The 56,932-nt window shown below is 72.2% G+C and carries 51 protein-coding genes and 7 tRNA genes (2 of these 58 only partly in view); 44 read left to right on the top strand and 14 right to left on the bottom strand.

Annotated features, from left to right (window positions below):
* The 8 genes from ABEB00_RS09875 to ABEB00_RS09840 form a co-directional block, all read left to right on the top strand.
* Nucleotides 1-492: the end of a methionine ABC transporter ATP-binding protein gene (locus ABEB00_RS09875; RefSeq protein WP_345618820.1), read on the top strand. Its footprint begins 546 nt before the window's first position; the window shows 492 of its 1,038 coding nt (coding positions 547-1,038); its start codon lies beyond the left edge, outside the window; the stop codon is at nucleotides 490-492.
* Nucleotides 489-1,226 carry a methionine ABC transporter permease gene (locus ABEB00_RS09870; protein ID WP_345618819.1) on the top strand — a complete coding sequence of 246 codons (738 nt, stop codon included), beginning with the start codon at nucleotides 489-491 and terminating at the stop codon, nucleotides 1,224-1,226. The genes ABEB00_RS09875 and ABEB00_RS09870 overlap by 4 nt, the downstream gene beginning before the upstream one ends.
* A 143-nt stretch (nucleotides 1,227-1,369) precedes the next feature.
* Complete coding sequence (locus ABEB00_RS09865) at nucleotides 1,370-2,197, top strand: MetQ/NlpA family ABC transporter substrate-binding protein (RefSeq protein WP_345618818.1); 828 nt, start codon at nucleotides 1,370-1,372, stop codon at nucleotides 2,195-2,197.
* Nucleotides 2,198-2,322: 125 nt separating this feature from the next.
* A complete protein-coding gene (locus tag ABEB00_RS09860) occupies nucleotides 2,323-2,961 on the top strand; it encodes a GNAT family N-acetyltransferase (RefSeq protein ID WP_345618817.1) in 639 nt (212 codons plus the stop codon).
* A gap of 118 nt (nucleotides 2,962-3,079) precedes the next feature.
* On the top strand, nucleotides 3,080-4,300 hold the full coding sequence (gene cbiE, locus ABEB00_RS09855; protein WP_345618815.1) for a precorrin-6y C5,15-methyltransferase (decarboxylating) subunit CbiE: 1,221 nt from the start codon (nucleotides 3,080-3,082) through the stop codon (nucleotides 4,298-4,300).
* 345 nt (nucleotides 4,301-4,645) lie between these two features.
* The gene (gene cobT / locus ABEB00_RS09850) at nucleotides 4,646-8,656 is read left to right on the top strand and encodes a nicotinate-nucleotide--dimethylbenzimidazole phosphoribosyltransferase (RefSeq protein WP_345618814.1); all 4,011 of its coding nucleotides are present in this window, start codon (nucleotides 4,646-4,648) and stop codon (nucleotides 8,654-8,656) included.
* A 206-nt stretch (nucleotides 8,657-8,862) separates the two neighbouring features.
* The gene (gene cobA / locus ABEB00_RS09845) at nucleotides 8,863-10,095 is read left to right on the top strand and encodes a uroporphyrinogen-III C-methyltransferase (protein WP_345618813.1); all 1,233 of its coding nucleotides are present in this window, start codon (nucleotides 8,863-8,865) and stop codon (nucleotides 10,093-10,095) included.
* Between the two features lies 1 nt (nucleotide 10,096).
* Nucleotides 10,097-10,909 carry a TrmH family RNA methyltransferase gene (locus tag ABEB00_RS09840; protein ID WP_345618812.1) on the top strand — a complete coding sequence of 271 codons (813 nt, stop codon included), beginning with the start codon at nucleotides 10,097-10,099 and terminating at the stop codon, nucleotides 10,907-10,909.
* An 83-nt stretch (nucleotides 10,910-10,992) separates the two neighbouring features.
* Here ABEB00_RS09840 and ABEB00_RS09835 read toward each other — a convergent pair whose 3' ends face one another.
* The gene (locus ABEB00_RS09835; protein ID WP_345618810.1) at nucleotides 10,993-12,489 is read right to left on the bottom strand and encodes a serine/threonine-protein kinase; all 1,497 of its coding nucleotides are present in this window, start codon (nucleotides 12,487-12,489) and stop codon (nucleotides 10,993-10,995) included.
* A gap of 196 nt (nucleotides 12,490-12,685) precedes the next feature.
* On the opposite strand from ABEB00_RS09835, the gene ABEB00_RS09830 reads away from it, so the two are divergent.
* The 4 genes from ABEB00_RS09830 to ABEB00_RS09815 all read left to right on the top strand — a co-directional run bounded on the left by ABEB00_RS09830 (nucleotide 12,686) and on the right by ABEB00_RS09815 (nucleotide 15,098).
* Nucleotides 12,686-12,934, top strand: coding sequence for a hypothetical protein (locus ABEB00_RS09830; RefSeq protein WP_345618808.1), 249 nt, complete (start codon nucleotides 12,686-12,688; stop codon nucleotides 12,932-12,934).
* 225 nt (nucleotides 12,935-13,159) lie between these two features.
* A complete protein-coding gene (locus ABEB00_RS09825) occupies nucleotides 13,160-13,366 on the top strand; it encodes a hypothetical protein (protein WP_345618807.1) in 207 nt (68 codons plus the stop codon).
* 326 nt (nucleotides 13,367-13,692) lie between these two features.
* Nucleotides 13,693-14,721, top strand: coding sequence for a phosphotransferase family protein (locus tag ABEB00_RS09820; RefSeq protein WP_345618805.1), 1,029 nt, complete (start codon nucleotides 13,693-13,695; stop codon nucleotides 14,719-14,721).
* Between the two features lie 80 nt (nucleotides 14,722-14,801).
* On the top strand, nucleotides 14,802-15,098 hold the full coding sequence (locus ABEB00_RS09815; RefSeq protein WP_345618804.1) for a TFIIB-type zinc ribbon-containing protein: 297 nt from the start codon (nucleotides 14,802-14,804) through the stop codon (nucleotides 15,096-15,098).
* A 73-nt stretch (nucleotides 15,099-15,171) separates the two neighbouring features.
* On the opposite strand, the gene ABEB00_RS09810 is transcribed toward ABEB00_RS09815, so the two are convergent.
* From ABEB00_RS09810 to ABEB00_RS09790, 5 genes are all read right to left on the bottom strand, one after another.
* Nucleotides 15,172-15,246 (bottom strand) — tRNA-Val (locus ABEB00_RS09810).
* A gap of 34 nt (nucleotides 15,247-15,280) precedes the next feature.
* Nucleotides 15,281-15,352: transfer RNA gene (locus tag ABEB00_RS09805), tRNA-Val, on the bottom strand.
* Between the two features lie 26 nt (nucleotides 15,353-15,378).
* Nucleotides 15,379-15,450: transfer RNA gene (locus ABEB00_RS09800), tRNA-Val, on the bottom strand.
* A gap of 1 nt (nucleotide 15,451) precedes the next feature.
* Nucleotides 15,452-15,525: transfer RNA gene (locus ABEB00_RS09795), tRNA-Cys, on the bottom strand.
* A 37-nt stretch (nucleotides 15,526-15,562) separates the two neighbouring features.
* Nucleotides 15,563-15,635: transfer RNA gene (locus ABEB00_RS09790), tRNA-Gly, on the bottom strand.
* 178 nt (nucleotides 15,636-15,813) lie between these two features.
* On the opposite strand from ABEB00_RS09790, the gene ABEB00_RS09785 reads away from it, so the two are divergent.
* The 3 genes from ABEB00_RS09785 (at nucleotide 15,814) to ABEB00_RS09775 (ending at nucleotide 18,618) form a co-directional block, all read left to right on the top strand.
* Nucleotides 15,814-16,854 (top strand): chorismate-binding protein, encoded by a 1,041-nt coding sequence (locus ABEB00_RS09785; RefSeq protein WP_345618802.1) that lies wholly within the window; start codon nucleotides 15,814-15,816, stop codon nucleotides 16,852-16,854.
* 6 nt (nucleotides 16,855-16,860) lie between these two features.
* Nucleotides 16,861-17,682: an aminotransferase class IV gene (locus tag ABEB00_RS09780; protein ID WP_345618801.1), complete on the top strand. Its 822-nt coding sequence runs from the start codon at nucleotides 16,861-16,863 to the stop codon at nucleotides 17,680-17,682.
* 111 nt (nucleotides 17,683-17,793) lie between these two features.
* Complete coding sequence (locus tag ABEB00_RS09775; protein WP_345618800.1) at nucleotides 17,794-18,618, top strand: GNAT family N-acetyltransferase; 825 nt, start codon at nucleotides 17,794-17,796, stop codon at nucleotides 18,616-18,618.
* Nucleotides 18,619-18,649: 31 nt separating this feature from the next.
* Here the strand turns inward: ABEB00_RS09775 and ABEB00_RS09770 are convergent, their stop codons facing one another.
* Entirely contained in the window at nucleotides 18,650-19,174 is a 525-nt protein-coding gene (locus ABEB00_RS09770) for a DsbA family protein (protein WP_345618798.1), read from the bottom strand.
* A gap of 210 nt (nucleotides 19,175-19,384) precedes the next feature.
* On the opposite strand from ABEB00_RS09770, the gene ABEB00_RS09765 reads away from it, so the two are divergent.
* Nucleotides 19,385-19,840, top strand: coding sequence for a hypothetical protein (locus tag ABEB00_RS09765; protein ID WP_345618797.1), 456 nt, complete (start codon nucleotides 19,385-19,387; stop codon nucleotides 19,838-19,840).
* Nucleotides 19,841-20,264: 424 nt separating this feature from the next.
* On the opposite strand, the gene ABEB00_RS09760 is transcribed toward ABEB00_RS09765, so the two are convergent.
* A complete protein-coding gene (locus ABEB00_RS09760; RefSeq protein WP_345618796.1) occupies nucleotides 20,265-20,828 on the bottom strand; it encodes a CGNR zinc finger domain-containing protein in 564 nt (187 codons plus the stop codon).
* 230 nt (nucleotides 20,829-21,058) lie between these two features.
* Nucleotides 21,059-21,472, bottom strand: coding sequence for an SsgA family sporulation/cell division regulator (locus ABEB00_RS09755; RefSeq protein WP_004002642.1), 414 nt, complete (start codon nucleotides 21,470-21,472; stop codon nucleotides 21,059-21,061).
* A 191-nt stretch (nucleotides 21,473-21,663) separates the two neighbouring features.
* On the opposite strand from ABEB00_RS09755, the gene ABEB00_RS09750 reads away from it, so the two are divergent.
* From ABEB00_RS09750 to ABEB00_RS09710, 9 genes are all read left to right on the top strand, one after another.
* Nucleotides 21,664-22,119, top strand: coding sequence for a TIGR02611 family protein (locus ABEB00_RS09750; protein WP_345618795.1), 456 nt, complete (start codon nucleotides 21,664-21,666; stop codon nucleotides 22,117-22,119).
* Between the two features lie 78 nt (nucleotides 22,120-22,197).
* Nucleotides 22,198-22,269, top strand: a tRNA-Val gene (locus ABEB00_RS09745).
* Nucleotides 22,270-22,711: 442 nt separating this feature from the next.
* The gene (locus ABEB00_RS09740) at nucleotides 22,712-24,001 is read left to right on the top strand and encodes an ABC transporter substrate-binding protein (RefSeq protein ID WP_345618794.1); all 1,290 of its coding nucleotides are present in this window, start codon (nucleotides 22,712-22,714) and stop codon (nucleotides 23,999-24,001) included.
* 29 nt (nucleotides 24,002-24,030) lie between these two features.
* A complete protein-coding gene (locus ABEB00_RS09735; protein ID WP_345618866.1) occupies nucleotides 24,031-25,002 on the top strand; it encodes a carbohydrate ABC transporter permease in 972 nt (323 codons plus the stop codon).
* Entirely contained in the window at nucleotides 24,999-25,892 is an 894-nt protein-coding gene (locus ABEB00_RS09730; RefSeq protein WP_345618793.1) for a carbohydrate ABC transporter permease, read from the top strand. The genes ABEB00_RS09735 and ABEB00_RS09730 overlap by 4 nt, the downstream gene beginning before the upstream one ends.
* A 13-nt stretch (nucleotides 25,893-25,905) precedes the next feature.
* The gene (locus ABEB00_RS09725; protein ID WP_345618791.1) at nucleotides 25,906-26,505 is read left to right on the top strand and encodes a hypothetical protein; all 600 of its coding nucleotides are present in this window, start codon (nucleotides 25,906-25,908) and stop codon (nucleotides 26,503-26,505) included.
* Nucleotides 26,506-26,710: 205 nt separating this feature from the next.
* Nucleotides 26,711-29,446, top strand: a complete 2,736-nt coding sequence (locus ABEB00_RS09720) for an exo-rhamnogalacturonan lyase family protein (protein ID WP_345618789.1) — start codon at nucleotides 26,711-26,713, stop codon at nucleotides 29,444-29,446.
* A gap of 39 nt (nucleotides 29,447-29,485) precedes the next feature.
* Nucleotides 29,486-29,932 (top strand): SRPBCC family protein, encoded by a 447-nt coding sequence (locus tag ABEB00_RS09715; protein ID WP_345618787.1) that lies wholly within the window; start codon nucleotides 29,486-29,488, stop codon nucleotides 29,930-29,932.
* A gap of 39 nt (nucleotides 29,933-29,971) precedes the next feature.
* Nucleotides 29,972-30,043: transfer RNA gene (locus ABEB00_RS09710), tRNA-Val, on the top strand.
* Nucleotides 30,044-30,155: 112 nt separating this feature from the next.
* Here ABEB00_RS09710 and ABEB00_RS09705 read toward each other — a convergent pair.
* Entirely contained in the window at nucleotides 30,156-30,881 is a 726-nt protein-coding gene (locus tag ABEB00_RS09705) for a 3'-5' exonuclease (protein ID WP_345618786.1), read from the bottom strand.
* Nucleotides 30,882-31,161: 280 nt separating this feature from the next.
* On the opposite strand from ABEB00_RS09705, the gene thrS reads away from it, so the two are divergent.
* Both thrS and ABEB00_RS09695 read left to right on the top strand, forming a co-directional pair.
* Nucleotides 31,162-33,141 carry a threonine--tRNA ligase gene (gene thrS, locus ABEB00_RS09700; RefSeq protein WP_345618785.1) on the top strand — a complete coding sequence of 660 codons (1,980 nt, stop codon included), beginning with the start codon at nucleotides 31,162-31,164 and terminating at the stop codon, nucleotides 33,139-33,141.
* 76 nt (nucleotides 33,142-33,217) lie between these two features.
* The gene (locus tag ABEB00_RS09695; RefSeq protein ID WP_345618784.1) at nucleotides 33,218-33,763 is read left to right on the top strand and encodes an HIT family protein; all 546 of its coding nucleotides are present in this window, start codon (nucleotides 33,218-33,220) and stop codon (nucleotides 33,761-33,763) included.
* 113 nt (nucleotides 33,764-33,876) lie between these two features.
* Here ABEB00_RS09695 and ABEB00_RS09690 read toward each other — a convergent pair whose 3' ends face one another.
* Together ABEB00_RS09690 and ABEB00_RS09685 are read right to left on the bottom strand one after the other, a co-directional pair.
* Nucleotides 33,877-35,538, bottom strand: coding sequence for a hypothetical protein (locus ABEB00_RS09690; protein ID WP_345618783.1), 1,662 nt, complete (start codon nucleotides 35,536-35,538; stop codon nucleotides 33,877-33,879).
* A gap of 187 nt (nucleotides 35,539-35,725) precedes the next feature.
* Complete coding sequence (locus tag ABEB00_RS09685; protein ID WP_345618782.1) at nucleotides 35,726-37,924, bottom strand: elongation factor G-like protein EF-G2; 2,199 nt, start codon at nucleotides 37,922-37,924, stop codon at nucleotides 35,726-35,728.
* A gap of 262 nt (nucleotides 37,925-38,186) precedes the next feature.
* On the opposite strand from ABEB00_RS09685, the gene pgsA reads away from it, so the two are divergent.
* From pgsA to relA, 15 genes are all read left to right on the top strand, one after another.
* Nucleotides 38,187-38,882, top strand: coding sequence for a phosphatidylinositol phosphate synthase (pgsA, locus tag ABEB00_RS09680; RefSeq protein ID WP_425586466.1), 696 nt, complete (start codon nucleotides 38,187-38,189; stop codon nucleotides 38,880-38,882).
* On the top strand, nucleotides 38,879-39,796 hold the full coding sequence (locus ABEB00_RS09675) for a phosphatidylinositol mannoside acyltransferase (RefSeq protein ID WP_345618781.1): 918 nt from the start codon (nucleotides 38,879-38,881) through the stop codon (nucleotides 39,794-39,796). Before pgsA ends, ABEB00_RS09675 begins: the two co-directional genes overlap by 4 nt.
* A complete protein-coding gene (locus ABEB00_RS09670) occupies nucleotides 39,793-40,959 on the top strand; it encodes a glycosyltransferase family 4 protein (RefSeq protein ID WP_345618780.1) in 1,167 nt (388 codons plus the stop codon). Before ABEB00_RS09675 ends, ABEB00_RS09670 begins: the two co-directional genes overlap by 4 nt.
* A gap of 68 nt (nucleotides 40,960-41,027) precedes the next feature.
* Complete coding sequence (locus ABEB00_RS09665; RefSeq protein WP_345618779.1) at nucleotides 41,028-41,567, top strand: hypothetical protein; 540 nt, start codon at nucleotides 41,028-41,030, stop codon at nucleotides 41,565-41,567.
* A gap of 139 nt (nucleotides 41,568-41,706) precedes the next feature.
* Nucleotides 41,707-42,618 (top strand): pyridoxal 5'-phosphate synthase lyase subunit PdxS, encoded by a 912-nt coding sequence (gene pdxS, locus ABEB00_RS09660; RefSeq protein ID WP_345618778.1) that lies wholly within the window; start codon nucleotides 41,707-41,709, stop codon nucleotides 42,616-42,618.
* A 7-nt stretch (nucleotides 42,619-42,625) separates the two neighbouring features.
* The gene (pdxT, locus tag ABEB00_RS09655; RefSeq protein WP_345618777.1) at nucleotides 42,626-43,234 is read left to right on the top strand and encodes a pyridoxal 5'-phosphate synthase glutaminase subunit PdxT; all 609 of its coding nucleotides are present in this window, start codon (nucleotides 42,626-42,628) and stop codon (nucleotides 43,232-43,234) included.
* Nucleotides 43,235-43,282: 48 nt separating this feature from the next.
* Nucleotides 43,283-44,035, top strand: a complete 753-nt coding sequence (locus tag ABEB00_RS09650) for a YebC/PmpR family DNA-binding transcriptional regulator (protein ID WP_345618775.1) — start codon at nucleotides 43,283-43,285, stop codon at nucleotides 44,033-44,035.
* Between the two features lie 120 nt (nucleotides 44,036-44,155).
* On the top strand, nucleotides 44,156-44,791 hold the full coding sequence (gene ruvC / locus ABEB00_RS09645) for a crossover junction endodeoxyribonuclease RuvC (protein WP_345618774.1): 636 nt from the start codon (nucleotides 44,156-44,158) through the stop codon (nucleotides 44,789-44,791).
* A complete protein-coding gene (gene ruvA / locus ABEB00_RS09640; protein ID WP_345618773.1) occupies nucleotides 44,788-45,393 on the top strand; it encodes a Holliday junction branch migration protein RuvA in 606 nt (201 codons plus the stop codon). Before ruvC ends, ruvA begins: the two co-directional genes overlap by 4 nt.
* A gap of 31 nt (nucleotides 45,394-45,424) precedes the next feature.
* A complete protein-coding gene (gene ruvB / locus ABEB00_RS09635; RefSeq protein ID WP_345618772.1) occupies nucleotides 45,425-46,495 on the top strand; it encodes a Holliday junction branch migration DNA helicase RuvB in 1,071 nt (356 codons plus the stop codon).
* A gap of 175 nt (nucleotides 46,496-46,670) precedes the next feature.
* The gene (yajC, locus tag ABEB00_RS09630) at nucleotides 46,671-47,186 is read left to right on the top strand and encodes a preprotein translocase subunit YajC (RefSeq protein ID WP_345618771.1); all 516 of its coding nucleotides are present in this window, start codon (nucleotides 46,671-46,673) and stop codon (nucleotides 47,184-47,186) included.
* Between the two features lie 132 nt (nucleotides 47,187-47,318).
* Complete coding sequence (gene secD, locus ABEB00_RS09625; protein ID WP_345618770.1) at nucleotides 47,319-49,103, top strand: protein translocase subunit SecD; 1,785 nt, start codon at nucleotides 47,319-47,321, stop codon at nucleotides 49,101-49,103.
* A 3-nt stretch (nucleotides 49,104-49,106) separates the two neighbouring features.
* On the top strand, nucleotides 49,107-50,240 hold the full coding sequence (gene secF, locus ABEB00_RS09620; protein WP_345618768.1) for a protein translocase subunit SecF: 1,134 nt from the start codon (nucleotides 49,107-49,109) through the stop codon (nucleotides 50,238-50,240).
* A complete protein-coding gene (locus ABEB00_RS09615) occupies nucleotides 50,237-50,776 on the top strand; it encodes an adenine phosphoribosyltransferase (RefSeq protein ID WP_345618766.1) in 540 nt (179 codons plus the stop codon). Before secF ends, ABEB00_RS09615 begins: the two co-directional genes overlap by 4 nt.
* A 229-nt stretch (nucleotides 50,777-51,005) precedes the next feature.
* Entirely contained in the window at nucleotides 51,006-53,561 is a 2,556-nt protein-coding gene (relA, locus tag ABEB00_RS09610; protein ID WP_345618765.1) for a GTP pyrophosphokinase, read from the top strand.
* A 73-nt stretch (nucleotides 53,562-53,634) separates the two neighbouring features.
* Here the strand turns inward: relA and ABEB00_RS09605 are convergent, their stop codons facing one another.
* On the bottom strand, nucleotides 53,635-54,864 hold the full coding sequence (locus ABEB00_RS09605) for a DUF349 domain-containing protein (protein WP_345618764.1): 1,230 nt from the start codon (nucleotides 54,862-54,864) through the stop codon (nucleotides 53,635-53,637).
* A 136-nt stretch (nucleotides 54,865-55,000) separates the two neighbouring features.
* A complete protein-coding gene (locus ABEB00_RS09600; protein ID WP_345618763.1) occupies nucleotides 55,001-55,822 on the bottom strand; it encodes a peptidylprolyl isomerase in 822 nt (273 codons plus the stop codon).
* 179 nt (nucleotides 55,823-56,001) lie between these two features.
* On the opposite strand from ABEB00_RS09600, the gene ABEB00_RS09595 reads away from it, so the two are divergent.
* Both ABEB00_RS09595 and hisS read left to right on the top strand, forming a co-directional pair.
* Nucleotides 56,002-56,712: an MBL fold metallo-hydrolase gene (locus ABEB00_RS09595; protein WP_345618762.1), complete on the top strand. Its 711-nt coding sequence runs from the start codon at nucleotides 56,002-56,004 to the stop codon at nucleotides 56,710-56,712.
* A gap of 13 nt (nucleotides 56,713-56,725) precedes the next feature.
* Nucleotides 56,726-56,932 carry the beginning of a histidine--tRNA ligase gene (gene hisS, locus ABEB00_RS09590; RefSeq protein ID WP_345618761.1) on the top strand. 1,056 nt of this gene lie beyond the right edge of the window, so the window shows 207 of its 1,263 coding nt (coding positions 1-207); the start codon lies at nucleotides 56,726-56,728; its stop codon lies beyond the right edge, outside the window.

Genomic DNA, 56,932 nt, shown 5'->3' with positions numbered 1-56,932 from the left:
CGCTCCATCCTCCAGTTGCTGCGCGACCTCAACCGCCAGCTCGGACTGACCGTCCTGCTCATCACCCACGAGATGGACGTCGTCAAGAGCGTCTGCGACTCGGCCGCCCTGATGGAACAGGGCCGCATCGTGGAGTCCGGCACCGTCGGCGAACTGCTCGCCACCCCCGGCTCCGAACTGGCCGCCGCGCTCTTCCCGGTGAGCGGCGCGGCGAGCGCGCGGGACCGCACCGTGCTCGACGTCACCTTCCACGGCGAGGCCGCCACCCAGCCGGTCATCTCGCAGCTCTCCCGCACCTACAACATCGACATCTCGATCCTGGGCGCCGCCATCGACACCGTCGGCGGCCTCCAGATCGGCCGCATGCGCATCGAACTGCCCGGCCGCTACGAGGACAACGTCGTGCCGGTCGGCTTCCTGCGCGAGCAGGGCCTGCAGATCGACGTGGTCGGCGAGGACCAGCCCTCGCTGGTGAAGGAAGGCGCGCGATGAACTGGTCCGAGATGCAGCCGCTGCTGACCCAGGCGTGTCAGGAGACACTGGTCATGGTCGCCTGGTCCACCCTGATCGCCGTGGTCGGCGGACTGCCCATCGGCATCCTGCTCGTCCTCACCGACCGGGACGGCCTGCTGCAGAACACCGTGGTGAACAAGGTCCTCGGGCAGATCGTGAACATCGCCCGCTCGATGCCGTTCATCATCCTCATGGTCGCCCTGATGAGCTTCACCCGCTGGATCACGGGGACCACCATCGGCTCCACCGCCGCGATCGTGCCGCTGGCCATCGGCGGCATCCCCTTCTTCGCCCGGCTGGTGGAGACGGCCGTGCGCGAGGTGGACGGCGGGCTGGTCGAGGCGGTCCAGTCGATGGGCGGCTCCACCTGGACGATCGTCCGCAAGGTCCTCGTCCCCGAGGCCCTGCCCTCGCTGATCGCCTCCACCACGACCACCGTCATCGCCCTCATCGGCTACTCCGCCATGGCCGGCACGGTCGGCGGCGGCGGCCTCGGCGACCTCGCCGTCCGCTACGGCTACCAGCGCTTCGAGACCGGCCTGATGTGGATCACCGTGGCGGTCCTCGCGGTCGCCATCTCCCTGATCCAGCTAGCCGGCGACACCACCGCCCGCACCCTGCACCGGCGCGGCGGCCGCTCCGGCCCCGGCCCGAGGCTGCGGCTGCTCAAGGCGAAGGAGCCCGCGGCCGCCGACATCGGCAAGGTCGCCTGACCAGCACTGACCAGCACTGACCGGCCGGCCGCCGAGCCGCCCGCACCCACGTCCCGGACGACTCTCCCGCACCACCAGCTCCCCGAACCCCCCCCCGTAACACCGACACGGGGTCGCGTCATCCCTCAGGAAAGGCACTTTTCGTGCGTAACACCGCCAAGATCACCACCGCCGTCCTCGCCGCCGGAGCCCTCACCCTCGGACTCTCCGCCTGCGGCTCGGACAAGGACTCCGCCTCCGACACCTCCGGACCGCTGGTCGTCGCCGCGCCGCCCGTCCCGCACGCCGAGATCCTGAACTACATCAAGGACAACCTGGCGAAGAAGGCGGACCTCGACCTGGAGGTCAAGGAGTTCACCGACTACGTCACGCCGAACACGGCGACGGAGGACGGCTCGGTGGGCGCCAACTACTTCCAGACCCAGCCCTACCTCGACGACTTCAACAAGAAGAACGGCACTCACATCGTGTCCGTCGTCGATGTGCACCTGGAGCCGCTCGGCCTGTACTCGAACAAGGTGAAGACGGCCGATGACCTGAAGAGCGGCGCGACCATCGCCGTCCCGAACGACACGGTCAACGAGGGCCGCGCGCTGCGCCTGCTCGCCGCCCACGACATCATCACCCTCAAGGACGGCGTCGACACCGCGGCGACCCCCTCGGACATCACCGAGAACCCGAAGAAGCTGAAGTTCAAGGAGTTGGAGGCGGCCCAGACGCCCCGCTCCCTGGACGACGTCGACGCCGCGGTGATCAACGGCAACTACGCCATCGAGGCCGACCTCAAGCCGGCCGACGACGCCCTCGTGCTGGAGTCCGCCAAGAACAACCCGAACAGCAACCTCCTCGCCGTGAAGGAGGGCAACGAGGACGACCCGCGAGTCAAGAAGCTCGCCGAGCTCCTCAACTCCCCCGAGGTGAAGAAGTTCATCGAGGACAAGTACGCGGGCTCCGTGATCCCCACCTTCTGACCGAGTCCGCCGCCCCCGGGGTCCGCTCCCTTCCGGAGCCGACCCCGTGGTGCGTTTCGCGCCCCCGATGCTGCATGCTGGGCAGTTCAGCAGGCCCGACGGTATCGACGGTTACGGAGCGGCGCATGACGAGCACCTTCCCCAACATCTCCATCAGCACGGAGCGGTTGGTGCTGCGTCCCCTCGACGAGGACGACGTCCCCGCCCTCGCCGCCATGATGAACGACGAGCAGGTCGGCGCCTGGACCGACGTCCCCCAGCCCTTCAGCGAGGACGGCGCCCGCACCTGGATCACCGGCCGCGCCCCCGCCGAACGCGCGGCCGGCCGCGGACTCGACCTCGCCGTCACCGAGTTCCTCACCCAGCGCCTGGTCGGCATCGTCCAGCTCTCCAGAACCAACTGGCACGTACGGTCCACCGAACTGTCGTACATCGTCGCCCCCTGGGCCCGCGGCGAGGGCTACGCCTCCGAGGCCGCCCTGGCCACCGCCCAGTGGCTCTTCGGCGACCAGCGGCTCGAACGCGTCGAACTGCGCACCGCCGCCGACAACACCGCCTCCCAGCAGGTCGCCCAGAAGATCGGCTGCATCAGCGAGGGCGTGCTGCGCAACGCCTGTATAGCGCACATCCGCGCCGAGGACGGCACCTGGAGCGACGTGCGCACCGACTTCATCGTGTGGAGCCTGCTGCCCGAGGACCTCGAAGGCGGCACGGAACACCTCTCCGACACCGACTCCTTCACCGCCTTCACCGACTGGAGCTGATCGGCGCCGACCCGCCCCCCGCCCCCGGCGTCGGCCGCGGCCGTACCGGGTACGCTCACGTAGCCCGCCCGCGGACCCCCCCGCGCCGACCTGCGACGACTCCAGGAGACTGACGACAATGGCCGACCGGGTCACAGTGATCGGCTGGGACGGTTCGCCACTGACCGCGGCGGCGCGCGCCGCCCTCGGCGCCGCCACCCTCGTGGCCGGTGCCGCCCACCACCTCGCACTCGACGAGGTGCCGCCCGCCGCCGAACGCGTCCGCCTCGGCAGCGTCGCCCTCGCCGCCCGCCGCGCCGCCGGCCACCGCGGCACGGCGGTCGTCCTCGCCGACGGCGACCCCGGCTTCTTCGGTGTCGTACGCACCCTGCGCGACCCCGAGTTCGGCCTGGAGGTCGAGGTCGTCCCCGCGGTCTCCTCCGTCGCCGCCGCCTTCGCCCGCGCCGGTATGCCCTGGGACGACGCCCAGGTGGTCGTCGCCCACCCCCGCACCCTGCGCCGCGCGGTGAACGTGTGCCGCGCCCACACCAAGGTCGCCGTACTCACCTCACCGGGCGCCGGCCCGGCCGAACTCGGCCTGCTCCTCGACGGCGTCCACCGCACCTTCGTCATCTGCGAGGAACTCGGCACGACACGCGAGCGGGTCACCGTCGTCACCTCCGACAAGGCCGCCGACCACACCTGGCGGGACCCCAACGTCGTCATCGTCATCGGCGGTCCGGTCGGCCACGGCGGCGCGGGCGACGGCGCCGGCTGGATCGCCGGCCGCGACCCCGCCACCGGGCCGCGCGGCTGGTCGCTGCCGGGCGAGGAGTACGGCGGCGGCCTCGGCGAGGGGGAGACCGACCTGCTCCGCGCCGCCCAGCTCACCCGGCTCGGTCCCCGCCCCGGCGACCTGGTGTGGGACATCGGCTGCGGCAGCGGCGCGTTCGCCGTCGAGGCCGCCCGCGGCGGTGCCGCCGTCATCGCCGTCGACCGCGACCTGTCCGCCTGCGGCCGTGCCGAGTCCACCGCCCGCCGCTTCGGCGTCCAGCTCCACACCGTGCACGGCACCGCCCCGCACGTCCTGGAGAACCTGCCCGAACCGGACGTGGTCCGGGTCGGCGGCGGGGGAGCGGCCGTCGTCCTGGCCGTCGCCGACCGCCGGCCGCAGCGCATCGTCGCCCACGCCGCCACCCGCGACGACGCCGAACTCGTCGGCAGGGACCTCACCGAGCACGGCTACCGGGTCGAGTGCGCCCTCCTCCAGTCCGTGGGGATGGACACCCGGTCCTGGACCGAGACGGAGCGGAGCGTCGCGTTCCTGCTCAGCGGCACTCTGCCGGATCGCGCCCCGTGATCGGTTTGTCGTACTGCGCGCGGTAAGCTGGCCGATCGTTGTACCGCTCTCGGGCATCCGACGCTTCGTCGGGCAATGTCCGGAAAACCTGACCCTTTCGGGCGGGCTGTGGTACGGCGGGACCTGAGGGCGCGCAACGTGGCGCAGTCCACAGCGGATCGTCACGGATCAGGCTGCCGTGACGGGCGAACGACCGGAAGAATGCCACTCAATGGCTTTGTCGCCTTTTCCGGCGGGTCGTTCGTGCCGCTGGGCACGGACGCTCGTTCTTCACTGCGGGGCGGTCGGTGCGCCGTTCCGGGTGAGCTGGTCGTAGAAGCACTAACCGATGGGCGAGGGGTTCGCATGACCGACACCGGCCAGATCCCGGGCGAGGGGCTGCCGGAGAACGCAGGCATGGTGGAGCAGCCGGGCGTTCTCGTGCCCGGTGCGTACACCTACCTCTCCGAGACCACCGCCGAGGACGAGGACCTGTTGCTGCTGCCGGGCGCCCAGAGCGCCTGGGGCAACGAGGTCGCGCCGCCCGCGCCCGAGCCGGTCGTCGAGACCGTGCACGAGCCCGAGCCGCACGAGATCTCCGGCCGGGACAGCGGCTCCGTCGACCTCAGCGGCGTACGCCTGCCGAGTCCGTCGCACGCCCCGCGCCGCCCCCTCCACCTCGGCCCGCCGATCCCGGACGCCTCCGCGAGCCCCGTCCGCTCCCTCGCCGACCGGGGCCCCGCCCACGCCCCGACCCGCCCGGCGGGCCCCCCGGCCCCCGGCCCCGAGTACCTCGACGCCCCGCAGGCCGCCGTGATGTCCCCGCAGGGGGCCGTGCCCTGGGGCGTCCCGGCTCCCGTGGGTTCCGCAGCGATCCCAGCGGAAACGGTTGTTCCGGCGCCCGAGCCGGTCGGCGTGGCGGCCCAGGCGGTCATGGCGACGGCCCTCGTGGCCGACGCGGCGGACGCGGTGGGCGCGGTGGGCGCGCTGCGGGTGGCGGAGACCGGCGTCGAGCCGGACCTCGTGGCGGGTGAAGGGGTGGGTGACGGCGAGGCGCTCGGCACCTCCGAGGCGCCCGAGGCGCCTGCAGCCCAGGTGGACCACGTCCCCGGCTTCCGGACCGTCGCCCAGCTTCCCGACGGCGCCGTCGCGGGAGCCGAGGCCGGGGCCGGGGCCGGGGCCGAGGTCGGGGGCGCGGAGATGCCGGTGGCCGTCGTCGTCGGCGGTGCCCCGGAGGTGGTCCCCGGTCAGGAGCAGCCCGCCGCCGCGGCCGAGCCGCATGCCGTGCCCGGGCTGATCGCGATTCAGGAGCCGGCCGCCGAACAGGCCGCGCCCGCCCGGTTCGTGGAGCAGCCGCTCAGCGAGCAGAACAGCGCCGAGCCGGCCGTACCGGAGCACCTCGCTCCGGAGCAGCCGGTCGCCGAACAGGCCGCCCCCGAGCAGGTCGCGCCGGAACAGCCGACCGCAGAGCAGGTCGCGCCCGCCCAGCTTGTGACGGACCAGGCGGTTGCCGAGCAGACCCGGCCCGGACAGCTCATCCCGGAGCAGCCGGTCGCCGGGCAGACCGCCCCCGAGCAGGTCGCGCCGGAGTACCCGGCCGCCGGGGAGGCCGTACCGGAGCAGTTCGCCCCGGAGCAGCCGGCTGCCGGGGAGGCCGTGCCCGAGCAGTTCGCCGCCGAGCAGCCGCTTGCCGGGCAGCGCGGCTCCGGGGAGGCCGTACCGGAGCAGTCCGTTCCGGAGCAGCCGGTCGCCGGTCAGGTCGTGCCCGAGCAGTTCGTCCCGGAGCAGCCGCTCGCCGAGCCGAGCATCTCCGAGCAGGCCGCGCCGGAGCAGTCCGTACCGGAGCAGTTCGCCCCGGAGCAGCCGGTCGCCGGTCAGGTCGTGCCCGAGCAGTTCGTCCCGGAGCAGTTCGCGGAGCAGCCGCTCGCCGAGCCGAGCATCTCCGAGCCGGACGCCCCCGAGCACCTCGCCGCCGAGCAGCCGACCGCCGTTCAGCCCGTCCCCGAGCAGCCCGCCGCGCAGCAAGCCGTGGCCGCGCCGTCCGTCCAGGAGCCCCCGGCGACCGAGCAGGCGGCACCGGAGCCGAGCGCGCCCGAGCAGGTCGCCCCGGAGCCGGCCATGCTGCCGGAGTACGTCGTACCGGAGCAGCCCGCTCCTGAGCACCTGGCCGCCGCCCAGGCGGTATTCGCGGAGGCCGCACCCGAGCAGGCGCCCCCCGCTCCGGTCGCGCCCGACCAGCCCGCCGCCGCACCGGGCGCGCCCCAGGCTCCCGTCGAAGAGACCGTGCCGGTGCCGGTCGCGGCGGAGCGAGGTCTCCCGCCGGAGGCCGACCCGAGTCCCGCGGCTCTCGGAGCCGGTCCGTACCCGGAACCGGCTGTCGAGCCGGCCCCGGCGGCGGGGGTGCCGCTACCGCACCTTGCCCCCGAGCCCGCCCCGGCCGAGGCCCCGCAGCCCGAGCCCCACCCCCAGCCCGCGCAGGGCCCCCAGTCGGTCGCGTGGGAGCAGGAGACACCGGAGGCCGAGGCGACCGACGGGGAAGACCGCGAGAACCGCGAGAACCGCGAGAACCGCGAGAACCGCGAGAACCGCGAGAACCGTGTGGACCGCGAGAACCGCGAGGACCAGAAGGACGAGCACGCAGTGAGCACGGCCGCGCCCGGCTACGACAAGGCCGAACGCGAAGCGGTCCTGCGGGTCATGCGGGAACGCCGGGACATCCGCAACGGCTTCCGTACCGACCCCATCCCGCACGAGGTGCTGCTCCGGGTCCTGGAGGCCGCCCACACCGCGCCCTCCGTCGGCCACTCGCAGCCCTGGGACTTCGTCGTCATCCGGTCCGCCGACACCCGGCGCGCGATGCACGAACTCGCCGAGCGCCAGCGCGACGCGTACGCCAAGTCGCTCCCCAAGGGCCGGGCGAAGCAGTTCAAGGAAATGAAGATCGAGGCCATCCTCGACACCCCGGTGAACATCGTCGTCACCGCCGACCCGACCCGCGGCGGCCGGCACACCCTCGGCCGGCACACCCAGCCGCAGATGGCCCCGTACTCCGCCGCGCTCGCCGTCGAGAACCTCTGGCTCGCCGCCCGCGCCGAGGGCCTCGGCGTCGGCTGGGTCAGTTTCTTCGACGAGCGCGAGATGGTCCGCGCCCTGGGCCTGCCCGAGCACCTGGAGGTCGTCGCCTACCTGTGCGTCGGGTACGTCGACGAGTTCCCGGACGAGCCCGAGCTGATGCAGGCCGGCTGGTCCAAGCGCCGCCCGCTCTCCTGGGTGGTGCACGAGGAGACGTACGGCCGTCGCGCGCTGCCCGGCGAGGACCCGCACGACCTGCTCGCCGAGACCGTCGCCCAGATCCGCCCGCTGGACGCCAAGGCGCTCGGCGAGGCGTGGGAGCGGCAGAAGCGGATGACCAAGCCGGCCGGCGCGCTCGGCATGCTGGAGATCATCTCCGCCCAGCTCTCCGGGCTGTCCCGCCAGTGCCCGCCGCCGATCCCGGAGCCCGCCGCCGTCGCGGTCTTCGCCGGTGACCACGGCGTGCACGCCCAGGGCGTCACCCCCTGGCCGCAGGAGGTGACCGCCCAGATGGTGGCCAACTTCCTCGGCGGGGGAGCCGTCTGCAACGCCTTCGCCACCCAGGTCGGCGCCGAGGTGTGCGTGGTGGACGTCGGCGTCGCCGCCGAACTGCCCGCCACCCCCGGCCTGCTGCCCCGCAAGGTCCGCCCCGGCACCTGTGACATGACCACCGGCCCCGCGATGACCCGCGAGGAGGTCAAGCAGGCCATCGAGGTCGGCATCGAGACCGCCCGCGACCTGGTCGCCGCCGGGAACAAGGCGCTGCTCACCGGTGAGATGGGCATCGCCAACACCACCGCCTCCGCCGCGCTGATCTCCGTCTTCACCGGCGCCGACCCGGCCGAGGTGACCGGCCGCGGCACCGGCATCAACGACGAGACCCTCGCCCGCAAGACCGAGGTGGTCCGCCGCGCGCTGGAGATCCACCGGCCCGACCCGGCCGACCCGATCGGCGTGCTCGCCGCGGTCGGCGGCCTGGAACACGCGGCCATCGTCGGCCTGCTGCTCGGCGGCGCCTCGCTGCGCACCCCGGTCATCCTGGACGGCGTCAGCGCCGGAGCCGCGGCCCTGGTGGCCCGCGCCATCGCGCCCGAGGTGCTGGCCGCCTGCATCGCGGGTCACCGCAGCGCCGAGCCCGGCCATGTGGCCGCGCTCAACAAGCTGGGCCTGCGCCCCCTGGTCGACCTGGACCTCCGCCTCGGCGAGGGCACCGGCGCGCTGCTGGCCCTGCCGATGGTCCAGAGCACGGCCCGTGCCATGCACGAGGTCGCCACCTTCGACTCGGCGGGCGTCACAGAGAAGTAGCCCGCGCGGAAGACCCGCGCGGGAAGACCTCGCACGGAAAGACCCCGCGCGGAAAGACCCGTACGCAAGGGCAGGCGTGCGGCGGCCGGTCCCGGCGCCGCCGCCCCACCCCGCCGTACCCTGAACCCACCTCGTAAAATCCGCACGTCAGGGTTGCTCCAGAGCCGCAGCGCCCACCGCCCCCGCCAGGACGAGGAGCCGCCCTCATGGCCGCACACCCCGCCTACCCCGTAGGTCTCCGCCTGACCGGCCGACGCGTCGTCGTCCTCGGCGGCGGCCAGGTCGCCCAGCGCCGCCTCCCGGCCCTCATCGCGGCGGGCGCGGAGATCCTCCTCGTCTCGCCCGGGGCCACCCCCTCGGTCGAGGCGATGGCGGACGCCGGGGAGATCACCTGGGAGCGTCGTCCGTATGCCGACGGCGACCTCGCGGACGCCTGGTACGCCCTGATCGCCACCAGCGACGCCGAGGCCAACACCGCCGCGTCCGCCGAGGGCGAGCGGCACCGCGTGTGGTGCGTGCGCGCCGACGACGCCGACCGGGCCACCGCCTGGACCCCGGCCACCGGGACCAGCGAGGGCGTCACCGTCGCCGTGCTCACCACCGACGGCCGGGGCCGCGACCCCCGCCACACCGCCGCCATCCGGGACGCGGTCGTCGAGGGCCTGCGCGACGGCACCCTCGTCGCCCCGCACCACCGCACCCGCACCGCGGGCGTCGCCCTGGTCGGCGGCGGCCCCGGCGACCCGGATCTGATCACGGTGCGCGGCCGGCGCCTCCTCGCCGAGGCCGACGTCGTCATCGCCGACCGCCTCGGCCCCCGTGACCTGCTCGCCGAGCTGCCGCCGCACGTCGAGGTGATCGACGCGGCGAAGATCCCGTACGGCCGGTACATGGCCCAGGAGGCCATCAACCACGCGCTGATCGAGCACGCCAAGCAGGGCAAGGCCGTCGTCCGGCTCAAGGGCGGCGACCCGTACGTCTTCGGGCGGGGCATGGAGGAACTGCACGCGCTCGCCGAGGCCGGCATCACCTGCACGGTCGTCCCCGGCATCTCCAGCTCCATCTCGGTGCCGGGCGCCGCCGGTATCCCCGTCACCCACCGCGGCGTCGCGCACGAGTTCACCGTGGTCAGCGGCCATGTCGCCCCCGACGACGCGCGTTCCCTGGTCGACTGGGCCTCCCTCGCCAAGCTGACCGGCACCCTCGTGATCCTCATGGGCGTCGACAAGATCGGGAAGATCGCCGAGACGCTGGTCGCGCACGGCAAGTCCCCCGACACCCCGGTCGCCCTCGTCCAGGAGGGCACCACCGCCGCCCAGCGCCGCGTCGACGCGACGCTGGAGACGGTCGCCGAGACGGTCGTCGCGCGGGACGTCAGGCCGCCCGCCGTCATCGTCGTCGGCGAGGTCGTCCGCGTCGGCCCGCACGGGACGGCGTGACATGGCCGAACCGGTCCTCGTCACCGACCCCGGTGACCCGCGTCTGCACGACTACACCGACCTGACCGACGTCGCCCTGCGGCGCCGCCGGGAACCCGCCGAGGGACTGTTCATCGCCGAGGGCGAGAAGGTCATCCGCCGGGCCGGGGACGCCGGCTACGCGATGCGGTCGATGCTGCTGTCGGCCAAGTGGGTCGACGTGATGCGCGACGTCATCGAGCGCAGCGACGCGCCGGTCTACCTGGTGGAGCCGGACCTCGCCGAACAGGTCACCGGCTACCACGTGCACCGCGGCGCCCTCGCCGCCATGGCGCGCAAGGCCCCGGCCGCCCCCGCCGACCTCCTCGCGGGCGCCCGCCGGGTCGCCGTCTTCGAGGACATCGTCGACCACGCCAACGTGGGCGCCGCCTTCCGCAACGCCGCCGCCCTCGGTGTCGACGCGGTCCTCCTCACCCCGCGCTGCGCCGACCCGCTGTACCGCAGGTCGGTCAAGGTCTCGATGGGCAACGTCTTCCAGGTGCCGTGGACCCGGCTGAAGTCCTGGCCGCACGACATCGAGACCCTGCGCTCGGCGGGGTTCACGGTCGCCGCGCTCTGTCTGAGCGACCGCGCGATCACCCTCGACGCACTCGCCGCCCGGAACCCCGACCGGCTCGCCCTGCTCTTCGGCACCGAGGGCGACGGCCTCACCCCCGGCGCGCTCGCCGCCGCCGACGAGCACGTCCGCATCCCGATGGACGCCGGCGTCGACTCCCTCAATGTGGCCGCCGCCTCGGCCGTGGCCTTCTACGCGACCCGCCCCCGCCCCGCCTGACCTCAAGGACACCTCGCGCGAAGGCGGCCGGCGGCATCCGGGTGTGAGCAGGTGAGGTACAGGCGCTGAACGTGCCGTACGCCTCAGCCCGCGCCGCGCCACCCGATGGCCGCCGGGGCCACCGGGGCCACCGGGGCCACCGGGGCCGCCGGAACCGTCGCGGCCCGCGCCTGCTGCGACCGCACCCCGTCCCGCTCGCCGCCGAGCCCCCGGGACGGCCCCTGGCAGCCCTGCGCCGCGGCGATGGCCAGCGCGACCAGCAGCGTGACCACGACGAACACGAACAGCCGCTGGCGCAGCAGCCGGGGATTGGCGGGGCGCCGCCCGGTGCCCGTCGGCCGGGACGACGGCCGCCTCGCCCCGCCGCGTGACATGGGCCGGCCGCCACCGGAGCGGGTGGTGCTCCGGCCGGTGTCACGGGAGGCGGGGGTGTTCCTGGACCCGGACCGCGGTCCCGCGCCGCCGCCGGTCCGCGAAGGGGTGCCGCCGCGCGGGGGAGTGCCCCCGCGCGGCGCGCCGATCCCTCGCGAGCCGGTCGCCCCGCGCGCCGGACCGGAGCGCCGGACCCCGCCCGTGCCCCGCGCACCCGTGGTGTCCCGGGGGCCGGAGCCGCCCGTGCCCCGGGGCGCGGGGGTGCCCGGCGCACCCTGCGGCCGCCGCTGCGGCCGGTCGGGATAGGTGTCGGCGATCCGGCCGGTGGGCCGGTCCGCCTCTCCGGCGCGGGGGCTGGGCGGCCGTACGTCGGTGAGTCCCTGGGCCTCCCGCGCGGCGATCTCCTTGAGCCGCAGCGAGAGCTGGAGCGTGCTGGGCCGCTCCTCGGGGTTCTTCGCCAGGCAGGCCCGCACCAGCGGGGCGACCGCGTCCGGAACGCCGTGGAGCTGCGCCTCCTCGTGCACCACGCGGTACAGCATCACCTCGGAACTGCCGTGCCCGAAGGGTGAGTCGCCCATGGAGGCGTACGCGAGGGTGGCCCCGAGCGAGAACACGTCCGTGGCCGGTGTCACGGTGGCCCCGCGCACCTGCTCCGGCGCGAGGAAGCCGGGGGAGCCCACCGCCGTGCCGACGTGCGTCAGCGTCGAGGCGCCCGTCGCCCAGGCGATGCCGAAGTCGATGATCCGCGGGCCCTTGGGGGAGAGGAGGATGTTCGACGGCTTCAGGTCGCGGTGCACCACCCCGGCCTCGTGCACGGCGACCAGCCCTTCGGACAGGGCGGCGCCGACGGCGGCGACGTCCGCCGCGCCGAGCGGGCCCTCGTCGGCGACCTTGTCGTGCAGGGAGGGGCCGGGCACGTACTGCGTGGCGAACCACGGACGCTCCGCCTCCAGATCGGCCGCGACCAGCCGGGCGGTGCACCCGCCCCGGATCCGGCGGGCGGCGGACACCTCGCGCGCGAACCGCGAACGGAACTCCTGATCCTCCGCCAGATCGGGCCGGATCACCTTCAGCGCGACCCGCTGCCCCTTCTTGTCGGAGCCCAGGTAGACCACGCCCATCCCACCCGCGCCGAGCCGCCTGTGAAGCCTGAACGAGCCGACGACGCGCGGGTCCTCGCGCCTCAGGCGCATCATCGCCATGTTCATCCCCGCTGCCCGGTCCCTGTGACGAGCGACAGCTTACGTTTCCCCGGCCGCCCGTGCGCAGAGGCCGCGCCCTCCGGAGGCGATCGATTGTCAGTGCCCGGTGGGAGAATTGAGAGGTGGTCAGGGAACGGGCGGGCGGACCGGGCCGGTTCCGCGCGCCTGCCCAACCGGACGTCGGCGAAGGGGGATTGGCTCCGTGAAGGGTGACCGTGTGGAGATAGTCGTGGATGCGGGAGACACCACCCGCACCTACGAGATGGTGGCGAGCCGCGCGGGCCGCCGGGTGGAGACGGCGGTACGCCGGGGCGTGGTGGAGGTGAGCGAAGTCACTCGCAACGGCTCGGTGATCCGGACGGCCCGGTTCATGGCCAACCGTGTGCTGGCACTGGTCGAGCAGCCGGTCCCGCGAGAGGACAGCTCGGAGAAAACGGGGCAGAGCGGATAGCCCCTCGGGGAAGACCCCGACGCCCGGGCCGAAGTCTCCACCCAGGGGAGTACGCCCCTGGGCGGGGCTCATCCTCGGGGAGGCCCGGCAATCGGTACGAGGGCATGACGTGCGGTGCGCGCCGGACGCCTAGATTTGAGGTCAAGCGGCGGGTGCAGCACTCGTCCCCCGAGGTCAGACGCCCGCCGCTGTCAAGAACAGACCGATTCGGTCAGGAGAGGGACCATGGCCCAGACGGCACCGCGGACGCTGATCCGCACGCAGGAACGCTGGTTCGCCGCGTTGCCACGCGGTCGTCGGCAGGGTCGTCGTCACCCGTTGGTGGCGACCGTGATGGCCCTTCCCCTGGCGGTCCTGCTCCTCCTCGTCTTCGACGGGTGGGAGACAGTGGCCACACAAGCGTCGTCCGTGGGTGTGATGCTGGGGCGCTGAGCGGCGACCCCAGGCCCGGAAGAGCGGTCCGGGCGGGGACATCCATCCATGAAACCCCGTGGGGACGGGGGTGCGGCGGACGGCAAAAGATGCCGGCGTAGCTGGGGAGCTACGCCGGCATTGCTGTGCCCGCACCCATAGCCATAGCCATAGCCGCAGCCGCAGCCGCAGCCGCAGCCGCAGCCGCAGCCGCAGCCGCAGCCGCAGCCGCAGCCGCAGCCGCAGCCAAAGCCGCCGCCCACCCCGACGCCGCCTACCCGCGAACCCCGGCCGAGCCCCACCCCCGCAGCCGCACCCGCGTAGCCCCACCCCCGTACCCTCACCCCGTGACGACGGACCCGATCCTCCCGGCCCTGACCGCCCGAGTCCGGGCGACGGCCCACGCCCGCACTCCGACCTGCCCCTGCCCTGCGGGCTCTGCGGGCTCCGCGGGCTCCGAGGGCTTCGGGGGCTCCGCGGGCTCCGGGGGCTCCGCGGGCTCGGCAGGTCGTTCAGGCCCCGCGGTCACACTCGCCGACCGCCCCGACGCGACCGTCGTCCGTCACGCCGGCACCGTCGCCAAGGCCCACGCCCCGGACGCCGACCCGCAGGGCCTGGCCCGGCGCGTCGCCCTCGCCGCCCGGCTCCCCGGCATCCTGCTCCCTCCGCTCGACCCGGCCCCCGTCACCCTGCACGACCGCCTCGTGACCTTCTGGCCGTACGGCATCCCCGTCGACCCGGACCACCCCGGCGCCGCCCCCTGGGAAGCGGCCGGCACCCTCCTCGCCCGCCTCCACCGCACCCCCGCCCCGGCCGGCACCCCCGCCATGCGCGGCCCCGCCAAGGCCGCCGCCGCCCTCACCCGCCTGCGCGCCGCCGCCCGGCACGACCCCCGGGCGACGCCGGTCCTGCGGGCCTGGTCCGCGCTGCCGCCCTGGGCCCGCGACGAGGAGCCCTGGCCGGACAACCCCGTCCTGTGCCACGGCGACCTCCACCTCGGCCAGCTCGTGCGCCACCCCGCGCCCGACGGCCCCTGGCTGCTGATAGACGTCGACGACCTGGGCGTGGGCGCCCCGGCCTGGGACCTCGCCCGCCCGGCCGCCTGGTACGCCTGCGGGCTGCTCCCGCCCGAGGAGTGGACCCGTTTCCTGACCGCCTACCGCGTCGCCGGCGGCCCGGCCGTCCCGCCGCACGGCGACCCCTGGCCGGCCCTGGACACGGCGGCCCGCGCCCTCACCGCCCAGACCGCCGCCCGGGCCCTGACCAAGGCGATCGAGGCGGACCGCCCGCTGGACGAGGTGGACGGCGCGGTGGTCGACGCCTGCGCGCGGATGGCCGCCCTCCCGGTGGAGTTGAGCGCGAGTCACGCGAAGTAGGGTGCAACCGACCGCGGCCGGGCAGTGTCTGTCCCGGCGGAACGCGAAGCAGGACCGACCGGCGAGGAGTTGAGCCGAACATGCAGTGTCCGAAGTGCCACGCAGCGATGCACACGTACAACCGCAACGGCGTCCAGATCGAGCAGTGCAGCAACTGCCGCGGGATATTCCTGGACTACGGCGAGCTGGAGGCGCTGACCCGGCTGGAGTCCCAGTGGTCGCAGCCGGCCCCGCCGCCCCAGGGCATCCCGCAGGCGTACCCCCAGGCCGCTCCGGCCGCCCCCGCCTGGGGCGCCCCGCACGGCGGTCACGGCGGTCACGGCCACCACGGCCACCACCGCGACAAGGGCTTCGGACGCATGCTGTTCTCCAGCTGACAGCCGGTCGCCGGCCCGCCGGGCCGGCGACAGAAAACCCCCGGCCGTACGAGACGGCCGGGGGTTTTCCGGGTGGTGGACGATACTGGGATTGAACCAGTGACCTCTTCCGTGTCAGGGAAGCGCTCTCCCGCTGAGCTAATCGTCCTCGGGACCACAGCCCGGAGGCGGTGGACACTGCGTGCGCGATACTGGGATTGAACCAGTGACCTCTTCCGTGTCAGGGAAGCGCTCTCCCGCTGAGCTAATCGCGCGGGTTCAGGATCTTCGAGAGATCCAGTGGACGATACTGGGATTGAACCAGTGACCTCTTCCGTGTCAGGGAAGCGCTCTCCCGCTGAGCTAATCGTCCTTGGAGGTGGAGACGGGATTTGAACCCGTGTAGACGGCTTTGCAGGCCGTTGCCTCGCCTCTCGGCCACTCCACCAGGAGTGCAGGGAACCACGAGGACTCCCTGTTCCGCGAGCGGACGACGAGGTTCGAACTCGCGACCTCAACCTTGGCAAGGTTGCGCTCTACCAACTGAGCTACGTCCGCCTGTCGGTTCGGTCGGCTCACGCGTCCCGGCGACGTGTTGAACTCTAGCGGATTCCGGGGCCAGCACAAAAACGCGTTTGCGCAGCGTGCTGCCCTGTGCCCGGTCCCGGTCCTGGTCAGGGTGGGCGGAAGGACAGGTTCGGGGCACCTCGCGGTCACCCCGCCTACACTCGGTCAAGTGTCCGATCTCCCGCCTCTCGCCCGTTTCGGCGACCGTCTCGCCACGGGCCTGCGCGATGTCACCACCGATCCGGCCGCCCTGGACTCCAGCGGTTTCTGGGCGGTCCGCGCGGACTTCGAGGGCGGTCTGACCTGCGCCCGGTTCGCGGACGTCCGCACCGCCCCGGTGCCCGCGCCCGTGCCGGGCCGGTGGCGGGGACCGGCCGTCGGTGACTGGACGTCCTCCCTCGACCGCGCCGCGTACACGGCGGCCGTGCGGCGGGTCCGGGCGCACATCGAGGCCGGCGAGGTCTACCAGGCCAACCTCTGCCGGGTGCTGTCCGCGCCGGTCCCGCCCGATGCCGACGTGGACGCTCTCGCCGCCCTGCTGGCGCGCGGCAACCCGGCGCCGTACGCGGGCACGATCCGGTTGCCGGGACACGGGGTGGAGATCGCCACCGCCTCTCCCGAGCTGTTCCTGCGCCGGGAGGGGCGGACCGTGGAGTCGGGCCCGATCAAGGGGACCGGGCGCACCGAGGCGGACCTTCTGGAGAAGGACCACGCCGAGAACGTGATGATCGTGGACCTGGTCCGCAACGACCTCGGGCGGGTCTGCGCGCCGGGCACCGTCACCGTGCCCGACCTGTGCGCCGTGGAGAAGCACCCGGGGCTCGTGCACCTGGTGTCGGCCGTGCGCGGCGAGCTGCGCCCCGGGGCGGGCTGGCCGGAGCTGTTCGCCGCCGCCTTCCCGCCCGGGTCCGTCACCGGAGCCCCCAAGGCGAGCGCCCTGCGGATCATCGACGCGCTGGAGACCGCGCCGCGCGGCCCGTACTGCGGCGGCGTCGGCTGGGTGGACGCGGACCGCGGTGTCGCGGAGCTGGCCGTCGGTATCCGCACCTTCTGGATCGACCGGGCCGAGGGGTGCCTGCGCTTCGGCACCGGCGCCGGGATCACCTGGGGCTCCGACCCCGAGGGGGAGTGGCGGGAGACCGAGCTGAAGGCGTCCCGGCTGCTCGCGATAGCGTCGGGGGCGTACACGCTGGACGGCGAGGAACGGTAGGGACAAGTGAAGCTCTGGCTGGATGGCGGGCTGCAGGACAGCGACTCCGCCCGCGTCTCCGTCTTCGACCACGGCCTGACCGTGGGTGACGGCATCTTCGAGTCGGTGAAGACGGTGGACGGCCGCCCGTTCGCGCTGACCCGGCACCTCGACCGGCTGGTGCGCTCCGCGCGGGGCCTGGGCCTGCCCGACCCCGACCTCGACGAGGTGCGGCGCGCCTGCGCCGCCGTACTGGACGCCAACCCCCTGCCGCTCGGCCGGCTCCGGATCACCTGCACCGCCGGCCGGGGCCCGCTCGGCTCCGACCGCGGCGAGCACCGCCCGACGCTCGTGGTCGCCCTGGGCGAGACGAGCCGCCGCCCCGACGCCACCGCCGTGATCACCGTCCCCTGGACGCGCAACGAGCGCGGCGCGCTCACCGGCCTGAAGACCACCTCGTACGCCGAGAACGTCCTCGCGCTCGCCCGCGCCCGTGCGCGGGACGCCTCGGAGGCGCTGTTCGCCAACACCGTGGGGCAGCTCTGCGAGGGCACCGGGTCGAACGTCTTCGTCGTCCTCGACGGCGAGATCCACACGCCGCCGGTCGCCTCCGGCTGCCTGCCCGGCATCACCCGGGCCCTCACCGTGGAGTGGACCGGCGCCAAGGAGACGGATCTCCCGCTGGAGGTGCTGGAACGGGCCGACGAGGTGTTCCTGACCTCGACCCTGCGCGACGTCCAGGCCGTACGCCGGGTCGACGGCCGCGAACTGCCGGACGCCCCGGGCCCGGTGACCGCCAAGGCCGCGCGGATCTTCGCGGAGCGGGCCGCGGACGACCTCGATCCCTGAGCCCCGCACTCCGTTACTCCGCACCCCGACACTCCGCACCCCCGTGCCCGGCTGCCCCGGTGCTCCGATATTCGGCTGCTCCCGGCGGCCGGGGCGGGTAGAACACTCTTGATGACCACGACCCTGCGGCCGACCGAGCCGCTTCAGCACGCCGCCGACGGGACGCGCTCACGCCGCTACCAGGTGTGCGTGAACAGCCGCCCCGTCGGCGTGGTGCGCCTCGGCACCTCGCCCGCCTTCGGCGACTCGGTGGCCGTCCTGCACGATCTGCGCGTGGACGAGGCCGACCGCCGGCGCGGCCGGGCCACGGTGGCCGCGCTGGCCGCGGAGGAGGTGGCGCGCGGCTGGGGCTGCCGCCAGGTCCTGGTGACCGTCCCCGCCGACGCCGGGCCGGCCCGACGGCTCGCGGAGGCCCTCGGCTACGTCCGCCTCAGCCGCGGTATGCGCAAGCGGCTCGGCGACACCCCGCCCGCCCTGCCCGACGGCAGCCGCCCCCGGCCCATGACACCCGCCGAGTACGACGCCTGGCAGTCGTACGAGAGCGAGGGCTACGCCCGGGACTGGATCGAGCGCGGCATGCCCGAGGACGTGGCGCGGGCCAGGAGCCGGCGCGACCACGAGGAACTGCTGCCCCGGGGACTGGACACCGAGAACACGCTGCTCACCGTGGTGGAGCACGCGGGCGACCGGGTCGGCACCCTCTGGCTGGCACTGCGCGACGAGGACGCCTTCGTCTACGGCGTCGAGTCCGACGCCGCCCACCGGGGGCGCGGCCACGGCCGTACGCTGATGCTGGTGGCGGAGGCCCAGGCGATCGCCGCCGGCCGGCGCCTGCTCGGCCTCAGCGTCTTCGCCGACAATTTCCCGGCCGAACGGCTCTACGAGTCCCTTGGCTACGAGACGACGCGGTACACCTTCCGCAAGCGGCTGCTCTAGGACAGGGCCGGCCGGGCGCGTCCCGCCGGGATCAGGACGGCCGGTCGGCCAGCAGCCGGTCCGCGATCTCCTCGATGCGCTCCCGCAGTCCTTCCTGGCCCTTGCCGCCGTCGAGCCGTTCGCCGTCGATGACATAGGTCGGCGTGCCGGTCACGCCGATCGCCTTGCCCTCGGCCTGGTCCGCGTCGACGATCAGCATGTGCCGGCCGTCGATCAGCGCGGTGTCGAACTCCTCGGTGTCCAGGCCCAGTTCACGGGCGACCTCGATCAGGAGCGGCTCGCCCGCGCGGCCCAGTTCCGCGGTCCGGCCGAGGACCGCCTCGACGTACGGCCAGCCCTGCCCCTGCTCGGCGGCCTCCTCGGCGGCCTGGGCGGCGGCGAAGGAGTGCCTGTGCTTCTCCAGCGGGAAGTGCCGCAGCCGCAGCTCCAGCCGGTCGCCGTAGCGGGCGCGCAGGGCCCGCAGGTCCGTCAGGGCGGTGGTGCAGTCGGGGCACTGGAGTTCGCACCAGACGTCGAGGACGGGCGTGGCGGGGCGTACGGGGGAGGAGTCGCTCATGGGGCCAGTCTTCCAGCCCCCGCAGCCGCGGCCCAACCCGGACCGGAGCGGCCCGGGACGCCCGCGGGCACCGGCACCCGCGGCGGAGCCGACCCGGAGATGTCCCTGATGTCGGGCCGGGGCGTGGCCCCACCGGGCGGCGACGGTGCAGGATGGAGGGGACGAAGAGGCAGTACCCGCTGCCCCGCCGTGCCCAGCCTGGAGGACCGGATGATTGCCGAGACCGTCTGTTCCGCCGTCTCCGCGGCCGGCCTGGGCATCGCGGCGGTCACGGCGTACCGCAAGCGTTTCCTGGCGGCGGCCCGGATCGCGGCCTACGCGCTGATCCCCGTCGGCCTGGTGCTGACCGGCCTCGTCGAGTGGCTGGCGGACACCGCCTTCAGCCCGACGGCCTGGGCGGGCTTCGGGGTGCTGGGAATCGCCTGGCTGCTGTTCGCCACCACCCGCGTCGTGGAGCGCCGCCGCGGCGGCACCCGCAAGGAACGCAGGGAAACCCGGGCCGCCGCCCGGCGCGACGCGGTGGCCCCCACCGCCTCGGCCCCCTCGCTGGGAGCCGGCCCGCCCTCCGCACCCGCGGCCCGCCCCGCCGGCAGGGGCAGCGGCAAGGCCCGCGCCGACGAGGACTTCAGCGACATCGAGGCCATCCTGAAGAAGCACGGCATCTGAACGGGCGGCCGGGGCACGGCGTCCGGCGCCGCCGAACGTCTCGCGGGGCGAAACGACACAGTGGGTCGGCGGACGTCCGCAAACGATCACAACCCGCCCCGAAGACCGCGGTTACCGGCGAACACCGGTGATCAAGAAGAGCGTTGATCGCGCCGGGGGCATCCGCTGCGTCATCATCGCCGCGAGATGCTGGATACGACACAGCTTGACCCGACAGAGACAGAGAGTGACACCGCGCCCCGGCGGCCAGCGCCCCGCGGATGCCTCTTCGCCCTTTCCCAGCCACCGCTGATGATCTTCCTTGCGGTGATCGGGTGTCTGCTGCTCATGGCTTCGTTGCACGATCTGCTACTGCTGTGAGCCCACCCGCGTTCCCCGGTGCCATCCGCCGGGGAGCGCGTCGTATCCGCCGCCGCCCCGCGGGTCAGCCGGCCGCCGCCTCCTTGCGCCGCGCCCGGTAGGCGGCCACATGCAGCCGGTTGCCGCAGGTGCGGCTGTCGCAGTACCGCCGTGAGCGGTTGCGGGAGAGGTCGACGAAGGCGCGCCGGCAGTCGGGGGCCTCGCAGCGCCGCAGCCGGTCCTGCTCCCCGGCGACCACGAAGAAGGCCAGGGCCATCCCGCAGTCGGCCGCCAGGTGGTCGGCGACGGAGGCGCCGGGCGCGAAGTAGTGCACATGCCAGTCGTAACCGTCGTGGTCGGTGAGGCGCGGTGTGGTGCCCGCGGCCGCGACCAGTTCGTTGATCACCGCGGCGGCGCCCCGGGCGTCGGGGGCGGCGAAGACCGCGGCGAACCGGCCGCGCACCGCGCGCACCGCCGCGAGGTCGGCCTCCGAGAGCACGCCGACGTCGCTGATCTCGTGGTTCCGGACGAAATCGACGAGAGTGACGAGGTCCGGCAGTCCGTCGGGTGCCGACTCGTCCTCCGGCGCGGTGTTCACCAGATCCACCACGGTGTCGAGGGCGCACCGGCTGTCGTGGGTGATCAGCACATTTCGCTCCCAGGCCTGGGGGACGGGCGGGCGCCCGCCGATGCTGGCCGATGGTAGTGGCATCCCGGGGCCCGCGGGGCCGGGGCGGCGGACCCGCGCGCACGCGCACCGGCGTCGTCGCCGCGGAAGTGCCGCGGCGACGACGCCGGTGCGCAGTGCCGTATGCGGTTGTCCTGGCCCGGGCCGTCACCCCGAGTCGACGGCGCCGGGCGGCTTCATGGGGCCTCGCGCTAGCTTTCCGCCAGAATGTGCGAGAGCTCCTGGTCGAGGTCGAAGTGCCGGTGTTCCGTGCCGGGCGGCACGGCGGCGTCGGTGCGCTTCAGGAAGGACTCCAGGGCCCGCGCCGGGGCCTCGAGCAGTGCCTCGCCCTCCGGAGAGCTCAGGGCGATGCACACGACGCCCTGACCGTGGCTGCGCGACGGCCAGACGCGGACGTCGCCGGTACCGGTGGGCCGGTGCAGCCCTTCGGCGAGCAGATCGCGGGCGAACACCCACTCGACGGTCTCCTCGGCTCCGGTATGGAAGGTGGCGTGCACGGCGTAGGGGTCGGCCGTGTCGTACCGCAGGCCTGCGGGGACGGGCAGGGATGACTCGCTCGACACAACGAGGCGCAGGTGCAGCTCGCAGCTGACCGTGGTGTTCATAAGCGCCAGGGCCTTTCGCTCAGTGTGCGCTCGGGGATTCGCACGTCGGCGAAATCGACATGCCACCTACGGTGCCGTTGTAAACCCCTCTGAGTGTTTTGCGTGGCTTTACGTCCCTCTTCCGGCCGAGAGATCGTCGTCGAGGTGCGGCCATTCCGGTGACTCGTTTCGCTCCGGTAGGGTTTGGCCGTATGAACACGGGGAGTAGTGAGCCGGGCGAGGTAGCGGCTGTGATGTCGGATCGGGCGGAAACGGACGAGGCGGCGGACGAGCGGGAACTCGGTTCACGGGCTCCCGAGTTCGTCAAGGCGCGCCGCATGCTGCACCTGAGCTGGCAGGTCGGTGTCTTCGTGGTCGGTCTCGCGGTCGTGGTGGCCGGCATCATCATGCTGCCGCTGCCCGGACCCGGCTGGGTCGTGATCTTCGGCGGCATGGCGATCTGGGCGACCGAGTTCGTCTGGGCCCAACTGGTACTGCGCTGGACCAAACGCAAGGTGACCGAGGCGGCACAGCGCGCGCTCGACCCCGAGGTGCGGCGCCGCAACATCATCCTCACGTCGATCGGCCTGGTGGTCATCGCGGCGATCGTCGGCTTCTACCTGTGGAAGTTCGGCCTCGTGATGCCCTGGAAGATCGAGGACCAGTGAGCGCGGGGCGACCCTCCGCCCCGCGCGACCGGGTGGCACGGGCAGCCCCTGACATGCGGTAACGTTCTCCCTGCGTCCGGGCGATTAGCTCAGTGGGAGAGCGCTTCGTTCACACCGAAGAGGTCACTGGTTCGAACCCAGTATCGCCCACCGGATCAAGGCGGCCCGGCTCACGGAAGTGAGCCGGGCCGTTCCGTTGCCAGGACGCACGCCGGACCTCCGCCGGTCCAGGCCGCCCGGCGTCACGTCAGGCCCCACAGCCCCTCGCCGGGCCCCTTGGTCACGTCGGTCCCGCGCGGCTTGCCCGCCGGGCCCCGCCCAACCCCCGGCCTTCATCCAACCGTGACCTTCCGCGCGCCCTCCGCCGACGCGCCACCCGCCGTTCGGCCCCTCGATCGCGCCCACGGCGACCTGCGTTTTTCCGGCCCGGCGTCCCGACGCGTTCCGGGACGCCGCCGCGGCGCGCGCCGCCCCGCTCCCATCAATTCCTGTCCGAATCATTGACGCGCCCCTGGGCCCTCCGTAGCTTGTGCCAGCAAGCGCTTACTTGAAACGATTCACGGAGCGAACGCAACGTCGCGGGGAGGCTCTTATGCAGCAGGTCGGGAATGTGGAGAGGCGGACGATCCTCAAAGCGGCGGGGGCCTCGCTGGCCGCCGCGGGGCTCGGCGCGACCGCCACGGCGTGCGAGGGCGGCAGCGGCTCGGGGGACGGCACGGTGACGATCCGTTACTCCTGGTGGGGTGCGGAGGACCGGGCGGAACGCATCAACAAGACCATCGCGCTCTTCGAGAAGAAGTATCCGAAGATCAAGGTCAAGACCGACTTCCAGCAGTACGCCGACTTCTGGAAGAAGTTCAACACACAGGCTTCGGGGGGAAATCCGCCGGATGTCTTCCAGAATGCCATCGGATTCCTTCGTAAATACGACGCGAAGAATGTGCTGCTCGATCTCGGCGACCAGGTCGAGGCCGGAAATCTCTCCATGGACGGATTCCGGGCGGGACTGGAGAAGTTCGGCGAGGTCGACGGCAAACTGCTCGGCGTGCCGGTCGGTTCGAACTCGATGGCCCTCGTCATCGACAAGCCCGTCTGGACCCGGGCCGGCGCCTCGCCCGAACAGGGCTGGACCTGGGACGACTTCGACGCGGCCATGACGCGCATCCGTGACCGGGCGGGCCGGGCCGGGGACAGCGGCATGTACGGCGTCATGTACCTCTACGACCTGTACCTCCGGCAGAACGGCAAGGCGTTCTTCACCGAGGACGGACTCGGCTTCACCGAGGCGGATCTGACCCGGTGGTGGACGAAGGCGGAGAAGGGCGTGCGGACCGGCCTGGTCGCCGACGCGAAGAAGGTCGTGCAGATCAAGCCCAAGTCGGCGGTCGCCGGCGAGCTGGCGGCCGCCGAGTTCACCTGGGACAACTTCGTCGTCCGCTACACCTCCGAGGGCACGAGCGAGTACGGCCTGGCGCCCATCCCCACCACGGACGGCAAGAAGACGGGCCAGTACCTCGGCTCACTGATGCTCAGCGCCGCCAAGCGCACCCGGCACCCGAAGGAGGTCGCCCAGTTCATCGACTTCATGGTCCACGACCCCGAGGTCGCCAAGATCATGGGTTACGACCGGGGGGTGCCCACGACGCAGGTGCAGTACGACGCGTACCGGCCGACCGGTGAGGTCGACAAGTCGATCGCGGCCTACGAGGAGTCCCTCGTGAAGGCGGGCGTCCTGGAGACCATCACCCCGCACCCGGACGGTGCCGACATCTGCGAGGCCGCGTTCCTGCGCATCGCCGAGGAGATGTCCCTGGGCAAGCGGTCGGTGGACGAGGCGGTCGAGCAGTTCTTCACCGAGTCGAAGACGGCTCTCACCGGCTGAGGGGAAGCGCCGTGACACACGCCCCCGCCATGGCGGGCCGGACCACGGACCCCGAGCCGCGGCACGGCCCCGTGAAGTCCCCGCGCCCCACCGCCTGGAAGCGGCGGGCCCGCCGGGAGAGCCTGGTCGGCTACCTCTTCATGTCCCCCTGGATCGCCGGATTCCTGCTGCTCACCGCGGGCCCGATGATCGCCTCGCTCTACTACGCCTTCACCGACTACAACCTCTTCGACGCCCCGCGCTGGATCGGCCTGGACAACTTCACGGAGATGTTCGGCGACCCGCGCTGGCGCCACTCCGTCCAGGTCACCCTCTGGTACGTCGTCGTCGGCACCCCCGTCAAACTGGTCGCCGCCCTCGGGGTGGCCCTGCTGCTGGCCCAGAAGCGGCGCGGCCAGGCGTTCTACCGGGCCGCGTTCTACGCCCCCTCGCTGATCGGCGCGAGCGTCTCCGTCGCCATCGTCTGGAAGGCGATCTTCTCGGACGACGCGGTCGTCGACCGCACGCAGCAGTTCTTCGGGGTCGGCGTCGGCGGCTGGACCGGCGACCCCGACATGATCATCTACAGCCTGGTGGCGCTCACCGTCTGGCAGTTCGGCGCCCCGATGGTCATCTTCCTGGCCGGCCTGAAGCAGGTGCCGCGCGAACTGTACGAGGCGGCCGACGTCGACGGGGCGGGCAAGGCGCGGCAGTTCTGGAACATCACGCTGCCGATGATCTCCCCGGTCCTCTTCTTCAACGTCCTGCTGGAGACCATCCACTCGTTCCAGATCTTCAGCTCGGCCTACATCGTCGGCGGCGGCGCCGGCGGCAACGCCTGCGGTCCCGCGGACGGCTCGATGGTCTACACCTGTTATCTGTACGTCCAGGGATTCGAGAACAGCCGTATGGGCCTGGCCTCCGCCATGGCCTGGATGCTGCTGGTCGCGGTCGCCCTGGTCACCGCCGTGCTGTTCTGGTCCCAGAAGCGCTGGGTGCACTACGAGGAGGGCGGCCGATGAGCGCGCGGGCCACCGACGTCACACCGGCCGCGTCCCCGAGGGCGGCCGCCCTGCGGCGCGGGCTGCCCGGGTCCCTCGCCTGGCACCTCGGGTCGCTGGCGATCCTCGCCGTGATCCTCTACCCGGTGATCTGGGTCCTCGGCGGTTCCTTCAAGGCGAGCGAGGACATCGTCGGCAGCCTGGACCTGTTCCCGGCCGAGCCGATCACCGCCAACTACACCCGCCTGACCGAGGGCATCGCCGACATCCCGGTCTCCACCTTCTTCGTCAACTCAGCTCTCCTCGCGGTGGGTTCGGTGGCAGGCATTCTGCTGTCCTGCTCGCTGACGGCCTACGCCTTCGCCAGGATCAGGTTCGCGGGCCGGAACCTGCTCTTCACCCTGATGATCGGCACGCTCCTGCTGCCCTACCACGTGCTGCTGATCCCGCAGTACGTGCTGTTCCGCAACCTGGACATGATCAACACGTACACGCCGCTGCTGCTCGGCAAGTACCTCGCCACGGAGGCGTTCTTCGTCTTCCTGATGGTGCAGTTCATGCGGAACCTGCCCAGGGAACTGGACGAGGCGGCCCGGCTGGACGGGTGCGGGCACTTCCGCATCTACTGGTCGATCGTGCTGCCGCTGTGCCGCCCGGCCCTGATCACCAGCGCGATCTTCACCTTCATCAACTCGTGGAACGACTTCATGGGCCCGCTGATCTACCTCAACGAGCCCGACAAGTACACCGTCTCGCTGGGGCTGAAGATGTTCGTCGACCAGGAGGGGCTGGCCGACTACGGCGGCATGATCGCCATGTCGCTGGTCGCCCTGCTGCCCGTCCTCGCCTTCTTCCTGGCCTTCCAGCGCTATCTGATCGACGGCATGGCGACGTCCGGACTGAAGGGCTGAGGGGGAGCAGGTCATGACCGAGATGCGTGCGAAGGCCCGTACGGGACCGGGCGAGTCGCCGCTCGCCGAGCGGTTCGCCCTGTTCGCCGAGTGCCTGCTCACCGGCGTGTGGATCGCGGTGGCGGCGCTGCCGCTGGTCACCTGGCCGGCCGCCTTCGCGGCCGGCGCGCGGCACCTCGGGCGCCGGCTCGCGCATGAACGCGGCGGGCTGCGGGAGTTCACCGCCGACTTCCGCGCGGCGCTGCGCCGCGGCTGGCTCGTCGGGCTCGCCGGGTGGGCCGCCCTGGCCGTGGTCTGGGTGGACGTGCGGGCGGTGCGGGCGGGGCTGCCGGGCGGGCCGCTGGCCGGTGCCGTGGGCGTGTCCGCGCTGATCGCCGCGGCCGTGGCCGGACTGCGCGCGGCCGCCCGCTGGCACCCCGGCGCCTCCTGGCGGGCGCTGCTCGCCGGGGCCGGCCGCCGTACCGTGCTCGACCCCGCCGGTTCCTTCCTGCTCGTCGGCGGCCTGGCGGTCGTGGTCTGCTCCGCCTGGTTCAGCGCGCCGCTGGGCGTCGCCGTCCTCGGCGCCGTGGCGGCGGCGACCGTCGCCGTGGAGGAGCGGTACGCCCGCCGCTGAGCGGCGTCCCACCTGGCCGGGAGCGGCGGCCACCCGTGCGGGAGTGGCGGCCACCCGGCCGGGAGCGGTGCCCCGGTGCCGCGTCCCGATCTGTCATGCCCCTGACATTCCAGTCATCCATATGCGCGTTCACGTACGAGTCCACCAGCCCCTGTCCCCCCGCCCGAGTCCACCACCCCATGTCCCCCGCACGGAAGGGAAGGCCATGTCCCCCATCCCCCGCAGATCCCTCCTGAAGGCGGCGGCCGTCGCCGGCGCCGCCGCCCATGTCAGTTGGGCGCTGGGCACCCGCGAGGCCCAGGCCGCGCCCGCCGCCGAGGCCACCGCCGCCGGCCCCGTCACCCTCGACTGGCTGGAGGACGGCGGCCTCGGCGCCGCGCCCGGCACCACCGTCGGCGTGCCCTGGCCCAAGGGCGCCCACCCGGAGGAGCAGACCTTCTCCCTCACCGACGCCGACGGCACGGCCGTACCCGTGCAGACCTGGCCGCTGGCCTACTGGCCGGACGGTTCCCTGAAGTGGACCGCGCACGCCGTCGGCTCCGGTACCGGCCGGCTCACCCTGGCCGCCGGCACCCCCGCCGCACCCGAGAAGAAGGTCACCGTCGACCGGCGCGGCGGCGGCATCGACATATCGACCGGCGTCATCACCGCGCGGATCGGCAGATCCGGCGCCACCCTCGTCAGATCCGTCACCCGCGGCTCCACCGAGATCGCCAAGGACGGCCGGCTCGTCCTGCTGCGCCAGCCCGAGATCGAGGACGGCGACCAGGGGACGGTGAGGTACGAGCGCTTCGACGGCGCGATCTCGGACGTCACCGTCGAACAGGACGGGCCGGTCCGGGCGGTCGTCCGCATCGACGGCAAGCACCGCAAGGGCGGCCGGAGCCGGCTGCCCTTCTCGATCCGCCTCTACTTCTACGCGGGCGCCGACTCTTTCCGCATGGTGCACACCCTCACCTTCGACGGCGAGCAAAAGCCCGGCGAGGCGAGCGGTGACTTCATCCGGGGCCTCGGCGTCCGCTTCACCGTGCCGATGCGCGACGAGTCCTACGACCGGCACGTCCGGCTCGGCGGCGAGGGCACCGGCCTGCTCCGCGAGGCCGTCAAGGGCATCACCGGACTGCGCCGCGACCCGGGTGCGGCCGTGCAGGCGGCGCAGTACGCGGGGGAGCGGCTGCCCGACCCGGCCACCTGGGACCAGCGGGTCACCACCCGCCTCCAGTACATCCCCGAATGGGGCGACCACACCCTCTCCCAGCTCTCCGCCGACGGCTTCACCCTGCGCAAGCGCACCACGAAGGGCCACGGCTGGATCGCCGCGGGCGGCGGCCGGCGCGCCTCCGGCTTCGGGTACGTCGGCGGCGCGAGCGGCGGTCTCTCCTTCGGCCTGCGCGACTTCTGGGAGAAACACCCCGCCCAGCTCGACATCCGCGACGCCCACACCGACGAGGCCGAGGTCACCCTCTGGCTCTGGTCGCCCGAGGCCCAGCCGATGGACCTGCGCTTCTACCACGACGGCCTGGGCCAGGACACCTACCCCGAGCAGATCGAGGGCCTCAACATCACCTACGAGGACTACGAACCGGAGTTCGGCACCCCGTACGGCATCGCCCGCACCTCCGAACTCCTCTTCTGGGCCAACGCCGCCACGCCCCCGGCCGAGACCCTCGCCCGGCAGGTCGAGGCCGTCCGCGTCCTGCCGCAGCTCGCCGCCCCGCCCGGGCAGCTCATCAAGGCGGGGGTCTTCGGCCCCGGCCTGTACTCCGAACCGGACCGCTCCACCCCGGCCAAGGCGAAGATCGAGGACCACCTCGACTTCCTCTTCACCTACTACAAGGACCAGGTGGAGCAGCGCCGCTGGTACGGCTTCTGGGACTACGGCGACATCATGCACACGTACGACACCGCCCGGCACCAGTGGCGGTACGACGTCGGCGGCTACGCCTGGGACAACTCCGAACTCTCCCCCGACCTCTGGCTCTGGTACGCCTATCTGCGCTCCGGCCGGGCCGACATCTTCCGCTTCGCCGAGGCCATGACCCGGCACACCGGCGAGGTCGACGTCTACCACCTCGGCGAGTGGGCCGGCCTCGGCACCCGCCACGGCGTCCAGCACTACGCGGACAGCGCCAAGCAGCAGCGCATCGCCAACACCACCTACCGCCGCTTCTACTACTTCCTCACCGCCGACGAACGCGTCGGCGACCTCTGCCACGCCAACGTCGACTCCGACGAGACCTTCCTCGCCCTCGACCCGCTGCGCAAGATCCGCACCGAGCCGTACACCCCCGACCGGCACGCCCTGTCGATCGGCTTCGGCACGGACTGGAGCGGCCTGGTCTCGGCCTGGCTGACCGAGTGGGAACGCAGGGGCCCCAAGTGGGAGAAGGCCAAGGCCCGCGTCCTGTCCACCATGGAGACGATCGCCGCCCAGCCCAACGGGTTCGTCCAGGGCAGCGGCCTGTACGACCTGGACACCGGGAAGTTCGCGATCGCCGCGGACCCCGTCGTCTCCGTCTCGCACCTCTCGGCCGTCTTCGGCCTCGGCGAACTCTGCGCCGAGCTGATCGACCTGGTCGACATGCCGGCGTTCGAGGCGGCGTACTACGACTACTGCCGCTACTTCAACGCCGCCAAGACCGAGCAGGCCGCCCGGTACGGCAGCGACTTCGGCTCCCTGCTCCTCTTCCAGGGCCACTCCCGCCTCGACGCGTACGCGGCCGTGCGGACCGGCGACGAGAAACTCGCCGCCCGCGCGTGGGACAAGTTCTACAACTCCGACGGGTACCAGGAGTCGGCGCCCTGGAAGACGCGGGAACTCACCGGCCCGCTCACCCTGGTGGCGGGCAGCGAGGCGCCCTGGATCTCCACCAACGACACCGCCCTCTACGGCCTCGCCGCCATCGAGAACCTCGCCCTGCTGGGAAACCGGATGCCGTAGCCCACCCGTGACGGGCGCGGGAGGGGGCACACTCCCCGCGTGGACTTCAACCATTACCGGTTCCGCAGTCTGTGGGACCTGCCCGCGCCCGTCCCGGACGTCTACCGCGCGCTGGAACGGATCGAGGAGTACCCGCACTGGTGGCCCCAGGTCCGCGAGGTCACCCGCCTCGACCCGGCCGGCGGCGTCATCCGCGTCCGCTCCCTCCTCCCGTACGACCTGACCCAGACGATGCGCGAGGAGCGCCGCGATCCGGCGGCCGGGGTCCTCCAGGTCGTGCTCGGCGGCGACATCGAGGGCTGGGCCCGCTGGACCGTCCGCGCGCGCGGCACCGGCACCCTGGTCCGCTACGAACAGGAGGTCGACGTCCGCAAACCGCTGCTGCGCCACCTCGCCCTGCCCGGCCGGGCCCTCTTCCGCGCCAACCACACCCTGATGATGCGCGCCGGGCGGCGCGGCCTGGCCGCCCATCTCCGGGCGGTTTGAAAGCAGCGCACCGGGCCCTGTATTGTTCAGTGCGTTCCCGGGCGATTAGCTCAGTGGGAGAGCGCTTCGTTCACACCGAAGAGGTCACTGGTTCGAACCCAGTATCGCCCACGCTCGCGAAGGCGACGTGTGTCCGCAGACCGTGCGGACCACGTCGCTCTCTTTGTTTCCGCTTGTTTCCGTCTGTCTCCGCGCGGCGGTGCCGGTGCCGGGACGGCGCGGCTCAGGCCGCCGCCGGCACCTCCGGGCGCAGGGGCCAGGCCTGGTCCACCGCCTCGTCCGTGCCGTTCTGGGCGAACCAGGACTGCAGGCCCCTGGCCTGCGCCGCGTGCCAGACCGCCTGGCGGCCGTGCAGTTCCTGGGCGGAGAGCCGCTCCAGCCGACCCGCGAACTTGTACCCCACCGCCCGGGCCACCTCCAGCGCGGCCCGCGCGTCCGCCGCCGCGTCGTGCGCGCCCTCCAGCGGAACGCCGTAGTGGCCGCACAGGTCGGTCAGGGTCCGGCGGCCCTTGCGGTAGCGGTCCAGGTGCTTGTCGAGCACCCGGGGATCCAGGACGTACAACGGCAGGTGGCCCAGCCAGCGGTCGAGGGGCGAGGCGCGATGGCGTCGCAACTCCCGGTCCAGCAGGGTCAGATCGAACGGCGCGTTCATCACCACCAGCGGACGCCCGACACGGGCCTGCTCCGCCAGCGCCTCCGCGATCTCGTACATCACCGGCGCGGGCCAGCGGCCGACGTGCCGCAGCCGCTCCTCGGACAGTCCGTGCACCGCGGTCGCCGACCCGGGCACCTCAACGCCCGGGTTCACCAGCCAGCGGATCACCCGCGGCTTGAGGCCCGGCGCGTCCTGGACGACGACGGCCGCCGACACGATCCGGTCGGTCTCGACGTCGACACCCGTCGTCTCCGTGTCGAACGCGGCCAGGGGCCCTTCGTACCAGCACGCCATACCCTCACAACCCCTCGTCCACCGCCGGCAGTTGACGACTCGTCCGCTGCCTGTCCCGGTGATACCCGGGCCGCTCGCGCCGTACGCCGGCGACCGGTGGGCCGAGGTGCTCCGGACGGACCCCGATCACGCCGGGGAAGCCCGCGCCCCAGGAGTGAGCGGCGCGCCCGGGACCCGGGGGCGGGTATTGATTTCGCGAGGCAGGGGGGCGGGTCGGTACGATCGCCCCCATGCGTGCGCTCCGGTATGGCGCCGCGCCCCCTTCAGTCAGGAGAGACCGGTGTCAGACGTCCGTGTGATCATCCAACGCGATTCCGAGCGGGACGAACGCGTGGTGACGACGGGCACCACGGCCGCCGAGCTCTTCGCCGGCGAGCGCTCGATCGTCGCCGCCCGGGTCGCCGGGGAGCTGAAGGACCTCGCCTACGAGGTCGGGGACGGCGAGACCGTCGAGGGCGTCGAGATCTCCTCCGAGGACGGCCTGAACATCCTGCGCCACTCCGCCGCGCACGTCATGGCGCAGGCGGTGCAGGAACTGTTCCCCGAGGCCAAGCTGGGCATCGGCCCGCCCATCCGGGACGGCTTCTACTACGACTTCGACGTCAAGGAGCCCTTCAACCCCGAGGACCTCAAGCGCGTCGAGAAGAAGATGCAGGAGATCCAGAAGCGGGGCCAGCGCTTCTCCCGCCGGGTCACCACCGACGAGGCCGCCCGCGCGGAACTGGCGGACGAGCCCTACAAGCTCGAACTGATCGGCCTCAAGGGCAACGCCGCGCAGGCGGCCGACGGCGCCGACGCCGAGGTGGGCGGCGGCGAGCTGACCATCTACGACAACCTCGACGCCAAGACCGGCGACCTGTGCTGGAAGGACCTGTGCCGCGGCCCGCACCTGCCGACCACGCGGAACATCCCGGCCTTCAAGCTGATGCGCTCGGCCGCCGCCTACTGGCGCGGCAGCGAGAAGAACCCCCAGCTCCAGCGCATCTACGGCACCGCCTGGCCGTCCAAGGAGGAGCTGAAGGCCCACCTGGACTTCCTCGCCGAGGCCGAGAAGCGCGACCACCGCAAGCTCGGCACCGAGCTGGACCTGTTCTCCTTCCCCGACGAGCTGGGCCCCGGCCTCGCGGTGTTCCACCCCAAGGGCGGCGTCATCCGCAAGGTCATGGAGGACTACTCGCGCCGCCGGCACGAGGTCTCCGGCTACGAGTTCGTGAACACCCCGCACATCTCGAAGGAGCACCTCTTCGAGATCTCGGGACACCTGCCGCACTACGCGGAGGGCATGTTCCCGCCCATCCAGTTCGACGAGCAGAACTACCGCCTCAAGGCGATGAACTGCCCGATGCACAACCTGATCTTCAAGTCGCGGGGCCGCTCCTACCGCGAGCTGCCGCTGCGCCTGTTCGAGTTCGGCACCGTCTACCGGTACGAGAAGTCGGGCGTCGTGCACGGCCTGACCCGCTCGCGGGGCTTCACCCAGGACGACTCGCACATCTACTGCACCAAGGAGCAGATGCCCGAGGAGCTGGACACACTCCTGACCTTCGTGCTCGACCTGCTGCGCGACTACGGTCTGACCGAGTTCGAGCTGGAGCTGTCCACCCGCGACGACTCCGACAAGTTCATCGGCTCGGACGAGGACTGGGCGGAGGCCACCGAGGCACTGCGCCAGGCCGCCGAGAAGCAGAACCTCCCCCTGGTCCCGGACCCCGGTGGCGCCGCCTACTACGGCCCGAAGATCTCCGTCCAGGCCAAGGACGCCATCGGCCGGTCCTGGCAGATGTCGACCGTCCAGGTCGACTTCAACCAGCCCAAGCGCTTCCAGTTGGAGTACACGGCGGCGGACGGCTCGCGCCGGCAGCCCGTCATGATCCACCGGGCGCTCTTCGGCTCCATCGAGCGGTTCTTCGGCGTGCTGCTGGAGCACTACGCCGGTGCCTTCCCCGCCTGGCTCGCCCCGGTCCAGGCGCTCGGCATCCCGATCGGCGACGCGCACGTGCCGTACCTCCAGGAGTTCGCCGAGCGGGCCCGCGCCGCCGGTCTGCGGGTGGAGGTCGACGCCTCGTCCGACCGGATGCAGAAGAAGATCCGCAACGCGCAGAAGCAGAAGGTGCCCTTCATGGTCATCGCGGGCGACGAGGACATGGCGGCCGGTGCCGTCTCCTTCCGCTACCGCGACGGTTCCCAGGAGAACGGCATCCCCGTCGACGAGGCGATCGCCAAGATCACGAAGGTGGTCGAGGAGCGCACACAGATCTGACCGCACCGCGCCGAGGCCCCCGGGTGATCCCGGGGGCCTTTCCTCGTCCACCGGACCGACGCCATATGCTGCAAGCATGACGAGTGAGCCGGAGCAGCAGTCGGGAGTGGGGACGCGGGACGCGTTCCAGCGCCTGTGGACGCCCCACCGGATGGCGTACATCCAGGGCGAGAACAAGCCGAGCGGCCCCGGGGCCGACGACGGCTGTCCCTTCTGCTCGATCCCGGCCAAATCCGACGAGGACGGCCTGGTCGTCCGCCGCGGCGAGCACGTCTACGCGGTGCTCAACCTGTACCCGTACAACGGCGGCCACCTGATGACCGTGCCCTACCGCCACGTCGCCGACTACACCGAGCTGACCACCGCGGAGACCGCCGAGCTGGCCGAGCTGACCAAGCAGGCGATGACGGCGCTGCGCACCGCCTCCGGCGCGCACGGGTTCAACATCGGCATGAACCAGGGCGCGGTGGCCGGCGCGGGCATCGCCGCCCACCTCCACCAGCACGTCGTGCCCCGCTGGGGCGGTGACACCAACTTCATGCCGGTGGTCGGCCACACCAAGGTGCTGCCGCAACTGCTGGGGGACACCCGCAAGATGCTGGCGGAGGCCTGGCCGGCCTGAGGGCCGGCGAGCGGCGCGCGAGGGGCTCGCGAGCATGAGCCCCACGCGTCGCATGCGCCCCACGCGTCGCGTGCGCCCCGCGTCCCGGGTGACGTCCACGCGCCGGGTGAGCCCTACGCGTCGTACAGGTCGGCCTTGCGCGGCGACGGGTCCTGCACCGCGCCGCTGAGGAACGCCGAGCGCGCGCCGAACTTCTCCGTGTTCACCCCGTTCTCCTCCAGCACCTTGATCGCCGCGGAGTGCACCACGCGCAGCACCGGTGTGGCGGCCCGCAGCGCGTCGTCGGCCATGAAGCGGTGCCGCCAGGGCTGATCGGCCCAGGCGTGCCGCAGACCGAACGGCTCGGGCAGCGAGATCGTCCCGCCGAGCCAGTTCAACGCCGGCGAGTACCAGGTGAGCGGGGCGCGGACGGCGAGCCGGACCACCTCGCCGGGCGGGATCAGCGGAAGCATCACCTTCCGCGTCTCCCAGGGCTTGAACGCCTTGGCGACCTGCTTCGAGGGGGCCGACGGACCGCCCATGAACAGCCCGTTCACCGGGCCGAGGGCATGTCCGGTGACCTCGATCCGCAGCGTCGCGTGCAACACCGTCACCGTGATCATCATGGTGAGGACGAGCTGGCCGTCCCAGAGCACCCACTGCACGCCCAGGTAGTGCCGGTCACCGGCGCCGAACTGCTGCTTGTTGCAGATCTCCTGCACGGCGTGCGGCTTGACCTGGTACGCCTCGACGTCCGTGCCCTCCGGCCGGGACACGCCCTTGGCGCCCTCCGCGATCGGCGTGACCACCCAGTGCCGTATGGACGCCTTCGGGAAACCGCCGGTGTTCAGCGGGCCCCGCTCCAGCATGCGGAGCTGGTCGTGGATGGACCGGATCACGTCCCAGCTACGGAACGGGTGGATCTCCCGGGACGGGTCGGCCGGCACCAGGTCCTCGGCGAGCTGCCAGCTTCCCCAGCGCGTGCCCATGCCGAGTATGCCCTTGGGACCGGCGTAGAAGGCCGAGTTCGACTGCTGCTCGGCGCCCAGCTTGGCGAGGGACTGGCGCAACTGCTCGGCCGCCGTCTCGTTCGGGTTGCTCGGTACCGCCTCGGGGACCTTGGCGCCGACGCTCGACCCCGCCACCAGGCTCGCCCAGCGCTCCCGCAGGTCCTTCGCCGTGCTCTCGCAGATCCGCTTGGCCCAGAACCAGCCGGCCACCGGCATCACCACCGACAGGCGCGCGTACCAGCCCCAGAAGCCGTCGAAGGGCATCTTGATCACGAACAGCACGGCCAGCGCCCCGATCCCGACGAGCACGGCCGTGCCGAGCGCCCCGGCCTGCTTGTTCGTCGACTTCGAGACCGTGGCGCGGATCTGGGCGCCGAGCAGCCAGACCAGCATGCCGGGCAGGAAGAGCAGGCCACACACCACCATCACGACGGTCAGCCGGGCGTCGCGCTCCTTGCGGATGCGGTTGGCCGCCAGGCAGTGCTCGACGACCACCTGCGGTTCGGTGCCGAAGGACTGGATGAGGGGTGCGCGCTTGCCGCCCAGCATGCGGCCGACCACCGCGTGCGCGAACGCCTCACCGAGATTGGGCCGGAACAGCGTGGCCCAGGAACGGCCCGGATTCACGGTCGTCTGGTGCCAGTCGTTGTCGGCCTTCTTGATCTCCTCGACCGGATTGTCCCGGTAGGCCGCCGACGCCAGCGCGAGGGTGGCCGTCTGGCTCGCGTCCGCCGTCCTCGGCACCTGCGGCCCGAAGAAGTCCGCGTAACCGTTGCCCACGGTCATTCCCGCCCCCGATCGACGCCGCCTCTCGCCAAGCGGCTTTCCCGACTTCCGTGCTTCGCACACCTGTTGATCAAGTCATCAGCGTATCGTCAGCCACCGACACGCGTCGGCGGACGGTCGAAGCCGTCCGCCGGGGCGGAGCGACGGCCGCCGCCCGCGGCGGTCACCGACGCGCCCGGGCGCTCGCTCACGCGCCCCCGCGCGCCTCTTCGCGCACCTTCCCCGCCACCTGAGCCGGCATCGGTTCGTGCCGCGCGTACCGGCGCTCGAAGCGCGCGGTGCCGTGCGAGAGGGACCGCAGGTCCACCGCGTACCGGCCGATCTCGATCTCCGGCACCTCGGCCCGGACGAGAGTCCGCCCCCCGGCGGTCCGCTCGGTGCCCAGCACCCGGCCGCGCCGCCCGGACAGATCGCTCATCACCGCGCCCACGTACGCGTCGCCCACCAGCACGCCCACCTCGGCCACCGGCTCCAGCACGTCGATCCGGGTGTCCGCGGCGGCCTCGCGCAGCGCCAGCGCGCCGGCCGTCTGAAAGGCCGCGTCGGAGGAGTCCACCGAGTGCGCCTTGCCGTCCAGCAGCGTGATCCGCACGTCGATCAGCGGATGACCGGCGGCGACGCCCTTCGCGGCCTGGGCGCGCACGCCCTTCTCCACGGACGGCACGAACTGGCGGGGCACCGCGCCGCCGACCACCTTGTCCACGAACTCGACGCCCGAGCCGCCCGGCAGCGGCTCCACCTCGATCTCGCAGATCGCGAACTGGCCGTGCCCGCCGGACTGCTTGACGTGCCGGCCGCGCCCGGCAGCCTTCGTGCCGAAGGTCTCCCGCAGCGCGACCCGGTGCGGGACGACGTCGACCCGGACGCCGTACCGGCCGCGCAGCCGCTCCAGGGCGACATCCGCGTGGGCCTCGCCCAGGCACCACAGCACCACCTGGTGGGTGTCCTGGTTCTGCTCCAGACGCATCGTCGGGTCCTCCGCGACCAGCCGCGCCAGCCCCTGGGAGAGCTTGTCCTCGTCGGGTTTGCCGTGCGCCTCGATGGCGAGCGGCAGCAGCGGGTCGGGCATCTCCCACGCCTCGATCAGCAGCGGGTCGTCCTTCGCCGACAGCGTGTCGCCGGTCTCCGCGCGGCTCAGCTTCGCCACGCACGCCAGATCGCCCGCGATGACGTGCGGGACCGGGTGCTGCCGCTTGCCGAACGGCGTGGACAGGGCGCCGACGCGTTCGTCGACATCGTGGTCCTCGTGGCCGCGGTCGGCCATCCCGTGCCCGGAGACGTGCACGGTCTGGTCGGCGCGCAGGGTGCCGGAGAAGACCCGCACCAGCGAGACACGGCCGACGTACGGGTCGGAGGAGGTCTTCACGACCTCCGCGACCAGCGACTCGCCGGGGTCGCACCCGCGCAGCGTGCGCGGGGTGCCGTCGGGCGTCGTCACGCGCGGTGCCGCGCGCTCCAGGGGGGTGGGGAAGCCGCGGGCGACCAGGTCGAGCAGCTCGACCGTGCCCAGTCCCCGGCGGGCGCCGTCGGCCGCGGGGGCGGCGGCCAGCACCGGGAAGAACACCCCGCGCGCCACCGCCCGCTCCAGGTCCTGGACCAGCGTCCTGACGTCGACCGGCGCGCCGCCCAGGTAGCGGTCCATGAGGGTCTCGTCCTCGCTCTCCGCGATGATCCCCTCGATCAGCCGGTCCCGGGCCTGGGCGATGAGCGGCAACTGCTCCGGGCCGGGCTCGGACTCCTCGCGCTCACCGGCCGAGTAGTCGAACAGCTTCTGCGAGAGAAGCCCGATCAAACCCGTCACGGGGGCGTGGCCGTCGGGTGTCCGCGGGCCGTGCAGCGGCAGGTAGAGCGGCAGTACGGCGTCGGGGTCGTCCGCGCCGAACGCCTCGGCGCAGCTCCGGGTCATCTCCTCGAAGTCGGCGCGCGCGGCCTCCAGGTGCGTGATCACGATGGCGCGCGGCATGCCGACGGCCGCGCACTCCTCCCAGACCACCCGGGTCGAGCCGTCCACCCCGTCCGCGGCCGAGACGACGAAGAGGGCCGCGTCCGCCGCCCGCAGACCGGCCCTCAGCTCCCCGACGAAGTCGGCGTACCCGGGGGTGTCGAGGACATTGATCTTGATGCCGTCCCATTCGAGGGGGACCAGCGAGAGCTGCACGGAGCGCTGCTGCCGGTGCTCGATCTCGTCGTAGTCCGAGACGCAGCCGCCGTCCTCCACGCGGCCCGCCCGGTTCACCGCCCCCGCCGTCAGCGCGAGGGCCTCCACCAGAGTCGTCTTGCCCGAACCGGAGGGGCCGACCAGAACCACGTTCCGTACGGATGCGGGCCGGTCGGCCGCGCGCGCCCGGCCGGCGGCCCCGGGGTGGGTGTGTGCCTTGTCGCCCATGTCTCCGCCTCCCGTGCACGGTGAGGTCACTGTGGGCGCGGACACGCGGGACCGCGTGCACTGGCGGCTCCGGCGACGCCCGCGGTCCTTCGAGCTTTCCACTCCCGTCACGCCGCGTCCATACGGCGGACCGGAACCCGCCGTCCACCGGGCGCCGCACCCGGGGTCCGGGTGCCCGGCCGTCACGCACGCGTGCGCGTGACTACGATGGGCCAGCCGGCGGCCAGCAGGGGCCGCGGCGACAACGACCGTCGGGAAGGCCATGCTGAACAAGTACGCGCGTGCATTCTTCACGCGTGTTCTCACACCGTTCGCCGCGTTTCTCATCCGCCGGGGCGTCAGCCCCGACACAGTGACGCTCATCGGTACCGCGGGCGTGGTGGCGGGAGCGCTGGTCTTCTACCCCATGGGCGAGTTCTTCTGGGGCACGGTGGTGATCACGCTCTTCGTCTTCTCCGACCTGGTCGACGGGAACATGGCCCGCCAGCTCGGCCGCTCCAGCCGCTGGGGCGCCTTCCTGGACTCCACCCTGGACCGGGTCGCCGACGGCGCGGTCTTCGGCGGCTTCGCCCTCTGGTACGCCGGTGGCGGCGACGACATCGCCCTGTGCGCCGTCTCGATCTTCTGCCTGGCCAGCGGCCAGGTGGTGTCGTACACCAAGGCGCGCGGCGAGTCGATCGGCCTGCCGGTCGCCGTCAACGGCCTGGTGGAACGCGCCGAGCGGCTGGTCATCTCGCTGGTCGCGGCCGGTCTCGCGGGCCTGCACGCGTTCGGGGTGCCCGGCATCCAGTACCTGCTGCCGATCGCCCTGTGGATCGTCGCCGTGGGCAGTCTGGTCACCCTGGTCCAGCGGGTGGTCACCGTCCGCCGGGAGTCCGCCGAGGCGGAGGCCGCGGCGCCCCGGCCCCAGGAGACCCAGGAGACCCAGAGGACGCAGGGGAGCGAGGCGGCGAAGTGAGCGCCCAGGACCGGCTGGCCGACGCGCTGTACGGCGCCGGCTGGAGCACCGTGAAGAAGCTCCCCGAACCGGCCGCGGTGAAGCTCGGCCGCACCCTCGCCGACCTCGCCTGGAAGCGGCGCGGCCAAGGCGTGCTGCGCCTGGAGGGCAACTACGCGCGCGTGCTGCCCGACGCCGGCCCCGAACGGCTGGCCGCGCTCTCCCGCGCCGGCATGCGCTCCTACCTGCGCTACTGGATGGAGTCCTTCCGGCTCCCCACGTGGAGCACCGAGCGGATCGCCGCCTCCGTCACCGTCGAGGACCTGCACCACGTCACCGCGGGCCTGGACGCCGGCAAGGGCGTGATCGCCGTCCTGCCGCACCTGGCCAACTGGGATCTGGCCGGTGCCTGGATCACCACCCGGCTCGGCATCCCCTTCACCACGGTCGCCGAGCGGCTCAAGCCCGAGACGCTGTTCGACCGGTTCGTCGCCTACCGCGAGAGCCTCGGCATGGAGGTCCTGCCGCACAGCGGCGGCACGGCCTTCGGCACCCTGGCCCGGCGGCTGCGCGAGGGCGGCCTGGTCTGCCTGGTCGCCGACCGCGACCTGTCCGCCTCCGGTGTCGGTGTCGACTTCTTCGGCGAGCAGGCCCGGATGCCCGCCGGCCCGGCCCTGCTCGCCCAGCACACCGGCGCGCGACTGCTGCCGGTCACCCTCTGGTACGACGACTCGCCGGTCATGCGGGGGCGGGTGCATCCGCCCGTGGAGGTGCCCGTGTCAGGCACCCGGCGCGAGAAGACGTCTGTCATGACACAGGCGGTGGCCGACGCCTTCGCCGAGGGGATCGCCGACCACCCGGAGGACTGGCACATGCTCCAGCGACTGTGGCTCGCCGACCTGGACGCCCGCCCCGCGGACGGGGACCCGCGTTGAGGATCGGCATCGTCTGCCCGTACTCGTGGGACGTGCCGGGCGGCGTCCAGTTCCACATCCGCGACCTCGCCGAGTACTTCCGCCGCCTCGGCCACGAGGTCTCCGTCCTCGCCCCGGCCGACGACGACACCGCGCTGCCGCCGTACGTCGTGTCCGCGGGCCGCGCGGTGCCGGTGCCGTACAACGGCTCGGTGGCCCGGCTCAACTTCGGTTTCCTCTCGGCGGCCCGGGTGCGGCGCTGGCTGCACGACGGCGCCTTCGACGTCATCCACATCCACGAGCCGACCTCGCCCTCGCTGGGCCTGCTCACCTGCTGGGCGGCGCAGGGGCCGATCGTGGCCACCTTCCACACGTCCAACCCGCGCTCCCGCGCGATGATCGCCGCGTACTCCATCCTCCAGGCGGCCCTGGAGAAGATCAGCGCGCGGATCGCGGTGAGCGAGTACGCCCGCCGCACGCTGGTGGAGCACCTCGGCGGCGACGCGGTCGTCATCCCCAACGGCGTCGACGTCGACTTCTTCGCCAAGGCCGAGCCGAAACCCGAGTGGCAGGGCGACACCCTCGGCTTCATAGGGCGCATCGACGAACCCCGCAAGGGCCTGCCGGTGCTGATGCGGGCGCTGCCGAAGATCCTCGCCGCCCGCCCGCAGACCCGGCTGCTGGTGGCCGGACGCGGCGACGAGGAGGAGGCGGTGGAGAGCCTGCCGGCGGAGTCGCGCTCACGCGTGGAGTTCCTCGGCATGGTCAGCGACGAGGACAAGGCGCGCTTCCTGCGCAGCGTCGACCTGTACGTGGCGCCCAACACCGGCGGCGAGAGCTTCGGCATCGTCCTGGTCGAGGCGATGTCGGCGGGCGCCCCGGTGCTCGCCGCCGACCTGGACGCCTTCGCGCAGGTGCTCGACCGGGGCGCGGCCGGCGAACTGTTCCCCAACGAGGACGCCGACGCCCTCGCCGCGACGGCCGTACGGCTGCTGGAGGACCCCCGGCGGCTGGCCGAGCTGAGCGAGCGGGGCAGCGCGCACGTACGGCGGTTCGACTGGTCGACGGTCGGCGCGGACATCCTGTCCGTCTACGAGACGGTGACGGCGGGCGCGGCGGCGGTGGCCGCGGACGAGCGGGCGACGGGCCTGCGGGCCCGGTTCGGGCTGGCCGGGCGGGACTGAGACCCCGGAGTGCGGGCGGCACGGGGACGAGTCCGTCCGGGCCGACACAGCCGGTAAGTTAGCGGAGCGTGACCGCAACCCTGATCTGGATCCTCGTCGCCCTCGTGGCGATCGGCCTGTACCTGAGCTGGACGGCGGGGCGCCTGGACCGGCTGCACGCCCGCATCGACGCCGCCCGCGCCGGCCTCGACGCCCAACTGCTGCGCCGGGCCTCCGTGGCCCAGGAGCTGGCCACCGCCGGCGTCCTGGACCCGGCCGCCTCCATCGTCCTGTACGAGGCCGCGCACGCCGCCCGGCAGAGCGAGGAGGAACAGCGTGAGGTCGCCGAGAGCGAACTGAGCCAGGCGCTGCGGGCCGTGTTCGGGGAGCCGCAGCAGGTGGAGGTGTTGCGCCAGGCGCCTGGCGGCGAGGCGGCGGCCGGCGAGCTGACCGAGGCGGTCCGCCGCGTCCCCATGGCCCGCCGCTTCCACAACAACACCGTGGGCGCCGCCCGCCGCCTGCGCGAGCACCGCAAGGTCCGCTGGTTCCGGCTGGCCGGCCACGCCCCCTTCCCGCTGGCCTTCGAGATGGACGACGAGCCGCCGCCCGCGTTGGTCGACCGGTCCTGACACCGCGCCGCGCCACCACCGCCGCACGGCGGGTCCGCAAAATGATCCACCGCCTGCCCATTGGCCCTTGCTGTGGACTGCTCCGTTCACGTTTCCTCAGTGCTGCAGAAACCCCCTCTTTTCTTCAGTGAGGTCACCCGTGTCCCGCATCCACTCCGAGAACCAGACCCCCGAGACCGGCACCGCGCGCGTGAAGCGCGGTATGGCCGAGCAGCTCAAGGGCGGCGTGATCATGGACGTCGTCACGCCCGAGCAGGCGAAGATCGCCGAGGACGCGGGCGCCGTCGCCGTCATGGCCCTGGAGCGGGTCCCCGCCGACATCCGCAAGGACGGCGGCGTGGCCCGGATGTCCGACCCGGACATGATCGAGGGCATCATCGAGGCGGTCTCCATCCCCGTGATGGCCAAGTCCCGCATCGGCCACTTCGTCGAGGCCCAGGTCCTGCAGTCCCTCGGCGTCGACTACATCGACGAGTCCGAGGTCCTCACCCCGGCCGACGAGGTCAACCACAGCGACAAGTTCGCCTTCACCACCCCGTTCGTCTGCGGCGCCACCAACCTGGGCGAGGCCCTGCGCCGCATCGCCGAGGGCGCGGCCATGATCCGCTCCAAGGGCGAGGCGGGCACCGGCAACGTGGTCGAGGCCGTCCGCCACCTGCGCCAGATCAAGAACGAGATCGCCCGCCTGCGCGGCTACGACAACCACGAGCTGTACGCCGCTGCCAAGGACCTGCGCGCCCCCTACGAGCTGGTCAGGGAGGTCGCCGAGCTGGGCAAGCTCCCGGTGGTGCTCTTCTCCGCGGGCGGCGTGGCCACCCCCGCCGACGCCGCGCTCATGCGCCAGCTCGGCGCCGAGGGCGTCTTCGTCGGCTCCGGCATCTTCAAGTCGGGCGACCCGGCCAAGCGCGCCGCCGCCATCGTGAAGGCGACCACCTTCCACGACGACCCGAAGATCATCGCGGAGGCCTCCCGCAACCTCGGCGAGGCCATGGTCGGCATCAACTGCGACACCCTCCCCGAGACCGAGCGCTACGCCAACCGCGGCTGGTAGAGACGCCATGAGCGACGCACTGGTGATCGGCGTCCTGGCACTCCAGGGCGACGTGCGGGAGCACCTCGTCGCCCTGGCCGCGGCCGGCGCCGCGGCCAGGCCGGTCCGGCGTCCCGAGGAACTCGCCGAGGTGGACGGCCTGGTCCTCCCCGGCGGCGAGTCCACCACCATCTCCAAACTGGCCACCCTCTTCGGGCTGATGGAGCCGCTGCGCGCCCGCGTGGCGGACGGCCTGCCGGTCTACGGCACCTGCGCGGGCATGATCCTGCTCGCCGACAAGATCCTGGACCCGCGCTCGGGCCAGGAGACGATCGGCGGCATCGACATGATCGTGCGCCGCAACGCCTTCGGACGGCAGAACGAGTCCTTCGAGGCGGCCCTCGACATCGAGGGCGTCGACGGCGATCCTGTGGAGGGCGTCTTCATCCGCGCCCCCTGGGTCGAGTCGGTGGGCGCCGCGGCGCGGGTGCTGGCCGAGCACGAGGGCCACATCGTCGCCGTCCGCCAGGGCAACGCGCTCGCCACCTCGTTCCATCCGGAGCTCACCGGCGACCACCGCGTGCACGGCCTGTTCGCCGACATGGTGCGCGCGAGCCGGACGCGGGGTTCCTTGTAGGATCTCTGGGGTTCGTAAAGAGTTGGGTTACGCGAAGGAGACAGGCAGATGTCCGGCCACTCTAAATGGGCTACGACGAAGCACAAGAAGGCCGTGATCGACGCCAAGCGCGGCAAACTCTTCGCGAAGCTGATCAAGAACATCGAGGTCGCGGCCCGCATGGGCGGTGTGGACATCGAAGGCAACCCGACGCTCTACGACGCCATCCAGAAGGCGAAGAAGCAGTCGGTCCCCAACAAGAACATCGACTCCGCGGTCAAGCGGGGCGGGGGTCTCGAGGCCGGCGGCGCCGACTACGAGACGATCATGTACGAGGGCTACGGCCCGAACGGCGTCGCGGTGCTCATCGAGTGCCTCACCGACAACCGCAACCGCGCCGCCTCCGACGTGCGTGTCGCCATGACCCGCAACGGCGGTTCCATGGCCGACCCCGGCTCGGTGTCGTACCTGTTCCACCGCAAGGGTGTCGTGATCGTCCCCAAGGGCGAGCTGGGTGAGGACGACGTCCTCGGCGCCGTTCTGGACGCGGGCGCCGAGGAGGTCAACGACCTCGGTGAGACCTACGAGGTGATCAGCGAGGCCACCGACCTGGTCGCGGTCCGCACCGCCCTGCAGAGCGCCGGCATCGACTACGAGTCGGCGGACGCCAACTTCGTCCCGACCATGCAGATCGAGCTGGACGAGGACGGCGCCCGCAAGATCTTCCGCCTGATCGACACGCTGGAGGACAGCGACGACGTACAGAACGTCTTCGCCAACTTCGACGTCAGCGACGAGGTCATGGAGAAGATCGACGCGTAGCCGAGCCCGCGAGCGGCTTCTCGGCGGCGGGCCGGCGGGACACGTCCCCCCGGCCCGCCGCCGTTGTCGGTGGCACCCGATAGCCTGCACGAACTGGTGATCGGTGGAGGAGGGCGCGGCGTGCGCGTGCTGGGGGTGGACCCGGGACTGACCCGTTGCGGGGTCGGGGTCGTGGAGGGCGTCGCGGGCCGGCCGCTCACCATGATCGGCGTCGGTGTCGTGCGCACCCCGGCCGACGCGGACCTCGGCCCGCGCCTGGTCGCCGTCGAACAGGGCATCGAGCAGTGGCTCGACGAGTACCGCCCGGAGTTCGTCGCGGTGGAACGCGTCTTCAGCCAGCACAATGTGCGCACGGTGATGGGCACCGCCCAGGCCAGCGCCGTCGCCATCCTGTGCGCCTCCCGGCGCGGCCTCCCCGTCGCCCTGCACACCCCCAGCGAGGTCAAGGCCGCCGTCACCGGCTCAGGCCGCGCCGACAAGGCACAGGTCGGCGCCATGGTCACCCGCCTGCTGCGGCTCGCGGCACCGCCCAAGCCGGCCGACGCCGCCGACGCCCTCGCGCTCGCCATCTGCCACATCTGGCGCGCCCCCGCCCAGAACCGGCTCCAGCGGGCCGTAGCCCTGCACACGGCCGAGGCACCCACCACACGCCCGTCCGCAGCACGGCCCGCGCCAGCACCCGCCGCCCGACCCTCCGCAGCACCCGCCGCCCGGCCCTCCGCAACACCCACCGCATCGAAAGGCCGCCCCGCATGATCGCCTTCGTGAGCGGCACGGTCGCCGCCCTCGCCCCCGACGCCGCGGTGGTCGAGGTCGGCGGCGTCGGCATGGCCGTCCAGTGCACGCCCCACACGCTCTCCACGCTCCGGCTCGGCAAGCCCGCCAAGCTCGCCACCTCCCTGGTCGTGCGCGAGGACTCCCTCACCCTGTACGGCTTCGCCGACGACGACGAGCGCCAGGTCTTCGTCCTGCTGCAGACCGCCAGCGGCGTCGGGCCCCGCCTCGCCCAGGCGATGCTCGCCGTGCACAGCCCCGACGCCCTGCGCAGAGCCGTCTCCACCGGCGACGAGAAGGCGCTCACCGCCGTCCCCGGCATCGGGAAGAGGGGCGCCCAGAAACTGCTGCTGGAACTGAAGGACCGGCTCGGCGAGCCGACCGGTGCCCCCGCCGTCGGCACACCGGTCAGCACCGGCTGGCGCGAACAGCTCCACGCGGCCCTGATCGGCCTCGGGTACGCCACCCGGGAGGCGGACGAGGCCGTGTCCGCCGTGGCCCCCCAGGCGGCGGCCGCCGGGGGCACGCCCCAGGTCGGACAGTTGCTGAAGGCGGCCCTGCAGACACTGAACCGCGCCCGCTGAACCGCCCCCACCGACCCCTGAGGCACACCACATGAACTGGGACGACACGCCCGACGACGCCGCCGCCGAGCGGCTCGTCGCCGCGGCCGCGGACGGCGAGGAACAGGCCGTCGAGGCCGCCCTGCGCCCCAAGGACCTGGGCGAGTTCATCGGCCAGGAGAAGGTCCGCGAACAGCTCGACCTGGTGCTCCGCGCCGCCCGCGCCCGCGGCGCCACCGCCGACCACGTACTGCTCTCCGGCGCCCCCGGCCTCGGCAAGACCACCCTCTCGATGATCATCGCCGCCGAGATGGGCGCCCCCATCCGCATCACCTCCGGCCCCGCCATCCAGCACGCCGGCGACCTCGCGGCGATCCTCTCCTCCCTCCAGGAGGGTGAAGTCTTCTTCCTCGACGAGATCCACCGCATGTCCCGGCCCGCCGAGGAGATGCTCTACATGGCGATGGAGGACTTCCGCGTCGACGTCATCGTCGGCAAGGGCCCCGGCGCCACCGCCATCCCCCTCGAACTGCCCCCCTTCACCCTGGTGGGCGCCACCACCCGGGCCGGCCTGCTGCCGCCCCCGCTGCGCGACCGCTTCGGCTTCACCGCCCACATGGAGTTCTACGAGCCCGCCGAGCTGGAGCGGGTCGTGCACCGCTCGGCGAGCCTCCTCGACGTCGAGATCGACGCGGCCGGCGCCGCCGAGGTGGCCGGCCGCTCCCGCGGCACCCCCCGCATCGCCAACCGCCTGCTGCGCCGGGTGCGCGACTACGCGCAGGTCAAGGCCGACGGAGTGATCGACCGGGAGATCGCCGCGGCGGCCCTGGCCGTCTACGAGGTCGACGCCCGCGGCCTGGACCGCCTGGACCGCGCCGTGCTGCGCGCCCTGCTGAAGCTGTTCGGCGGCGGACCGGTCGGCCTGTCCACCCTCGCGGTGGCGGTGGGGGAGGAGCGGGAGACGGTCGAGGAGGTGGCCGAGCCGTTCCTGGTCCGCGAGGGCCTGCTCGCCCGCACCCCGCGCGGCCGGGTCGCCACTCCCGCCGCCTGGGCGCACCTCGGCCTGACCCCGCCCCGCTCGGGGACCGCAGGAAACGGACAAGGAGACTTGTTCGGGGCGTGACAGCTCCGTGACGGCGCGCGCATTGGCCCGCGGGGGAACCCCGGTGCCATGCTGAGCGTTGTTCCCTGCGCGCGGACTCGCTTAGACTCCGCCGATGCCGCCCTTGCCGACGGCGTACGAAACCCCCAACCATCAGGCCGCTCACCTCGCGGTCGTGTGAAGGAAGTACCGACCCGTGAGTCTCGTGACCCTCCTCCCGTTCATCGTGCTCATCGGGGCCATGTTCCTGATGACCCGGTCGGCGAAGAAGAAGCAGCAACAGGCCGCCAACATGCGGAACGAGATGCAGCCCGGCTCGGGCGTCCGCACCATCGGGGGCATGTACGGCACGGTCAAGGAGGTCAACGAGGAGACCGTCCTGCTCGACGCCGGTCCGGGCGTCGACCTGCTCTTCGCCAAGAACTCCATCGGCGCGGTGCTGACCGACGACGAGTACAACCGCATCGTCCACGGCGTCGAGCACGACCTGAAGTCCGACGAGGACCTCGTCCCGGACGACGCCTCCTCCCTCACCGGGACCGACGCCGCCGCGCCCGCCGCCGGTGACAAGGTCGAGCTGGGCAAGAAGGACGCGGCCGTCGAGCCCGTCGCCGAGCCCCTCGCCGAGCCCGTCGTCGACGTCGAGCCCGCCGCCGAGGCGAAGCCGGTCGAGCAGCCGAAGAAGTCCGAGGGCGACTCCGAGGCGAAGTAGCCGTGCCCCAGGGCGCGCGGGGCGTCCCCGCGCGCTCTCGGACATGCGCGGTTCCCGCGGGATCCCGACACCATGTCATGGCCGTCGGTGCGCCGATGCGGCGCGAGGCGGCCCGAGAGGGAGTACGAGAAGGTGGCAGCACCTAAAAAGGGCCGGAACGCGAGCGCCCAGAGCAAGCCGGGGCGCTCGCTGGCCCTGATCCTGATCGCCATCGTGGCGCTCACCGGAGGGATGTTCGTCTCCGGGCACACCACTCCGCGTCTCGGCATCGACCTGGCCGGCGGCACGAGCATCACGCTCCGGGCCGTCTCGGAGCCCGGCCAGGCTTCCGCGATCAACAAGACCAACATGGACACCGCGGTCGAGATCATGGAACGCCGGGTCAACGGTCTGGGTGTCTCCGAGGCCGAGGTGCAGACCCAGGGCAGCCGGAACATCATCGTCAACATTCCCAAGGGGACGAACTCCAAGGACGCCCGAGAACAGGTCGGCACCACCGCCAAGCTCTACTTCCGGCCGGTCCTCGCCACCGAGGTCTCCGGCGCCGCCGCGACGGCCAGCCCCTCGGCGAGCGCCTCCGAGAGCGCCGGCGAAGAGGCCACGGACAAGGCCACGGACAAGGCCACCGAGGGGGACGAGAGCGCGTCGTCCTCCACCAGCCCCTCGGCGAGCGCCACGAGCCAGGGCCGTGCGCTCACCGACGCCCTGAAGGCCGACCCCACGCCGTCGGCGACCGGTTCCGCGAGCGCCTCGGCCGCCGCCTCCGCGTCCCCGAGCGCCTCGGCCCCGGCCAGTGACGCCGACAGCAAGCTCCAGGCCGCCTACACCGCGCTCGACTGCACCGACGCCTCGGCCCGCGCCAAGGCCGGCGAGGGCGCCAAGCCCACCGACACCACGCTGGCCTGCGGTCAGAACGCGCAGGGCCAGTGGCAGAAGTACGTGCTCGGCCCGGCCGAGGTCGACGGCACGGACGTCGACAAGGCCTCGGCGGTCTTCAACACGCAGACCGCGGCCGGCTGGACCGTCACGATGGACTTCACCGGCGGCGGCACCAAGAAGTTCGCGGACATCACCGGCAAGCTGGCGCAGAACCAGTCCCCGCAGAACCAGTTCGCGATCGTCCTGGACAACGAGGTCGTCTCCGACCCGTACGTCAGCCAGGCGCTGACCGGCGGCAACGCCGAGATCTCCGGAAGCTTCACGCAGGACGAGGCGCAGAACCTCGCCAACGTGCTGTCCTACGGCGCGCTGCCGCTGAGCTTCAAGGAGGACAGCGTCACCACCGTCACCGCCGCCCTCGGCGGTGACCAGCTCCACGCGGGTCTGATCGCCGGCGCGATCGGTCTCGCCCTGGTCGTCCTCTACCTGCTGGTGTACTACCGCGGCCTGTCGTTCATCGCCGTCGCCTCGCTGCTGGTCTCCGCGGCCCTCACCTACGTGATCATGGCGCTGCTGGGCCCGGCCATCGGCTTCGCGCTGAACCTGCCGGCCGTCTGCGGGGCCATCGTCGCCATCGGTATCACCGCGGACTCGTTCATCGTGTACTTCGAACGCGTCCGCGACGAGATCCGGGAGGGCCGCTCGCTGCGACCGGCCGTCGAGCGGGGCTGGCCGCGCGCCCGGCGCACCATCCTGGTCTCCGACTTCGTGTCGTTCCTGGCCGCCGCGGTGCTCTTCATCGTCACCGTCGGCAAGGTCCAGGGCTTCGCCTTCACCCTCGGTCTGACCACGGTCCTCGACGTCGTCGTGGTGTTCCTCTTCACCAAGCCGCTGCTGACGCTGATGGCCCGCCGCAAGTTCTTCGCGAGCGGCCACAAGTGGTCCGGCCTCGACCCGAAGAGCCTCGGCGCCAAGCCGCCGCTGCGGCGCACCCGCTCTCCCCGCCCCGCTGGCCCCGTCGACCCGAAGGAGGCGTGAGAGATGTCGAAGCTCGGCAACCTCGGCGCCCGGCTGCACCACGGCGAGGTCGGCTACGACTTCGTCAAGAACCGCAAGATCTGGTACAGCATCTCGATCCTGATCACCATCACGGCCATCGTCGGCCTGGCGGTGCGGGGCCTGCACATGGGCATCGAGTTCCAGGGCGGTGCCGTCTTCAACACCCCGAAGAGCACCAGCGTCTCGGTCAGCCAGGCGGAGACGTACGCGGAGGAGGCGTCCGGCCACGACGCCCTCGTCCAGAAGCTCGGCGACGGCAGTCTGCGCATCCAGATCGCCGGTATCGACACCGACCAGTCGAACAAGATCCAGGAACAGCTCTCCAAGGACCTGAAGGTCGACACCGAGTCGATCAACGCCGAACTGGTCGGCCCCAGTTGGGGTGACCAGATCGCCAACAAGGCGTGGCAGGGCCTCGGGATCTTCCTGATCCTGGTGGTGATCTATCTGGCGATCGCGTTCGAGTGGCGGATGGCACTGGCCGCCTTCGTCGCGCTGATCCACGACATCACCATCACCGTGGGCATCTACGCCCTCGTCGGCTTCGAGGTCACACCGGGCACGGTGATCGGTCTGCTGACCATCCTCGGCTACTCGCTGTACGACACGGTGGTCGTCTTCGACAGCCTCAAGGAACAGGCGCGGGACATCACCAAGCAGAGCCGCTGGACCTATGCCGAGGTCGCCAACCGGTCGATCAACAGCACCCTGGTCCGCTCGATCAACACCACCGTGGTCGCGCTGCTGCCGGTCGGCGGCCTGCTCTTCATCGGTGGCGGTGTTCTCGGCGCCGGCATGCTGAACGACATCTCGCTCTCGCTCTTCGTCGGTCTCGCGGCCGGCGCGTACTCCTCGATCTTCATCGCCACGCCGCTCGTCGCCGACCTCAAGGAGCGCGAGCCGCGGATGAAGGCGCTCAAGAAGCGGGTGCTCGCCAAGCGGGCCCAGGCCGCCGCCAGGGGCGAGTCCCCGGAGGCCGGCGCCCCCGAGGACGACGGGCCGTACGCGGACGAGCCGGACGGCCAAGGGGACGACGGACCCCTGGTCGTCGGCCCCCGCAACCAGCCCGCGTCCCGCACCAGGGGCCGCGGCCGGCCGTCGGGGAAGCGCCGATGACCGACGTACGAGAGCTTCTGCTCAGCCGTATCCGGGACGTGCCGGACTACCCGGAGCCGGGCGTGATGTTCAAGGACATCACCCCGCTCCTGGCCGATCCGGCCGCGTTCACGGCGCTCACCGACGCCCTGGCGGAGATCGCCGCGCGCACCGGCGCCACCAAGGTCGTCGGCCTGGAGGCCCGGGGCTTCATCCTGGGCGCCCCGGTCGCCGTCCGGGCCGGCCTCGGCTTCATCCCCGTACGCAAGGCGGGCAAGCTCCCCGGAGCGACCCTGGCCCAGTCGTACGACCTGGAGTACGGCTCCGCCGAGATCGAGATCCACGCCGAGGACCTGAGCGCCGACGACCGTGTGCTGGTCGTCGACGACGTCCTGGCCACCGGCGGCACCGCGGAGGCGTCCGTGGCGCTGATCCGCCGGGCGGGCGCGCGCGTCGCGGGCCTCGCCGTCCTGATGGAGCTGGGCTTCCTCGACGGGCGCGCCCGTCTGGAGCCCGCCCTGGACGGGGCTCCCCTGGAGGCGCTGCTCACCGTCTAGGACCCGTACGCGGCGGCCGGCACCCCCCTGCGGGGACGGCTCACCGGCAAAGGGGGCGGGCCCGGAGGAATCCGGCGCCCGCCTCCGCTGTTTCTCCTGTTGACCGCTCTCACACCGGCCCGTACACCGGCCCGCACCCCGTCCTGGGAGCGAGCCCCGGACCAGGGATCGCTACCATGGGGTTTCCGGAACCCGACCCGGGCACCCGGATCGCGCACGAGGAGTCCTCTTGCCAGACGAGGCCCAGCCACTGACCGCCGCCAAGCCCGAGTCCGCCTCGGCGGCCGCGGCGAAGCCCGCGCCGAGCACGCCGCACGCGACGAACGACAGCCGCGGCGCGCTCCGGCACACCCAGGCCACGCCCGTCGACAAGCCCGCCGACCAGCAGGTACGCCCCAAGCCGTCCCCCGCCGGTCCCGGCAGCTCCGCCGCCGAGCGGCCCACCAACGCGCCCGTGGTCCGCGCGCCCGTGAGCCCGCCCGTGCGCTCCGGCTCCTCCAACCGCGTCCGCGCCCGGCTGGCCCGGCTCGGCGTCCAGCGCGCCAACCCCTACAACCCGGTCCTGGAGCCGCTGCTGCGGATAGTCCGCGGCAACGACCCCAAGATCGAGACCGCCACGCTCCGCCAGATCGAGCGCGCCTACCAGGTCGCCGAGCGCTGGCACCGCGGCCAGAAGCGCAAGAGCGGCGACCCGTACATCACCCACCCGCTCGCCGTCACCACCATCCTCGCCGAGCTGGGCATGGACCCGGCCACCCTCATGGCCGGGCTGCTGCACGACACGGTCGAGGACACCGAGTACGGCCTGGAGGACCTGCGCCGCGACTTCGGCGACGTCGTCGCCCTCCTCGTCGACGGCGTCACCAAGCTGGACAAGGTCAAGTTCGGCGAGGCCGCGCAGGCCGAGACGGTGCGCAAGATGGTCGTCGCCATGGCCAAGGACCCGCGGGTCCTGGTCATCAAGCTCGCCGACCGCCTGCACAACATGCGCACCATGCGCTACCTCAAGCGCGAGAAGCAGGAGAAGAAGGCGCGCGAGACCCTGGAGATCTACGCGCCGCTCGCCCACCGCCTGGGCATGAACACCATCAAGTGGGAGCTGGAGGACCTCGCCTTCGCGATCCTCTACCCCAAGATGTACGACGAGATCGTCCGCTTGGTCGCCGAGCGCGCCCCCAAGCGCGACGAATACCTGACCGTCGTCACCGACGAGGTGCAGCAGGACCTGCGCGCGGCCCGGATCAAGGCGACCGTCACCGGCCGCCCGAAGCACTACTACAGCGTCTACCAGAAGATGATCGTCCGCGGCCGGGACTTCGCGGAGATCTACGACCTGGTCGGCATCCGCGTCCTGGTGGACACCGTCCGCGACTGCTACGCGGCGCTCGGCACGGTCCACGCCCGCTGGAACCCGGTTCCGGGGCGGTTCAAGGACTACATCGCGATGCCCAAGTTCAACATGTACCAGTCGCTGCACACGACGGTCATCGGGCCCAGCGGCAAGCCGGTCGAGCTGCAGATCCGCACCTTCGACATGCACCGCCGCGCGGAGTACGGCATCGCCGCGCACTGGAAGTACAAGCAGGAGGCCGTGGCCGGCGCCTCCAAGGTGCGCTCCGACTCGCCCCGCTCCACCGGCAAGGACGACCACCTCAACGACATGGCGTGGCTGCGCCAGCTCCTGGACTGGCAGAAGGAGACCGAGGACCCCAGCGAGTTCCTGGAATCGCTGCGCTTCGACCTCTCCCGCAACGAGGTCTTCGTCTTCACCCCCAAGGGCGACGTCATAGCGCTGCCCGCCGGCGCCACCCCGGTCGACTTCTCCTACGCCGTCCACACCGAGGTCGGTCACCGCACCATAGGAGCCCGGGTCAACGGGCGCCTGGTGCCGCTGGAGTCGACCCTGGACAACGGCGACCTGGTGGAGGTCTTCACCTCCAAGGCGGCCGGCGCGGGACCCTCCCGCGACTGGCTCGGCTTCGTGAAGTCGCCGCGCGCCCGGAACAAGATCCGGGCCTGGTTCTCCAAGGAGCGCCGCGACGAGGCCATAGAGCAGGGCAAGGACGCCATCGTCCGGGCCATGCGCAAGCAGAACCTGCCTATCCAGCGCATCCTGACCGGCGACTCCCTGGTCACCCTCGCGCACGAGATGCGCTACTCCGACATCTCCGCCCTGTACGCGGCGATCGGCGAGGGCCACGTCTCCGCGCAGAACATCGTGCAGAAGCTCGTGCAGGCCCTCGGCGGCGAGGAGGCGGCCACCGAGGAGATCGACGAGTCGGTCCCGTCGCACGGCCGCGGCCGCAAGCGCCGCAGCAACGCCGATCCGGGCGTCGTCGTCAAGGGCGTCGACGACGTCTGGGTCAAGCTGGCCCGGTGCTGCACGCCCGTCCCCGGCGACCCGGTCATCGGTTTCGTCACCCGCGGCAGCGGCGTCTCGGTCCACCGCAGCGACTGCGTCAACGTGGACTCGCTCTCCCGCGAGCCCGAGCGCATCCTGGAGGTCGAGTGGGCGCCCACCCAGTCCTCGGTCTTCCTGGTCGCCATCCAGGTCGAGGCGCTGGACCGCTCCCGGCTGCTGTCGGACGTCACCCGCGTCCTGTCCGACCAGCACGTCAACATCCTCTCCGCGGCCGTCCAGACCTCCCGGGACCGCGTCGCCACCTCCCGCTTCACCTTCGAGATGGGCGACCCCAAGCACCTCGGGCACGTCCTGAAGGCCGTACGCGGCGTGGAGGGCGTCTACGACGTGTACCGGGTGACATCGGCGCGCAGGCCCTCGTAGCACCCCGCACCACGACGAAAGCGGCCCCCGGTGTCCGACACCGGGGGCCGCTCCCGTCGTACCGTCGCGGAACTCAGCCGCCGAACTCGTGGAGCCCCTTCAGCGCCTGGTCCAGCAGGGCCTGGCGGCCCTCCAGCTCACGCTCCAGCTTCTCCGCGCGGGCGGTGTTGCCCTGGCCGCGCGCGGTGTCGATCTGGCCACGCAGCTTGTCCACGGCCGACTGGAGCTGACCGGTCAGACCCGCGGCACGCGCGCGCGCCTCCGGGTTGCTCCGGCGCCACTCCGTCTCCTCGGCCTCCTGCAGCGCCCGCTCGACCGCCTGCATCCGGCCCTCGATCTTCGGCCGGGCGTCGCGCGGCACATGCCCGATCGCCTCCCAGCGCTCGTTGAGCGTACGGAACGCGGCGCGGGACGCCTTCAGATCCGTCACCGGCAGGAGCTTCTCGGCCTCCTCGGCCAGCTCCTCCTTGAGCTTGAGGTTCTCGGACTGCTCCGCGTCCCGCTCGGCGAAGACCGAGCCCCGCGCGGCGAAGAAGACGTCCTGGGCGCCGCGGAAGCGGTTCCACAGGTCGTCCTCGTGCTCGCGCTGGGCCCGGCCGGCCGCCTTCCAGTCGGCCATCAGCTCGCGGTAGCGCGCGGCCGTGGTGCCCCAGTCGGTCGAGCCCGACAGCGCCTCGGCCTCGGTGACCAGCCGTTCCTTGGTCTTGCGGGCGTCCTCGCGCTGCGCGTCGAGCTGGGCGAAGTGCTGCTTGCGCCGCTTGGAGAACGCCGAGCGCGCATGCGAGAAGCGGTGCCACAGCTCGTCGTCGGACTTGCGGTCCAGACGCGGCAGCCCCTTCCAGATGTCCACCAGCGCCCGCAGCCGCTCACCGGCCGAGCGCCACTGGTCGGACGCGGCCAGCTCCTCGGCCTCGGTGACCAGGTCCTCCTTGGCCCGGCGGGCCTCGTCGGACTGCTTCGCCCGCTGCGCCTTGCGCTCCTCGCGCCGCGTCTCGACCAGCTCCACCAGCTTGTCCAGCCGGACCCCGAGGGCCGCCAGGTCGCCGACCGCGTGGTGCGCGACCACCTGCTCGCGCAGGTGGTCGATCGCGGCCTGGGCGTCCTTCGCCGACAGGTCGGTGGTCTTCACCCGCTTCTCGAGGAGGCCGATCTCGACCTTCAGGCCCTCGTACTTGCGCTCGAAGTAGGCCAGCGCCTCATCGGGGGAGCCGGCCTGCCAGGAACCGACCACCTGCTCGCCGTCGGCCGTACGCACGTACACGGTCCCCGTCTCGTCGACACGGCCCCACGGGTCGCCGCTCACAGCGCCTCCTCCACATGATGCCTGCGGGAGGCGTCAGCACCCCCGGGCATCGTCCACAGTTTCGTCACCGCCAACATAGGCGACCGGCGGGCGGCCTGTCCGCATCCCGCACGACCGAGATTACGCGGGCGGCGCCTCAGGATCCGGTGACCGTCGCCTTGTCGATCACGACCGTCGCATTGGGCGCCCCGTCGCCCGCGCCGGTGCTCTCACCTGCGGCGGCGATCTTCTTGAGCACCTTCATGCCACCGTCCGAGATCGTGCCGAACGGCGTGTAGCTGGGCGGCAACTGGCTGTCCTGGTAGACCAGGAAGAACTGGCTGCCCCCGCTGTTCGCCTGACCGGTGTTGGCCATCGCGACCGTACCCGCCGGATAGACGTTGTCCTTCAGGGTTTTGTCCTTCAGGTTCTCGTCCGGGATCGTGTAACCGGGGCCGCCGGTGCCCTGCCCGGTCGGGTCGCCGCACTGCAGCACGTAGATGCCGTTGGTCGTCAGCCGGTGACACTTCGTGTGGTCGAAGTAACCCTTTCCGGCCAGAAAACTGAAGGAGTTGACCGTGTGCGGCGCCGCGGCCGTCTTCAGCGCGATGTCGATCTCGCCGCACGTCGTGGCCAGCTTCATCGTGTGGTCGGCCGACTTGTCGATGGTGACCGCCGGTTCCTTCTTCCACGTCGCCGTCTTGACCTTGCCCGCGGCGGGCTTGTCGCACGGATCGGGCGCCTTGCTGCTCGCCGCCGCGCTCGGGGTCGCCTCGGCGGCGGCGTCGGACTTGTCGTCGTCCCCCTTGAGGGTTCCGGTCGTGTACAGCGCCAGGCTGCCCACCACCACCACGCCGAGCACCGACGCGATCACCGCGTTGCGCGTGCGCGCCTTGCGTCGTGCGGAGGTGCGCCGCTGCTGCTGGCGCAAGAACTTCTCCCGGGCGAGCTGACGCCGCCGCTGCTCCTGGCTGACCACCGGGTTCTCTCCTCATGCCTCTTCGGGTGCCGACCGGTACCTGTGCGTGCCTGGACCGACCGCCTGCGTGTAGCCCCGTACCGTATATGGGTTCGCTGAGGAATCGGCACCGCCGGTAGGCTCTGACCAGGGCGCAGCCCGTTCACAAGCCACCCGTATCGACACAACGAAGGACGATCGTGCTCATTGCCGGGTTCCCCGCCGGGGCCTGGGGGACGAACTGTTACCTCGTCGCCCCCGCCGTCGGTGAGGAGTGCGTGATCATCGACCCCGGCCACCAGGCCGCCCAGGGAGTCGAGGAGACGCTGAAGAAGCATCGGCTCAAGCCCGTGGCCGTCGTCCTCACCCACGGCCACATCGACCACGTGGCCTCGGTCGTCCCGGTCTGCGGCGCGCACGGCGTCCCGGCCTGGATCCACCCCGCCGACCGGTTCATGATGAGCGACCCCGAGAAGGGCCTCGGACGGTCCATCGGGATGCCGCTGATGGGCGAGTTGAGCGTGGGGGAGCCGGACGACGTCCGGGAGCTGACCGACGGCGCCCGGCTGGAGCTGGCCGGTCTGGAGCTGACCGTCGCCCACGCGCCGGGCCATACCAAGGGGTCGGTGACGTTCGGGCTGCCCGAGGCCGCGGACATCCCGCCGGTCCTCTTCTCGGGCGACCTGCTCTTCGCCGGCTCCGTCGGACGCACCGACCTGCCCGGCGGCGACGCGGCCGAACTGCTCGGCTCGCTGGCACGCGTGTGCCTGCCGCTCGACGACTCGACCGTGGTGCTGTCCGGCCACGGCCCCCAGACGACCATCGGCCAAGAACGCGCCGCCAACCCGTATCTGCGGCAGGCGGCGGCCGGCCAGGGAGCGACCGACGAAGCTCCCCGACGAGGAATGTGACGAGAGACCTCCCGTGAGCACCTTCAAGGCCCCCAAGGGCACGTACGACCTGATCCCGCCGGACTCCGCCACCTACCTGGCCGTCCGCGAGGCGATCGCCGCCCCGCTGCGCGACTCCGGCTACGGCTACATCGAGACGCCCGGCTTCGAGAGCGTCGAACTGTTCGCCCGCGGTGTCGGCGAGTCCACCGACATCGTCACCAAGGAGATGTACGCCTTC

The sequence above is a fragment of the Streptomyces ziwulingensis genome, from assembly GCF_039542605.1.
Lineage (GTDB): Bacteria > Actinomycetota > Actinomycetes > Streptomycetales > Streptomycetaceae > Streptomyces > Streptomyces ziwulingensis.
The sequence above is the reverse complement of the archived record's forward strand: the minus strand, read 5'-3'. Positions and strand labels throughout refer to the sequence as shown.

Coding starts and splice junctions, on each gene's coding strand:
- ABEB00_RS09870 (WP_345618819.1), top strand. CDS start 489: ATGAACTGGTCCGAGATGCAGCCGCTGCTGACCCAGGCGTGTCAGGAG.
- cbiE (WP_345618815.1), top strand. CDS start 3,080: ATGGCCGACCGGGTCACAGTGATCGGCTGGGACGGTTCGCCACTGACC.
- ABEB00_RS09720 (WP_345618789.1), top strand. CDS start 26,711: ATGTCCCCCATCCCCCGCAGATCCCTCCTGAAGGCGGCGGCCGTCGCC.
- ABEB00_RS09835 (WP_345618810.1), bottom strand. CDS start 12,489: ATGAACATGGCGATGATGCGCCTGAGGCGCGAGGACCCGCGCGTCGTC.
- ruvA (WP_345618773.1), top strand. CDS start 44,788: ATGATCGCCTTCGTGAGCGGCACGGTCGCCGCCCTCGCCCCCGACGCC.
- cobA (WP_345618813.1), top strand. CDS start 8,863: ATGGCCGCACACCCCGCCTACCCCGTAGGTCTCCGCCTGACCGGCCGA.
- ABEB00_RS09765 (WP_345618797.1), top strand. CDS start 19,385: ATGATTGCCGAGACCGTCTGTTCCGCCGTCTCCGCGGCCGGCCTGGGC.
- ABEB00_RS09730 (WP_345618793.1), top strand. CDS start 24,999: ATGAGCGCGCGGGCCACCGACGTCACACCGGCCGCGTCCCCGAGGGCG.
- pdxT (WP_345618777.1), top strand. CDS start 42,626: ATGAGCGACGCACTGGTGATCGGCGTCCTGGCACTCCAGGGCGACGTG.
- ruvB (WP_345618772.1), top strand. CDS start 45,425: ATGAACTGGGACGACACGCCCGACGACGCCGCCGCCGAGCGGCTCGTC.
- ABEB00_RS09770 (WP_345618798.1), bottom strand. CDS start 19,174: ATGAGCGACTCCTCCCCCGTACGCCCCGCCACGCCCGTCCTCGACGTC.
- ABEB00_RS09755 (WP_004002642.1), bottom strand. CDS start 21,472: ATGAACACCACGGTCAGCTGCGAGCTGCACCTGCGCCTCGTTGTGTCG.
- ABEB00_RS09840 (WP_345618812.1), top strand. CDS start 10,097: ATGGCCGAACCGGTCCTCGTCACCGACCCCGGTGACCCGCGTCTGCAC.
- ABEB00_RS09825 (WP_345618807.1), top strand. CDS start 13,160: ATGGCCCAGACGGCACCGCGGACGCTGATCCGCACGCAGGAACGCTGG.
- ABEB00_RS09695 (WP_345618784.1), top strand. CDS start 33,218: ATGACGAGTGAGCCGGAGCAGCAGTCGGGAGTGGGGACGCGGGACGCG.
- ABEB00_RS09650 (WP_345618775.1), top strand. CDS start 43,283: ATGTCCGGCCACTCTAAATGGGCTACGACGAAGCACAAGAAGGCCGTG.
- ABEB00_RS09705 (WP_345618786.1), bottom strand. CDS start 30,881: ATGGCGTGCTGGTACGAAGGGCCCCTGGCCGCGTTCGACACGGAGACG.
- secF (WP_345618768.1), top strand. CDS start 49,107: ATGTCGAAGCTCGGCAACCTCGGCGCCCGGCTGCACCACGGCGAGGTC.
- ABEB00_RS09740 (WP_345618794.1), top strand. CDS start 22,712: ATGCAGCAGGTCGGGAATGTGGAGAGGCGGACGATCCTCAAAGCGGCG.
- ABEB00_RS09750 (WP_345618795.1), top strand. CDS start 21,664: ATGAACACGGGGAGTAGTGAGCCGGGCGAGGTAGCGGCTGTGATGTCG.
- ABEB00_RS09775 (WP_345618800.1), top strand. CDS start 17,794: ATGACCACGACCCTGCGGCCGACCGAGCCGCTTCAGCACGCCGCCGAC.
- ABEB00_RS09860 (WP_345618817.1), top strand. CDS start 2,323: ATGACGAGCACCTTCCCCAACATCTCCATCAGCACGGAGCGGTTGGTG.
- cobT (WP_345618814.1), top strand. CDS start 4,646: ATGACCGACACCGGCCAGATCCCGGGCGAGGGGCTGCCGGAGAACGCA.
- pgsA (WP_425586466.1), top strand. CDS start 38,187: ATGCTGAACAAGTACGCGCGTGCATTCTTCACGCGTGTTCTCACACCG.
- ABEB00_RS09685 (WP_345618782.1), bottom strand. CDS start 37,924: ATGGGCGACAAGGCACACACCCACCCCGGGGCCGCCGGCCGGGCGCGC.
- ABEB00_RS09615 (WP_345618766.1), top strand. CDS start 50,237: ATGACCGACGTACGAGAGCTTCTGCTCAGCCGTATCCGGGACGTGCCG.
- ABEB00_RS09725 (WP_345618791.1), top strand. CDS start 25,906: ATGACCGAGATGCGTGCGAAGGCCCGTACGGGACCGGGCGAGTCGCCG.
- ABEB00_RS09735 (WP_345618866.1), top strand. CDS start 24,031: ATGGCGGGCCGGACCACGGACCCCGAGCCGCGGCACGGCCCCGTGAAG.
- ABEB00_RS09815 (WP_345618804.1), top strand. CDS start 14,802: ATGCAGTGTCCGAAGTGCCACGCAGCGATGCACACGTACAACCGCAAC.
- ABEB00_RS09690 (WP_345618783.1), bottom strand. CDS start 35,538: ATGACCGTGGGCAACGGTTACGCGGACTTCTTCGGGCCGCAGGTGCCG.